The organism is Caldicellulosiruptor naganoensis (assembly GCF_026914285.1).
Lineage (GTDB): Bacteria > Bacillota > Thermoanaerobacteria > Caldicellulosiruptorales > Caldicellulosiruptoraceae > Caldicellulosiruptor > Caldicellulosiruptor naganoensis.
This window is the reverse complement of record NZ_CP113864.1, coordinates 115,343-173,013: the sequence shown is the minus strand read 5'-3', so window position 1 is coordinate 173,013 and position 57,671 is coordinate 115,343. Positions and strand designations below refer to the sequence as shown.

40 protein-coding genes and 11 pseudogenes (2 of these 51 running past the window's edge) are annotated in these 57,671 nt (G+C 31.2%); 27 read left to right on the top strand and 24 right to left on the bottom strand.

Translation table 11 applies throughout. From position 1 onward, the window contains the following. Positions 1-113 carry the start of a class I SAM-dependent methyltransferase gene (locus OTJ99_RS00820; protein WP_045164518.1) on the bottom strand. 481 nt of this gene lie to the left of the window's left edge, so 113 of the gene's 594 nt are visible here — the first part of the coding sequence; it begins with the start codon at positions 111-113; its stop codon lies beyond the left edge, outside the window. A gap of 499 nt (positions 114-612) precedes the next feature. Between OTJ99_RS00820 and OTJ99_RS00815 the strand changes: the two are divergent. From OTJ99_RS00815 to OTJ99_RS00805, 3 genes and pseudogenes are all read left to right on the top strand, one after another. Beyond that, positions 613-1,533, top strand: a pseudogene (locus OTJ99_RS00815) (S8 family peptidase). After that, a pseudogene (locus OTJ99_RS12930) lies at positions 1,499-2,289 on the top strand (hypothetical protein); the annotation flags it as partial. The pseudogenes OTJ99_RS00815 and OTJ99_RS12930, both read left to right, overlap by 35 nt. A gap of 123 nt (positions 2,290-2,412) precedes the next feature. After that, on the top strand, positions 2,413-3,720 hold the full coding sequence (locus OTJ99_RS00805; RefSeq protein ID WP_045164519.1) for a hypothetical protein: 1,308 nt from the start codon (positions 2,413-2,415) through the stop codon (positions 3,718-3,720). A gap of 340 nt (positions 3,721-4,060) precedes the next feature. Here the strand turns inward: OTJ99_RS00805 and OTJ99_RS00800 are convergent. After that, positions 4,061-4,326 (bottom strand): annotated as a pseudogene (locus OTJ99_RS00800) (IS1634 family transposase); the annotation flags it as partial. Between the two features lie 69 nt (positions 4,327-4,395). Between OTJ99_RS00800 and OTJ99_RS00795 the strand changes: the two are divergent. Beyond that, a pseudogene (locus OTJ99_RS00795) lies at positions 4,396-5,635 on the top strand (IS256 family transposase). 12 nt (positions 5,636-5,647) lie between these two features. On the opposite strand, the pseudogene OTJ99_RS00790 reads toward OTJ99_RS00795, so the two are convergent. From OTJ99_RS00790 to OTJ99_RS00775, 4 genes and pseudogenes are all read right to left on the bottom strand, one after another. After that, positions 5,648-6,274: pseudogene (locus OTJ99_RS00790) on the bottom strand (IS1634 family transposase); the annotation flags it as partial. A gap of 265 nt (positions 6,275-6,539) precedes the next feature. Continuing rightward, positions 6,540-8,423, bottom strand: a complete 1,884-nt coding sequence (locus tag OTJ99_RS00785) for an ABC transporter ATP-binding protein (protein WP_045164521.1) — start codon at positions 8,421-8,423, stop codon at positions 6,540-6,542. Beyond that, positions 8,420-10,645: pseudogene (locus OTJ99_RS00780) on the bottom strand (ABC transporter ATP-binding protein). Before OTJ99_RS00780 ends, OTJ99_RS00785 begins: the two are co-directional and overlap by 4 nt. Positions 10,646-10,681: 36 nt before the next feature. Further along, positions 10,682-11,113 carry a MarR family winged helix-turn-helix transcriptional regulator gene (locus OTJ99_RS00775; RefSeq protein WP_045164522.1) on the bottom strand — a complete coding sequence of 144 codons (432 nt, stop codon included), beginning with the start codon at positions 11,111-11,113 and terminating at the stop codon, positions 10,682-10,684. 132 nt (positions 11,114-11,245) lie between these two features. On the opposite strand from OTJ99_RS00775, the gene queE reads away from it, so the two are divergent. Beyond that, a complete protein-coding gene (gene queE, locus OTJ99_RS00770) occupies positions 11,246-11,932 on the top strand; it encodes a putative 7-carboxy-7-deazaguanine synthase QueE (protein ID WP_045164541.1) in 687 nt (228 codons plus the stop codon). Positions 11,933-12,004: 72 nt separating this feature from the next. Here the strand turns inward: queE and OTJ99_RS00765 are convergent. The 3 genes and pseudogenes from OTJ99_RS00765 to OTJ99_RS00755 all read right to left on the bottom strand — a co-directional run bounded on the left by OTJ99_RS00765 (position 12,005) and on the right by OTJ99_RS00755 (position 15,360). Then, a pseudogene (locus OTJ99_RS00765) lies at positions 12,005-12,936 on the bottom strand (transposase). A gap of 258 nt (positions 12,937-13,194) precedes the next feature. After that, the gene (locus OTJ99_RS00760) at positions 13,195-14,142 is read right to left on the bottom strand and encodes an ABC transporter ATP-binding protein (protein ID WP_045164523.1); all 948 of its coding nucleotides are present in this window, start codon (positions 14,140-14,142) and stop codon (positions 13,195-13,197) included. A 48-nt stretch (positions 14,143-14,190) separates the two neighbouring features. Continuing rightward, positions 14,191-15,360: an ABC transporter permease subunit gene (locus OTJ99_RS00755; protein WP_045164524.1), complete on the bottom strand. Its 1,170-nt coding sequence runs from the start codon at positions 15,358-15,360 to the stop codon at positions 14,191-14,193. A 171-nt stretch (positions 15,361-15,531) separates the two neighbouring features. On the opposite strand from OTJ99_RS00755, the gene OTJ99_RS00750 reads away from it, so the two are divergent. Then, positions 15,532-16,974, top strand: a complete 1,443-nt coding sequence (locus OTJ99_RS00750) for a transposase (RefSeq protein ID WP_083943479.1) — start codon at positions 15,532-15,534, stop codon at positions 16,972-16,974. Positions 16,975-17,579: 605 nt separating this feature from the next. Here the strand turns inward: OTJ99_RS00750 and OTJ99_RS00745 are convergent. The 7 genes from OTJ99_RS00745 to OTJ99_RS00715 form a co-directional block, all read right to left on the bottom strand. Further along, on the bottom strand, positions 17,580-18,308 hold the full coding sequence (locus OTJ99_RS00745) for a CPBP family intramembrane glutamic endopeptidase (RefSeq protein WP_045164525.1): 729 nt from the start codon (positions 18,306-18,308) through the stop codon (positions 17,580-17,582). A gap of 93 nt (positions 18,309-18,401) precedes the next feature. Then, entirely contained in the window at positions 18,402-18,614 is a 213-nt protein-coding gene (locus tag OTJ99_RS00740) for a hypothetical protein (RefSeq protein ID WP_157841337.1), read from the bottom strand. A 34-nt stretch (positions 18,615-18,648) separates the two neighbouring features. Next, entirely contained in the window at positions 18,649-18,855 is a 207-nt protein-coding gene (locus tag OTJ99_RS00735) for a class IIb bacteriocin, lactobin A/cerein 7B family (protein WP_045164527.1), read from the bottom strand. 190 nt (positions 18,856-19,045) lie between these two features. Beyond that, positions 19,046-19,240, bottom strand: a complete 195-nt coding sequence (locus tag OTJ99_RS00730) for a hypothetical protein (protein ID WP_045164528.1) — start codon at positions 19,238-19,240, stop codon at positions 19,046-19,048. A gap of 198 nt (positions 19,241-19,438) precedes the next feature. Then, positions 19,439-19,699: a class IIb bacteriocin, lactobin A/cerein 7B family gene (locus OTJ99_RS00725; protein WP_045164529.1), complete on the bottom strand. Its 261-nt coding sequence runs from the start codon at positions 19,697-19,699 to the stop codon at positions 19,439-19,441. 106 nt (positions 19,700-19,805) lie between these two features. Further along, positions 19,806-21,206, bottom strand: a complete 1,401-nt coding sequence (locus OTJ99_RS00720; protein WP_045164530.1) for an HlyD family efflux transporter periplasmic adaptor subunit — start codon at positions 21,204-21,206, stop codon at positions 19,806-19,808. Next, on the bottom strand, positions 21,203-23,407 hold the full coding sequence (locus OTJ99_RS00715; protein ID WP_045164531.1) for a peptidase domain-containing ABC transporter: 2,205 nt from the start codon (positions 23,405-23,407) through the stop codon (positions 21,203-21,205). The genes OTJ99_RS00720 and OTJ99_RS00715 overlap by 4 nt, the downstream gene beginning before the upstream one ends. A 595-nt stretch (positions 23,408-24,002) precedes the next feature. Between OTJ99_RS00715 and OTJ99_RS00710 the strand changes: the two are divergent. Beyond that, positions 24,003-24,935, top strand: a pseudogene (locus OTJ99_RS00710) (transposase). A gap of 47 nt (positions 24,936-24,982) precedes the next feature. On the opposite strand, the gene OTJ99_RS00705 reads toward OTJ99_RS00710, so the two are convergent. Beyond that, a complete protein-coding gene (locus tag OTJ99_RS00705; RefSeq protein WP_235374543.1) occupies positions 24,983-25,234 on the bottom strand; it encodes a hypothetical protein in 252 nt (83 codons plus the stop codon). Between OTJ99_RS00705 and OTJ99_RS00700 the strand changes: the two genes are divergently transcribed. The 3 genes from OTJ99_RS00700 (at position 25,143) to OTJ99_RS00690 (ending at position 27,768) form a co-directional block, all read left to right on the top strand. Then, positions 25,143-25,577 (top strand): S8 family peptidase, encoded by a 435-nt coding sequence (locus OTJ99_RS00700; protein WP_307735257.1) that lies wholly within the window; start codon positions 25,143-25,145, stop codon positions 25,575-25,577. The two genes, OTJ99_RS00705 and OTJ99_RS00700, sit on opposite strands and share 92 nt — an antisense overlap. A 237-nt stretch (positions 25,578-25,814) precedes the next feature. Beyond that, on the top strand, positions 25,815-25,994 hold the full coding sequence (locus OTJ99_RS12410) for a hypothetical protein (protein WP_052671456.1): 180 nt from the start codon (positions 25,815-25,817) through the stop codon (positions 25,992-25,994). Between the two features lie 424 nt (positions 25,995-26,418). Beyond that, positions 26,419-27,768 carry a hypothetical protein gene (locus OTJ99_RS00690; protein ID WP_045164533.1) on the top strand — a complete coding sequence of 450 codons (1,350 nt, stop codon included), beginning with the start codon at positions 26,419-26,421 and terminating at the stop codon, positions 27,766-27,768. A 429-nt stretch (positions 27,769-28,197) separates the two neighbouring features. Here OTJ99_RS00690 and OTJ99_RS00685 read toward each other — a convergent pair whose 3' ends face one another. Beyond that, entirely contained in the window at positions 28,198-29,901 is a 1,704-nt protein-coding gene (locus OTJ99_RS00685; protein ID WP_045164485.1) for an IS1634 family transposase, read from the bottom strand. 858 nt (positions 29,902-30,759) lie between these two features. Here OTJ99_RS00685 and OTJ99_RS00680 point away from each other — a divergent pair. From OTJ99_RS00680 to OTJ99_RS00640, 9 genes and pseudogenes are all read left to right on the top strand, one after another. After that, on the top strand, positions 30,760-31,128 hold the full coding sequence (locus tag OTJ99_RS00680; RefSeq protein WP_269015404.1) for a S8 family serine peptidase: 369 nt from the start codon (positions 30,760-30,762) through the stop codon (positions 31,126-31,128). Next, positions 31,094-31,863 (top strand): annotated as a pseudogene (locus OTJ99_RS12925) (hypothetical protein); the annotation flags it as partial. The gene OTJ99_RS00680 and the pseudogene OTJ99_RS12925, both read left to right, overlap by 35 nt. 90 nt (positions 31,864-31,953) lie before the next feature. After that, entirely contained in the window at positions 31,954-33,318 is a 1,365-nt protein-coding gene (locus OTJ99_RS00670; RefSeq protein WP_269015402.1) for a hypothetical protein, read from the top strand. Positions 33,319-33,483: 165 nt separating this feature from the next. Continuing rightward, a complete protein-coding gene (locus OTJ99_RS00665) occupies positions 33,484-34,872 on the top strand; it encodes a hypothetical protein (protein WP_269015401.1) in 1,389 nt (462 codons plus the stop codon). 209 nt (positions 34,873-35,081) lie between these two features. Beyond that, on the top strand, positions 35,082-36,470 hold the full coding sequence (locus OTJ99_RS00660; RefSeq protein WP_269015400.1) for a hypothetical protein: 1,389 nt from the start codon (positions 35,082-35,084) through the stop codon (positions 36,468-36,470). 85 nt (positions 36,471-36,555) lie between these two features. Continuing rightward, positions 36,556-37,008, top strand: a complete 453-nt coding sequence (locus OTJ99_RS00655; protein ID WP_269015399.1) for a hypothetical protein — start codon at positions 36,556-36,558, stop codon at positions 37,006-37,008. A 5-nt stretch (positions 37,009-37,013) separates the two neighbouring features. Continuing rightward, a complete protein-coding gene (locus OTJ99_RS00650; RefSeq protein ID WP_269015398.1) occupies positions 37,014-37,508 on the top strand; it encodes a hypothetical protein in 495 nt (164 codons plus the stop codon). Between the two features lie 18 nt (positions 37,509-37,526). Further along, the gene (locus OTJ99_RS00645; protein WP_269015397.1) at positions 37,527-37,925 is read left to right on the top strand and encodes a hypothetical protein; all 399 of its coding nucleotides are present in this window, start codon (positions 37,527-37,529) and stop codon (positions 37,923-37,925) included. A gap of 209 nt (positions 37,926-38,134) precedes the next feature. Further along, the gene (locus OTJ99_RS00640; RefSeq protein ID WP_269015396.1) at positions 38,135-39,481 is read left to right on the top strand and encodes a hypothetical protein; all 1,347 of its coding nucleotides are present in this window, start codon (positions 38,135-38,137) and stop codon (positions 39,479-39,481) included. Positions 39,482-40,186: 705 nt separating this feature from the next. On the opposite strand, the gene OTJ99_RS00635 is transcribed toward OTJ99_RS00640, so the two are convergent. After that, complete coding sequence (locus OTJ99_RS00635) at positions 40,187-40,396, bottom strand: hypothetical protein (protein WP_269015458.1); 210 nt, start codon at positions 40,394-40,396, stop codon at positions 40,187-40,189. Between OTJ99_RS00635 and OTJ99_RS00630 the strand changes: the two genes are divergently transcribed. From OTJ99_RS00630 to OTJ99_RS00620, 3 genes and pseudogenes are all read left to right on the top strand, one after another. Further along, entirely contained in the window at positions 40,371-40,739 is a 369-nt protein-coding gene (locus OTJ99_RS00630; RefSeq protein WP_269015395.1) for a S8 family serine peptidase, read from the top strand. The genes OTJ99_RS00635 and OTJ99_RS00630 overlap by 26 nt on opposite strands. After that, positions 40,705-41,460: pseudogene (locus tag OTJ99_RS12405) on the top strand (hypothetical protein); the annotation flags it as partial. The gene OTJ99_RS00630 and the pseudogene OTJ99_RS12405, both read left to right, overlap by 35 nt. Positions 41,461-41,613: 153 nt before the next feature. Further along, positions 41,614-42,978 carry a hypothetical protein gene (locus tag OTJ99_RS00620; protein WP_269015393.1) on the top strand — a complete coding sequence of 455 codons (1,365 nt, stop codon included), beginning with the start codon at positions 41,614-41,616 and terminating at the stop codon, positions 42,976-42,978. Between the two features lie 536 nt (positions 42,979-43,514). Here OTJ99_RS00620 and OTJ99_RS00615 read toward each other — a convergent pair. Continuing rightward, positions 43,515-45,218, bottom strand: coding sequence for an IS1634 family transposase (locus OTJ99_RS00615; RefSeq protein WP_045164485.1), 1,704 nt, complete (start codon positions 45,216-45,218; stop codon positions 43,515-43,517). A gap of 1,055 nt (positions 45,219-46,273) precedes the next feature. Between OTJ99_RS00615 and OTJ99_RS00610 the strand changes: the two genes are divergently transcribed. From OTJ99_RS00610 to OTJ99_RS00600, 3 genes and pseudogenes are all read left to right on the top strand, one after another. Next, entirely contained in the window at positions 46,274-46,579 is a 306-nt protein-coding gene (locus OTJ99_RS00610; protein WP_269015392.1) for a hypothetical protein, read from the top strand. 212 nt (positions 46,580-46,791) lie between these two features. Continuing rightward, positions 46,792-48,183, top strand: a complete 1,392-nt coding sequence (locus OTJ99_RS00605) for a hypothetical protein (RefSeq protein ID WP_269015391.1) — start codon at positions 46,792-46,794, stop codon at positions 48,181-48,183. Positions 48,184-48,361: 178 nt separating this feature from the next. Then, positions 48,362-49,294, top strand: a pseudogene (locus OTJ99_RS00600) (transposase). Position 49,295: 1 nt separating this feature from the next. On the opposite strand, the gene OTJ99_RS00595 reads toward OTJ99_RS00600, so the two are convergent. Both OTJ99_RS00595 and OTJ99_RS00590 read right to left on the bottom strand, forming a co-directional pair. Beyond that, entirely contained in the window at positions 49,296-49,997 is a 702-nt protein-coding gene (locus OTJ99_RS00595; protein ID WP_269015390.1) for a 4Fe-4S binding protein, read from the bottom strand. 75 nt (positions 49,998-50,072) lie between these two features. Next, positions 50,073-50,624 carry a DUF2680 domain-containing protein gene (locus OTJ99_RS00590; protein ID WP_045165947.1) on the bottom strand — a complete coding sequence of 184 codons (552 nt, stop codon included), beginning with the start codon at positions 50,622-50,624 and terminating at the stop codon, positions 50,073-50,075. A gap of 218 nt (positions 50,625-50,842) precedes the next feature. Between OTJ99_RS00590 and OTJ99_RS00585 the strand changes: the two genes are divergently transcribed. Both OTJ99_RS00585 and OTJ99_RS00580 read left to right on the top strand, forming a co-directional pair. Then, a complete protein-coding gene (locus tag OTJ99_RS00585; RefSeq protein WP_045165948.1) occupies positions 50,843-51,496 on the top strand; it encodes a response regulator transcription factor in 654 nt (217 codons plus the stop codon). Beyond that, positions 51,493-52,845, top strand: a complete 1,353-nt coding sequence (locus OTJ99_RS00580) for a sensor histidine kinase (RefSeq protein WP_045165949.1) — start codon at positions 51,493-51,495, stop codon at positions 52,843-52,845. The genes OTJ99_RS00585 and OTJ99_RS00580 overlap by 4 nt, the downstream gene beginning before the upstream one ends. A gap of 123 nt (positions 52,846-52,968) precedes the next feature. Here OTJ99_RS00580 and OTJ99_RS00575 read toward each other — a convergent pair whose 3' ends face one another. Together OTJ99_RS00575 and OTJ99_RS00570 are read right to left on the bottom strand one after the other, a co-directional pair. Then, positions 52,969-54,225: a TIGR02679 domain-containing protein gene (locus OTJ99_RS00575; RefSeq protein WP_045165950.1), complete on the bottom strand. Its 1,257-nt coding sequence runs from the start codon at positions 54,223-54,225 to the stop codon at positions 52,969-52,971. Continuing rightward, a protein-coding gene (locus tag OTJ99_RS00570; RefSeq protein ID WP_045165951.1) for a TIGR02680 family protein crosses the window boundary here: on the bottom strand, positions 54,222-57,671 show its 3' portion. 606 nt of this gene lie beyond the right edge of the window; 3,450 of the gene's 4,056 nt are visible here — the last part of the coding sequence; the start codon falls outside the window, past its right edge; the stop codon is at positions 54,222-54,224. The genes OTJ99_RS00575 and OTJ99_RS00570 overlap by 4 nt, the downstream gene beginning before the upstream one ends.

Below are 57,671 nucleotides of genomic sequence, written 5' to 3'. Positions count from 1 at the left end.
GAACCTTTTTTAATTTTTAGAAGACCTAATAAAAACTCTATCTTGTCAATATCATGCTTTATAAGTACATCCCATTTATCTGCTAAACTGTTAAAATATTCTTTTGTATTCAAAATAGAAGGCCTCCCCCTGTAGACTTTTAATCTTATTTAAATTTCTGTCTATTATTTTCGCACATTTTTTAGCTGTAGTAAATATCTTTGCACTATGGGAAAAATTAGATTTATTTTTAATCTGACTTTTGCAGAAAGTTGAAATAAAATTAGTTTACAATCTCATGATAAATATTGTAGACAGTTTGAGTTTTGGTTAAAAAGCTATACTAAAGTTATTCTTAGTTTTTTCAACAATTCCATTTATTTAAACTCTCTACATGAAGAAAATAAAATTTATGCAATTTACCTATTACGTTTTTTTTGATATAAGTATTTATAGCTATTTTATCCATTGAAAGGAGTTGATAACTATCATTATGCTTAACACCTCTTAAATACTTTAATCCTATTTATTTTGTTAGGAGGTTTTAACTTGTTGCACAAACACAAGAAGCTTTTTTTACTGTCAGGTGCTATCTTTGCAATATTATCATCAATACTTGCTGCTAATCTCTACATGAGTAATAATCCTTCTACCCAAAACCCTCAACAAGCCCTTAAAAAGCAAATTATTCCATGGAGCTACAAAAAACTTGGTATCACAAAAATATGGAAACTTACAAGAGGCAAAAATGTAAAAATTGCTATTCTGGATTCTGGTATTGACCTGAATCATCCTGATTTAAAAGGTGCAAATATCATCAAAACTATTAACTTTATAGAACCAAACAAACCTGCCGTGGATGAAACAGGACACGGAACTTTTATCGCTGGTATAATCGCAGCTCAAAATAATAACTTTGGTATTGTTGGCATTGCACCTGAAGCTGAAATCTACATCTTAAAAATCTTAAATAAAAAACTTGAAGGAAAAGTTGACCTCGTTGTACGTGCTCTTGATTTTTGTATAAAAAACAAGATTAACATTGTAAACATGAGTTTTTCCACCTCATCTGATAATCCAAAACTCTGAAAAGCTGTTTTAAAAGCAACAAAACATGGAATAATCATTGTTGCCTCGGCAAGAAATTCATTTGGTTCAAAAGCAGGCTTTCCTGCATCATACAATGAGGTTATTTCTGTTGCTTCTGTCAACTACAAAAACCAAATATCGCAGTTTTCTTCTCAAGGCAAAATTGATTTTTGCTCTTATGGTGAAAATATTTTGTCCACAGCTCCAAACAATAGCTACAAACTCTCAAGCGGAAACTCTGTTGCTGCTGCACACCTGACAGCAATTATCGCTCTTATCTTAAGCAAACCAGAAAAGTGGGGCTTGCCACCTAAACACAGCATAAACAAAGATAAAATCTATAATCTACTCCTAAAACTTTCTGAAGACCTCGGTGAAAAAGGTAAAGATAATATATTTGGCTTTGGTCTTGTGAGATTCAAATTTTCTTATCAATTCTGTCAGCTTTGCAAAGCCAAGATATGATGTTTGGAAAGACAAAATAAAGGTCTATGATGTTGACAAAAAAATTAAAGCAGCAGAAGCTGAGTATGAAGGATACAAGTATATTGCTACGCTTGACAAAGATACAAATGAGATAAAATTAAAAGTTAAGCCAATCAAAAATAAAAAGTTTGATAAAAGTTTAGACACATCAATCCCAGAAGAAAAAACTTTTCTGTAAAAGTAGAATACTTTGATGGTGAGAATTTAAAAGCAAAATTGATTGATAAAAAAATAAAGGAAGAGTATAATATTGGTGATTCTGATACTGTCTCGGCACAGTTTGCTATAGCTTTGCCTATTGCATTGGGATTAAGTGAGGCATTAATTTCTGCTCTTTTAGCAATCTTACATGCAATAGTAATTGGTGGAGTAACATGTGTAATTGTTACAGATATAATCGAAAAGATTAAAAACAGCAGTTATGACTATTATGAAGCATATATATACAATGGAAACGTGTATATTGGTAGAGCTATAGATTTTTTTACAGCATAAGAAAGAGTTCAAGCAGCTGATTTTGAAAGAGATGATAATAAGGCTAAATTTAATTACAATGTCTTTTGCAAAAATTATGCACTTGCAGAAAAATTAGCACTAACTGCCACACGTGTGTATGGTATGATAGAATATCATTCAGCTCACAAAGAATCTCCCAATTATTATCCTCATTTTCATACGGTAATTAGCAATCAGTGGATAAAAATACTTGGTTCTGCTCATATATTCCACCCATAGATTAATTAAAACCAACCGAATAGCGGCACCTATTTTTATATTTTAAGCACTACTTAAAATTTTATTTTTTTAAAATAGGTGCCTCTATGCCAATATACTGAATATTATAAGGAGGTTAACCAATTGAAGAAAATTTGCTTATTTGATAGTTTAAAAGAATATTTATCAAATTATAATACTAGAGAATTTTCAAACTTTTGTCTTTACAAAAATAATAAAATTTTTTGTTGGACTTATAAACATCCATTTAAATTATATCAGACGGGAGTATTTTATATTGATACTAAAAAATATAAATCTAAATATTTTAAAGTTTCCAATGATGTTAAAATTTTATATAATGATATGTGCGAAGATATATTTACAATTCATAGCTCTTTTACTTCTTGTCTCAAACTCCATATAAAAAAACTGAACTCTGAGTTAGAAGAAGAGGATATAATAGACATTCCTCTCCTTTTAGAATTGGAAGACTTTGATAACAGGCTTTTTTGTAAAACTAAATATTCAATACATGCAAAATTATTAGATAAAAGATATATCTTCGTAAAATTATTTCCATATCTTGACAAAAAAGGCCAATTAGAAAGGTTTGACCCATTGTTTATTTTTATTGACATTATAGCAAAAAAATATTATCTATTGTCTTCTCGATTATCAAAAAAAATAAAAAATATCGACGTGGTCCAAGTACATTTGTTTGATTCGAAATACTTATTTTTCGAAATTAGCAACCTTGGAAATTCCGAAAAACATGATCTCCTTGTCAATAATAAAGAAAGAAGTGATATTGTTTCAACCGATCATTTTTCTCAAAAACACATAATATATCCTATTGAACAATTAAAAGTTGATATTTTAAAAGATACAGTAGACTTCGAAAAATACACTTTTACCTGTACTCAATTCGATGCTGTCTTACCCTTTTATTTCATTGAGAATGATAACTATTATTATCTTAAAACATATGTTAATGAAAATAAATCTGAATTTTACAAAATTAATCTTCTTGATAAGAATAATTCTTCACATCTTATTTGTACAATCAGAGAAAAAATATTAGAAAATTCTATTTATGCTAATTACAAAATTATTAAAGTAAAGAAGATTGATAAAAAAGATGTTCTTTACATTGCAAGAGAAATACTTGAAAATCAAGAAATAAGTATTATAGAAGCTCTCTATTTAGGAGAAAAAATAGTTACTAAGAATTACAACACATTTAAGTTTAACAAAAAAGAAAGATGTATAGATATTTGTGAAAGTGATGGCTACCTTGTAACAATGGAATATTTGAAATCTAATAACACCATTTTTAAGTTTTTTTCTCTTTATGATAAAAGATTACTATTACAAACCGAACCTTGTTCAAATATTTTATATTTTAATAATCCTTTGAATAATGAGGAAATTTTGGTTGTACCATATTGATATAGAATTTTTAATCATTAATATTTTTTGAACTACAGGCATTTTCTAGTTGCCAAAAGAGTTTGGGACAATAATAAAAATAATGTATGCAAAACAAACTTGTTACGTCAAAAAGTCAAAAATAGAAATATTAATTGAGGTGTAAAAAGACATATTCATTTGATACTGGTAAGCTTGCGTATGAATTCAGTACAAAATATCCTCTTTTTGAGCCCTTTTTTCTTTTAGTTAAAAAGAGTGAATTCAAAGATAAACTATTTCTTGACTTTGTCAGTTTGAAACTCAAAAAGCTTGGGGGGACTGGGATTAACAAAATATGGACCTCAATTTTGTCACTACATCATTTGCTAATACCAATAAATTCTAAGCCTTTCTCATATGTGATGAAATTTTTTGGCCCCCTTATCTTCATCACATTCAGTATATCTCCAGCTCCTCCTTCTGTCCTTTGCTTTATCAAATATTTCTTCCCTTTTATCTCTATTTCAATAAAATTCATTTGAATTTATTGCTTCCATTATTCCCTTCACTACTTATTCCTTTACCTTTTTTCCTCAAAATATATTCCAATGTCCTCTGTAATAAAAATGCCAAAAAACATATCAGGGAGTTAAAATAAAATTGTGTCCACTGTATAATTAGTGTTGAAATAATCACCAAAGGGGGCTCACGATTATGGAGAAAAATGAAATTTTTGAAACCGCTAAAAATATGGCTATCGAGCAAGTATTAAATATGTATTGCTTCCTGTGATGATCCTACTCGCCCAGCTTTAAAACAGCTTTTGGAAAACTTGCTCGATTGCTTTATGTTATCAGAAAGAACTGTTTACCTTGCGAAAAACAAAAACGATAAGGGCAATGGCTTCTATTGAAGTAAAACTTGCAACACCTGCCTTGTGTCTTGAAATTTCTGTTCCTCGTACACGCCCTTAGAACTTTCGACCTTCTATTCTCTTCTTTTCGCTACAAAAGGGTTGACAGCTCAACTACTTCCCTGCTTATGTCACAAGTATGTCAACGGTTACTCTTGAGCGTTCTCTTGTCCAAACTCTTAAAAGCATGAATCTGCCTTATTCTGAAGACGAAATCGAAAAAATCTAAAACGATCTTAAAAACGAGCTTCAACTTTTCAAACAAAGAGAACTTCGATGGTTGTGCTTTTGCTCTTATCATTGACGGTTATTCAAAAGCGAAATTAAAGATAACTCAAAAGTTAAACAAGCTACTTGCTATGTTGTCCTCGGTATTGATTTAGAAGGCAAAAAAGATATCTTCGGTATTCTGTCCTTTCTTCGGCAAAGAAAACAAAGCCGATTGGATGAGAGTCTTTGACGACTTAATTACAAGAGGTCTTAAAAAAGTCTTAATAGTTGTAAGCAATAATTTCCCAGGCATAATCGATGCTGCTCGGCTCGCTTATCCCCTTGCCGACCATAAAGCTTTTTTTGTTCACCTTCAACGCAACGTTAGAAAAAAATAGACTTGATATGATGCTTCTGTTTTCAACAAAGAACTTGATAAATTAAGAACTTCCTCTTCTTACTTTGATGAAGCAGTTTTAAAGTTTAAAGAACTTTGTAATCAATATTTCTCAAAATACCCCAGATTCATAAAGGGTATTTCCAAAAAAGCAGAGTTCTATCTTGCACATATGAAGTATCCTGAAGATTTAAGAAAGCATATCTATACTACCAATGCAGTAGAAAGTGTTAACAGTATGATTGAAAAGATAAGAATAAACTCCGGTGGTTATTTTCAATCTGTAGAAGTTTTAAAGATAAACATATATTTACAAAGAGAAAACTTGCGTCGGGGCAAGTGGAAAAACAGAATACCTATTCTTAAAAAATGTAGTTACAATATATTACAGCTCTACAATATGCGCTATTGACGTGGAAACACAAAATTCTTGACAAGTCTCTACTAAAATTTTTAAGTTCATCGGCTCTACAACTCTCAAAGTATATTGTCGTCACGTCATAAAAACTACATCAACTACCATCTTAAATAAATCCCTATTTTTCTGATACAGATACGTCTCTAAATCCTCTTTTATACTGTCAAGAAAATCTAAACACCTGTACAACTGATTTAAATCTATATCCTCTTCAAATCCAAAATATTTATTTCTCTGATGATAAGTTCTTAGTTTGCTCATAGGTTCTATCAATCTCTGTATGGTCATTAAAAAACTTACTTTGTCTACATCAAATTTTATCTTTCTCCCTTTTGTTGCTTTCTCTTTTGAAAACTTATCTATTTCAAGTTCTTCCCATAACTTTCTGAATACAATGTATCCCCAATTTTTTATAACTGCATCCGATACATCCTCTTTCAGATTCAATAGTAACAGCTTTTGTATTTCCAGTAGTTGTTTTTTCAACAATGTCGGATAGTTTTTTTACAATGTTTTTAAAAGCAGGATCACTTTTGAAAAGATCAAGTCTGCCAAAATTAAATAACACTCTTTGTTTTTCCTTGGCATTTTCACGATAGTTTTCGACTAATCTAACATACTGGTAACCGCCAGCATTAGTTATTTTGACAAACATATGGTAACTCCTCAAGGGTATTTTGAGTAGTTGTACCACAAAATATTCAAAATGTCAAGTATTTATAGCACATTTCAGACTATAATTTGTCACTACAATTTTTAAAATTTTTTATTTTTCTATTCTCAAAACCCGCATAAATTAAGACTTTGTTATTTTTTGTTAGCTCAAAAACTCCTCCTAACTGACAAAGTCAAGAGAAAACAAAAGTACCCTGGGAAATATAGCCATCCAGGGCCCACAACTTATATGGTAAAATGTCTTTTTATCCTGCAAGCTCTTCTTCCTTTTCGAACTGGCTGTAGTAAAGCTGAGCATAAAATCCGCCTTTTTGCAAAAGTTCTTTGTGTGTACCTTGCTCAACAATGTCGCCATGGTCCATGACCAAAATGAGGTCTGCGTTTCTTATTGTCGAAAGCCTGTGGGCTATTATAAACGATGTCCTTCCTTTCATGAGATTGTCCATTGCCTTTTGTATCTGGATCTCTGTCAAAGTGTCAACAGAGCTTGTTGCCTCGTCAAGTATCAAAATTTTGGGGTCTTTGAGGATTGCCCTTGCAATTGTCAAAAGCTGTTTTTGACCTTGAGAAATATTTGTTGTTTCTTCATTTAGCACTGTATCATAACCCTGTGGCAATGTTCTTATAAAATGGTCTGCATGTGCAAGCTTTGCAGCTCTTATTACTTCTTCATCTGTTGCATCTGGCTTGCCATAACGGATGTTGTCTTTGATTGTGCCATTGTACAGCCATGTGTCCTGAAGCACCATGCCAAAAAACGACCTCAAATCTTCGCGCCTAAATTCCCTTATGTCATGACCATCTGTCAAGATGCTTCCATCATTAACATCGTAAAACCTCATCAAAAGCTTTACAATTGTGGTCTTTCCTGCACCTGTCGGACCAACAATTGCAATCTTCTGCCCAGCTTTGATTCTTGCTGAAAAGTTGTTTATAACAACCTTGTCTGGTCTGTAACCAAACCTGACGTTTCTAAACTCTACATCTCCTTTTATTCTGTCAAGCTTAATCTCCGGATTTGGTGTATCTGGAACTTCTTCCTCTTGTTCCAGAAACTCAAACACCCTTTCGCTACAAGCAGCTGTTTGCTGCAGGATGTTTGAGATGTTGGCGATTTGGGCAATGGGCTGTGTGAACGACCTTATATACTGGGCAAACGCCTGAATGTCGCCAACCTCAATTGCTCCTTTTATTGTAAGGTAACTACCAAGTACTGTCACAACAACATACCCAAGATTACCTATGATGTTCATAAGCGGCATCATGACGCCTGTCAAAAACTGTGATTTCCATGCAGCATCATATAACTTGTCATTGAGGCTATTGAACTTTTCTATGCTCTTTTTCTCAGCATTGAAAGCCTTGATAACAACGTGTCCACCGTAAACCTCTTCAACATGACCATTCACATGCCCTAAATATTCCTGCTGTTGCATGAAAAACTTTTGTGACTTCCCAATTATGAGCGCAACAACTGAAAAAGAAAAAGGGATTATAAGCAGTGCAACAACTGTCATCAAGACATTTATGCTGAGCATCATTATCAGCGCGCCGATAACCATCGTTGTTGAGGTTATTATCTGTGTGAGGCTCTGATTTAATGTCTGTGTGAGTGTGTCAACATCGTTTGTGATTCTTGACAGTATCTCACCCTGGTTTGTGCCTTCAAAGTACTTCAAAGGAAGCCTGTTAATCTTTTGAGAGATCTCTTTTCTGAGTCTGTATGTTAGCTTCATCGAAATGCCTGACATTATCCAGCCCTGAATGTAGCCAAAAAGAGCACTTACAATATACAGCCCCAGCAAAATTAAAACGATTTTACCAACATACTCAAAATCAATGCCATTTCCTGTGCCTGTTATTCTGTTCATGATGCCTTCGAATATCTTTGTTATTGCTTTGCTAAGTATTTTAGGTCCTGCAATTGAAAATGCAGCAGATAGCATTGCAAGAACCATCACTGCAACAAGTGAAACCTTGTAAGCAGATAAATACCTTATGAGCTTTTTCATAGCAGTTTTAAAATCCTTGGGCTTTTCACCCACAAACCCAGGTCCCATAGGTCCCGGACCATGTCTTCTTGGCCTTCTTAGATGCATCTGTGAGGGTCTGTCCTGTCTTTCAGTCATGAAACTGCCTCCTCTGGAAGCTGCGAAAGTGCTAATTCTCTGTATGTTTCACAGCTTTTTAGAAGCTCCTCATGCTTTCCAATACCGACAACTTTGCCATCTTCGAGCACTATTATCTGGTCTGCGTGAAGCAAGGTTGCAATTCTTTGAGACACTATTATTACAGTTTTGTCTTTTAGCTTTTCTTTCAAAGCTCTCCTGAGTTTCAGCTCAGTTCTAAAGTCAAGAGCCGAAAAGCTCTCGTCAAATATATAAATATCAGGATTTTTGACAAGCGCTCTTGCAATCGAAAGTCTTTGTTTTTGCCCACCTGAGACGTTGCTTCAACCTTGTGCAATCTCAGTATCAAACTTTTGTGGCTTTTCCTCTATAAATTCAAGTGCCTGTGCAATCTCAGCAGCCTGCCTTAAATCCTCATCTGTTGCAAAGTCGTTGCCAATCTTGAGGTTTGACCTGATTGTGCCGCTGAAAAGCCAGCTTTTTTGCGGAACATACCCTATCTTTGATCTTAAATCTTCCAGCCTTACCTTTTTAACATCAACGCCGTTTACCAAAACCTGCCCTTCTGTTGCATCATAAAACCTCATGATAAGGTTTACAAGAGTGCTCTTCCCACTTCCTGTCCTTCCAATAATTCCAACTGTCTGACCAGGCAGGATCTTGAAGTTTATGTTCTGTAAAACATATTCTTCTGCACCAGGGTATTTAAACGACACGTTTTTGAACTCTACCATTCCTTTCAAGTCCTCTTTGAACTCTTCAGGCTTTGCAGGATTTTTAATTGAAGGCTGTGTTGACAGCACTTCTTCAACACGTCTTGCTGATACAGCTGCTCTTGGTACTAATATAAATAGCATGGAAAGCATCAAGAACGCAAAGATTATCTGGATAGAATACTGCATGAACGCAAGCATGTCACCAACCTGCATGCTCGAATTTTGAATATAGTGAGATCCTACCCATACAATCAAAAGCGTCACACCGTTCATGATAAACATCATGGACGGGAAAAGCACTGCCATTGCCCTGTTAACAAAAAGACCTACTTTTGTAAGATCTTTGTTTGCCTCGTCAAACCTCTCTTCTTCAAACTTCTGTGCGTTGAATGCACGAACAACCATGATACCAGACAGATTTTCTCTTGCCACAAGGTTTAGCTTATCTATCAGCTTTTGCATAATCATAAACTTTGGCATTGCAATGGCATACAAAATCATGATAAGCCCCAGAAGTACAATCACAGCAAGCGCAATGATCCACGACATTGAATGGCTCTTTGAAAGTGCTTTGAACACACCTCCAATTCCCATTACAGGTGCAAAGAATATCATTCTGATTGAAATCACAAGAAGCATCTGAATCTGCATGATATCGTTTGTTGTTCTTGTGATGAGCGATGCTGTTGAAAACTTGTCAAATTCCTCAATCGAAAAGCTCTCAACCGTAGAAAACACATCTTTTCTCATATCCCTTGCAACGCCTGCTGCAGATTTTGCAGCAAAGATAGCAACTAAAACGGTTGAGATTGCTGAAATCAATGTCAAAAGAAGCATCAAAAGACCCATCTTGATGATATATGAAGTCTGTATTTTGCCTATGTCTATTCCAATCTTTTTATACTCATCTTTTATTGCAGAAGCTGCTGCCTGAACTATCATGCTGTCGCCAAGCGATGCAAACTTTTTGTTGATTTCCTGCTGAATCTGCATAACCTGCTGCTGTGGAAGCTGTTTTAAGATAGCAAAAAGGTCTACTCCGGCTGGTATTTGCCTGCCATTAAAGTTAAAACTTTTGCCTTTTGCACTTGACATCATCTTTTCAATGCCAAAAGCAGCCAAAATCGCCTTGCCTAAATCAACATTTACCTTATCAATCTTGTCCTTTTCTTTTGTCTTTAATACATAGACATCTTCCCTTGATAAAATAGGATATTTTTTGAGATACTTACTGTAATCAACAGAATTTTTTGTCACACGCTTATACATGCTCAAAATATCATCTTTTTTATTTTGCGGGACAAACAAAAGCACCTTTTCCATGGTAGAACTTCTTATAGCCTCAGGTACTGCATTTTCGATACCGCTTTGCTGTATCCCCACATTTACTATTTTTGACATATAATCTGGCAGCGTGAGCTCACTCATGGCTTGAATGAATACAAACAAAATTGCTGCTAAAACAAGTAGCGTGTAAGGTTTTAGATATTTCAAAACCTTCTTCAATTTACAATCACCCTTTTGCTATTATATTTTGAGTTTTTATCTTTCCAAGATTCTTTTGAGTGTTTCAAAACCTTCAAGCACTTTGTCTATCTCATCCTCTGTTGCTTTGCTAAGTAAATTTTCAAACTGCTTTTCTGCCTCTTTGAAGTGCTCGTAGAGACATTCTTTGAACTTTTGAGTTGTTTGCACCCAAACAACTCTCCTGTCTTCATTACTTCTAATTCTTTCAATAAACCCCTGTTCTTCCAACTTATCTAATATTCCTGACACTGTGCTGTTTGAAAGACCAATCTTTTTGCTCAAATCACCCACCTTCATTTTTCCGTTTTCATCAAGCATCGCCATTATCATCCAATGAGGTGCAGGTATTTCAAATTCATCCCTTCTATACTTTAGCGCCTCTTTTATTTTGACTGACACTTCTTTTAGTAACCTTAAAAGCCTTATTTTCTTTTCTCTTAATTCCATTTGCACCACCATGTAATAAATTATTTCGTATCGAATATTTCGAATATAAATATTTTTGATACGAATTAAATTTTACTCTTTGAATAGAAAGTTGTCAATATGTTAAAATTAAAGAAGATTTCAAAAAGGGTGATGGTATCATTGTCGGCTCAAACCATTAAGAACGAAAATACTATCAAATTTAATGTAGTGGAAAAATTTGTAAGTATCGAAGGAGAAGGCATAAGAAGTGGATATCCTGCCGTGTTTGTGCGGTTTGCAGGATGTAATCTCAGTTGTTCTTGGTGTGATACAAAGTACGCAAATGAAAATCCAGAATATGAAGAAATTGATGTTGATAATCTCATGAACTTTATTGCTTCAACAGAAATTAAAAGAGTTACGCTCACTGGTGGAGAGCCTCTTATACAACCTTATATTTACTTATTAATAGACAGATTAATAAGAGAAGGATTTGAGGTCAACGTCGAAACAAACGGTTCTGTCAGCATAAAAAATCTGCCACGAGATGTTATTATCACCATGGATTACAAGTGCCCATCAAGCGGTATGGAAGACAGGATGATTGTTGACAATATCAACTTTCTTGGCAAAAAAGATGTGCTCAAGTTTGTTGTTGGCACATTCGAAGATTTAAAAAGTGCGGAAAGAATAATAAAGACCTTCAAGCCAAGGTGCAATATCTTTTTCAGTCCTGTCTTTGGAATGATAAAACCCGCTGAAATTGTAAAATTTCTTATTGAAAACAAGCTTTTTGATACAAGAGTGCAGCTTCAGATACATAAAATTATATGGTCTGATAAAATCAAGGGTGTTTAAATATTTTTATGTTTTATATAATTAGGTTGTTGAATAAAAAATATTACCAGCAATGCATAAAACAAACATAAATTATTGATTCCATTCATAAGCGAAAGAAAACTTTTTACCTTCTAACTTTCTAAGAAGTTGCTCAAACAGGTTAGTATCCAATCAATATACCTTTTATAATTTCTAAATCCCTTGAGCCTTACATTCTCAAGATTATATTCACCTTTTAATTTGCTAAGTAGTCTTTCAATCTTTGTTCTCTGCCTGTATAACTTTTTACCCTCTTCAGTTTCTAAAAATCTTATGTTCTTGCTTTTAAAACTATTGCTAACATTGTTTATATCTTTCATGTTTCTTTTGTTTATCCCGGCAACAAATTTAACTTTAAGCTCATTTGCTATATTAAACTATTCTACTACAATCGTATCCCGCATCTGCTAATACAATCTCACAGCCAAAGAGCCCCATGCCCTATACAAAAGCTCTTCTTGTCGCACGTCTATTCATTTGCCTCTGTAAAATCCAGAAAAGTGGTATTACTTCTTCTTTACCTGTACACAAAAAATGTAATTTGTATCCCCTGTAAAATCCTATTGTAATATGTATACCTATTTTTGCTTCTGAATCATTTTTGGCACTTCTAAGCGGCGTAGAGTCTACTATCACTATACTCATATCAGGTTCTATTTCAGCTATTAATACATCTTTTATATCTTGCATGTATTCTTCTTCTATTTTTCTTGATAACTTTGCAAAATATGAATAGTCCGGACTTTCTTCTATACCTACTACTTGCTTAAACTCTTTGTTTTGATTTATTCGATATTCTAATTCTCTGAAACTCTTTATCCCCTTTTTAACTTTATAAACCAAACAAGCTATTATCTGAAACAGATTAAATTTCCTCGGTCGTCCCCTTCTATTTTGCTTTATCTTCCTCGATAAAACTTCAGTAACCTTTTTATTACAAAAAGCAGCTTTGAAAATTTCTCATTTTGTGATTTAATATTCATGTATATCTTTTCCCCCTTGTGTTTTTTTGTGTTTTTCTCTTAAATTAAAATTATAACACAAGGGGGATTTTTTCTTTTTTTTCTATGTTTACTCTATATGGTTATTTCTTTTATTCAACAATCTCTATTTTAAAATATATTTTGTTATACTTCCTTGTAATTGTTCGCTAATCTTAGCAAACTATAGAGTAACTCCTATTTCTTCTGTAACTATTTTTATCTCTAATAGGTATATCTTTTAATTTAAAAAGTTCTTGATTATTGTAAATAAAGTTGTTTGTAAAAATCTACTAAACTCATTTTTTGTTCTTCTATGTCTCGAACTTTTATACCCTCATTCTGTAATATATCTAAAACATCATAATGAGAATTTAGATTATGAACTTTTATAGAGTTATTAAACTGAGTTTCTACAGTTATATATGGTAATTTTTCTTTTATTAACCTGCACGCTATATCAACATGCTCCTTTTCAGTAAAATGAAAAATCACTACTGTATTTCTTTTTAACAATTCTTCTTTATTTTTGTCTAATATTATTGAACCATTTTTGATAAAAATAATTCTTGAACATAACTCCTCTATATCACTTAATATATGTGATGAGATTAAAACGGTTATGTTATTTTCTCTCCATCGTGTTTTTAAGAGTTCTTTAACTTTAATTGTGGTGGTTGGATCCAATCCATTAAAAGGTTCATCCAATATCAACACCTCAGGGTTGCCAATAAACATTTGAAGTAAACTAACCTTTTGCTTTGTTCCCAATGAATATGTTTTTGCCTTTCTTTTTAATATCTTATTTTCTAATTCAAAAAATGGTGCTAACCTATTAACCTCATCTTTAACGTTAAAGGCACTCCCATATTTTAGTTTAGCATACAATTCTATATTATCATAACCACTAAGTTTAAGATACAGTGCTGGTGTTTCGATAAAAAATGACGCTCTTCTTAAAACCTCTATTCTTTCTTGTTCCTTAGTTACATCACATCCCAAAATATAACATTTCCCTTTTGGTTTTGGTAACCATAAACCTGCCAGTATTTTCATTAATGTGCTTTTGCCAGCACCATTTGGTCCTACAAGACCAACAATCTCTCCTTTTTCTATTGAAAAGTTTATTTCTTTTAGAATTTGAGAGTTCCCTATTCTTTTGTTCACATCGTTTACTTTTATCACTTTTTCTAATCCATTTTCAGCCAATTTTTTATGCCTCCTTTAGATATTACCAAATTTTATTTTTACACTATATTATACTTTTTCTTTATGTTTAAATATTTCTATAGAACCCAATACAAAGATAATTGTTAGCAGTAAATTCAACCCTATAACAACATAGGTTGAAGCATAAATCCAATCCAACTCATTTGGCAAATAATTCGTGTATACAACAGATAGTTCCCAAGGAAATATCAATGACAATAGCTTCAATACTGGTGTTTTTATCATAAGCATCTTTTGACGAAGTATACTTATAATTACTATTATTGCAATAAAACTAATACTCGTAAATACTCCGTTTTCAAATATAGAAGAGAAAAATACAATAATTCCAGATATAGCTAAAATAATTACTATTTCTGTCATAAACTGTAATATGCTGCTTTCAAGTAAAGTTAATAACTTCACGTTATCTAAAACAGGATACACTTTAAAACCTATCACCTTGTATCTCGAAATCCAATTACAATATACATCATAGTATTTAAAAGAATCTGTTATAAGATTTAAAACTATGAAAAATACAATTTGTATACCAATGACCAATGCGGACACAGTCAAAACAGTTGCAATAAATTTGCTTAAAATAATATTACTTCTTTTCACAGGCATAGTTTTTAAAATCTTCGCTGTCCCTTCCTTATATTCATCTGAAACTATACCACTTCCAATAAGCAAAGCTAAAACAATAATTATAAAAAATGCTATTCCGTACGATTGACTAAGTAAATAAGTCCATCCATCAAATTGTCCACCAACACTATAATATTTTTTCCTCTTTATATTTTCATTTAAAATCTGATAATTTACCTTATTAATTTCAAGCTCTTTATAGTCACCAGCTTTCTGAGAAATTTCATACCTCATCTTGTAATATCGGGCTCTTTCTTCTATTTCCTTCTTAGGATTAGAAGCATATTGCATTTTTAATTTTTCCTTTTGAACAATTCTATTCAATTCATTAATTTGTTCCTGATATAATCTTTTCTTCATGTCGTCTTTTTCTTTTTTTAATTTCTGCTGCAATTCCTTTATCTGTCTTTCTGTATCTGCAATATATTGTTTTGTAGATTCAACACTTTTGTTCTCATAATTATACACAAACCAGCAATAAAAAAGATTGAAACCAATTGTGATTATTAAGGCAATAAAAAATTTTTTGCTTTTGAGAATTTTTTGGATTTCAGCATACAATAACAATTGTGCTACCTCCTTTGCTATTGCAGTTATAGCCTTTTTAGCCTTTTGCAGAAACGCTCAAAATGAGCATTATCAAGCTTTATACAATCTTCAAAAAGGTATTCCTTCCTCCTCATAGATAGTGTAAAATATAACTGTATAAAACATATTTTCTATGAAGAGGAGGATAAAATGTTTAAAAATCATAATAAACAACTCTCTTTTTTAGAACTTTATGAGGACGTTAAAAACCTCGCTCTCAATAACCCTCATAACCTTCTTGGCTTCTTCAACAAATACATCAATATCAAAAGCTTCATCCCTCAATCCTTCTTTAAAGCCTACTATAAATACTTCGGTAAACATAGATGCTTCTCTTTGCAATCTATGTTATGTGCTTTCTTCATCCAAAAAATCTTCAAATTCTCTACCTTAACTCAACTCCGTGCTGTCTTGCTCAACTCTTACCAGCTTAAATCTTTCTGCAACTTCGATACTATACCCTCTATCTCTACATTCTCAAGATTTAGAAAAATCTTTTGCTCCGAAATCGAAAACGTCTTTTATAACCTCGCAAAATATGCTCAAAATATTGCACTTGAAATAAACCCTGATCTTGCTTCTTGCATCATATTCGACACAACCGCCTTAGTTCCTATGCTCAAAGAAAATAACCCTAAGTTCATCCAATCTATGCTCAGAAAAACTAAATCTCAAAACCCTAACCTTACTTCCTCTGCTGTGTATTATCTCACATACTCAAACCTCCCCAAATCTGCTTCTGCTTCACCTTATATCACTCGTATGTTCGCTAATGGTCATTTCTGCTATGGATACAAATTCGCTATCATCACTAATGGATTTGGTTTACCTCTTGTAATCACTCCTGCCTTCTGTCCTTCTTCTGATGACCCTCAAGACCCTGCTTTTTCTAAAGCTATCTCTGATTCAAAAGCTCTTATTCCCGCTTTGATTAACCTAAACCACAATTTCCAATCCAATCAGTTTTCAACCTTTATCGCCGACAGTGCTCTTGACTCTTACATGGTCTATTCTTCTCTCATCAAAGATTTCAATTTCTCTAAAGTCATAATCCCTATTAACCCCAGAAATTCTAACCAAACCTCATATACTCCTACCTCTGACCCTAACATCACTATCTCACAAAACGGTATACCCTTCTGTAATAAACTAAATAAACCTTTTATCTACGAAGGTCTTTGTAATGGTAAAAATCGCTCCCCAAGAATTAAATGGCGCTGCCCTTGCTCTCAGATTAAAGACAATAAACGCTTTTGCACTTGCCCACATCCTTGTACTACTTCTAAGTCAGGTAGGATGTTCTATACATACCCGGATGCCAACCTGCGGTATTATCCAGGTATCGATAGAAATTCTGACCAGTTTTATCAACTTTACAAATCCAGAGTTACTATCGAGCAAACTATTTTTAATCTAAAGTCTTTTCTCGGTCATGATACCATTTTCTCATATGACCATATTTCACTTTTTTCTGACTTCTTACTCTCTGCTATTTGTATGCTTTTACTCTTTATTCTCTCTTATGCCATACTAAAACATCACCAAAATATCTCTTACAAAAAACTTCAAAAACTTAAAAAACTTATTGCCTAAGATTTCTCTTAACTCTAAAAAATGCATTTTTAATCCTTTACAAATTGCCCACACTAAAAACCCTTTTTAAAGGGTTTGATATAATTTTGCCTTTTTTGGCTTTTGAATTATTTGGTAATACATTTATAGTTGCATACGTTGCTGATAATGTTGTTATTGTGTGTAAATAGCACAATTTACCTATGCAGCCTCTTGACTTTTATTCCTGTATTCCTATTTTATGGTTTGTACATCTATTCATTTTGCAAACGGCTATATTGCAGTTATAGCCTTTTGCAAAAATTCTTAAGATAAGCATTATCAGACTCTTTAAAACATTTACAATCCAGCATTCGTATGTTTGTAAAAATTTATTTTACTATAATAATTAATTTTCTCTGTTATACCCTTCACACATACTTGCCTACTGTATAGCTACATACTATTGATGTACTTTTTCTCATTTACCATATCAAAAAATTTTGTTTGATTTAGTTTGCTATCATCAAGAAACTATAAAATTGTCAACATGAATGTGTAAAAATAATTGAAAATACATTACTATTACAATTTTGGAGTAATAGTCTTTAGAACTAAAAAAAGCCATGCATTGTAGTTCAAATATTTTAGATTTTACTTAAAATAATTGTACATAATATTTTAAGTAAAAAAGACATATTAAAACCTATATGTAAAATAATAGAAGCAATTATCGACTCAAAACGAATACAAACAATTGATAATAGTATTCCAAACATAAACGTAATAATAACTTGAAATAAATTCGAATGAAATATACTAAACAGTAATGACTCAATTAATATAGCCATTACAATGTTCATTTTATTCATCAGCGCTTGAAGAATAAGTCCTCTAAAAACAACCTCTTCAATAATAGGCCCTAATATTCCAAGAGATATTACTATTGCTAACATCATTATTGCATTTGTAAAATAATTGTTGCCCTTCATATACATAGCTATGTCGTTTATTAAATCATTAGAAACTTTATTTTTGCCAGAAATTTCTTGAGACATCATTATGCTTCCAAAAATACTTAATATAACATTTATCAAAAAACCAAATATTAGAATAAATAATATCTTTTTAGTATTCAGTTTGCTTTTGATTTTTGAAATAGAATTATTAAATAAAGTCTCTATCTCCCTTTTGCAAAATACTATAAAAAATAAAGTAGTGCTCCATATACTACCTATTACAGCTATATATGGAATATCATTGCCAAAGATAATTGCAAAAAATATGCCTGGTAATATTATATTAGAGAATAAAAAAATACCTATATATTTTAAAATGCTTTTACCTTCTATAACTCTGCTTTTGTTGTATTCCATTAATATCCTCCATTCTTAAAATGTAAAATTTTAAATAACCACGACACCTTTCCGTCTTCTGCGGAAAGGTGTCGCTCCTTGATACTTGTTAATCTAAATAAAGTATATATAGCGACTATAGATATTTGGCGGACCACCAACAGGTGGATTTTGAATAAAATATGACGGGAGATTACTAATGAAATTCCATAATTTACCCAATCCATATCCTAGAGCTTTACCAATGTCATAAAAAAGAGTTTCTCCACCATTTATTATTAAAGCTTCACTTTCATCAAGTTGTATAAATTTATACACAAAATTCACCCCCTTCTTTTAGTTTGAATAATTAAAAAATTACTCATCTGCGTGTTGCTTCATTCCAACCATCAATAAAACCTCTTCCAAACTCTCGTAATGCATCTACTATGCCAAGATACTCAATAACTTTAAAAGTCCATTTCGCAACATTTATAAATGTGTTAATCCAGCCACCATTTACAATTTCCATTTCACTATTTTGAAGTTCAACAAAATATCCATTTTTAATAATACTTTCATTTACCATTTTTGATTCCCCCTTTCTTTTTGTTTTTTATCTACCCCAACCTCCTGCGGCCGCAAAAGAGGTTGTTGCCTATCCTTATAATCTCAATCCCAATTTCTCTAATATCCATTCAATCAAGTGTCTCAATAACTTTCCATTTTCTGACTAAAAAATTCAACGTATATATTTTCTATATTTTCATTAAATAAAATTAACTATTCTTATTACCTTTTAGTAAATTAAATCCAAATTTTATTGCAATCATTCCACATATTATCAAGAGGGGACCTATAATAAATAAAACTTTTTTTGTGGGATTTGCCAGTATCATAAGATTTAGTAAACCACAGATCGAAATAACAAAACCACTTATCACTATTATTAACTTACCTATTTTCCTTTTCATATTTATAATCATTCCTTTCGCTTTGCCTAAAGTACAAAATACAAAGTGCTAAATTTATTAGTAAAAATAAAAACATTATAAAAACTATTAAAAAAGCATCTTTGTGTCAAAAAGCCCATAAATTGATATCACAAAAAGTGCAAGTTGAATATTTGCATATTATTTGCAAACAAATACTCAATACTAAACTAAGCTTCTTTATTCTAAAGCCCACATAATTCCTGTAATACCTGCACCAATTGTTGCAATTCCTCCAACAATTGCTGAATAGCCTACAACTTTTGTTGCAACTGGCTCGGGGGCAAACATAGCAGCAACACCACCTACAACAGCACAAGCACCAGCTACAATTGTAAAAACACCACAAGCAATTCCCCATCCAGATACTCCACCATCAATCATCATCAAGTCCTCTTCTGTCAATTTTATAAATTCATTCATTGGCATTACAGTTACCATATTTCTCCTCCTTCCTTTATATATTTTACGAATGCTTAATATGATTTTTTATTTTAGCTATATCCCAACCCTCACAGCCGGCTGATGAAAGGGTTGTTGCCTCACCTTAAAACCTCAATCCCAACTTCTTTAATACCCATTCAATCAACCGCTCCTGCCTAGCCACTATGCTCATCTCACATGCCTGCCCTGCCCTCAAATTAATACCTTTTGGAACTTTCTTTACTTCTACCTCAACCTCATAAAACCCTTGCCCACTCTGGCCTATTGCCTTTATATCCTGCGATACCCTTACAACCTTCCCTTCCAATACTTTCAACACATCTGCTCCTGCTATCTTTACCTTTGCTCTTTGCCCTCTTTCTATGCCACTGCTTTTTGTGTTTGGTATGTATCCAATAACCCTAAATCCTCTTGACCCACTGCCAACTATTCTGCCAATCTCAGCTCCGCTATTTATCACCGCTCCATTGAGAAGATTTGCACTGTATTCTACATATCCATCTTTTTCCGCTCTTATATTACAGCTTTCTATCAACTTCTCTGTTTCACCTAAACTGATTTTTAAATTCTTTATTTCACTGCTTAAATTACTAATCTCATTATCAATCTGCTGTAGCATTTCAAACTTATACTTTTCAATTTCTTCTTTTGTATCATCACCCGAAATGTTTAACAAATCAAGCTGCCCTTCTATTTTCTGTTTCTGCAAAATCATCTCACTTTTTGACTCTCTCTGCTCATCAAGTTTTGAATCTATTTTCGATATTAAAATCTTCTTCTGTATATTACTACCATCCAATTTTGTCTTCACCTGCTGATTGTAAGCCTCTATTTCACTCAATATAAATTCCAAATACCCTATGTCGTATTTCGTTAGCTTAACTTGCTCGCCTTTGCTTACAACTTCCTTTACTTCTTTTAACGTGCTTTCAAATCTATTAATATTTTTAATCTTCTCATCCAAACTCTCCATCTGCTTTTTAAATTCCATTATACTGTATTCTCTTTGCACTCTTGCTTCTTCTGCAGCTTTTCTTAGCTTGTTTACCTCATAACTATAGCTCAAGTACCTCAAATAGTATGCATTATTTTTATTCCTGAGGCTTTCTCCTTTTTCTATGCTATTTCTCAATTCTTTTAAATCATTAACTTTTTTCTCATATTCGCTAAGTTGCTGTTCCAAAAAATCCCTCTTCTTCACATATTCCTCATCATCAATCTTAAATAAAATATCACCTTTCTTTATATATTCACCTTCTTTTACAAAAACCTCTTTTACCTTCCCTCCAACATAACTTATCACCTTTGCTTCATCTTCCCAGGGTCTTATTATCCCTTGAACCTTCACATTTATATCAATTTTTCCTACCACACTCCACAAAACAAGTCCTATCACTAAGGCAAGCAAAATATATGTAATAAAAAGTCCATACCTTGGAATCTCTGATTCATACAAAAGCTTGCTTTCTCTAAGTTCACCAAAATCATATATTACCTCTCTCATCTTAATGTTGCACTCCCAACAGAATCCAAAAGTCCTTTTTGCTCAAGTCCCATCAGCTGCTCTCTCCACAGGTTATAATAATATCCTTTCTTTGCCATGAGTTCTTCATGTGTCCCTACCTCTACTATCCTGCCTTCATGCATTACCACAACCCTGTCACATTTTAAAATCGTAGATAGCCTGTGCGCTATTATTATAGTGGTTATCCCCTCACATACCTTCTCTATTACCTTTCCTATCGCCTGCTCGGTTACAGAGTCAAGGTTACTGGTCGCTTCATCCATTATTATTATCTCAGGATTTTTTAAAAGTGCCCTGGTTATTGCTATTAGCTGTTTCTGCCCGCCTGACAAATTAGCTCCATTCTCTTCTATCATGGTATTGTATCTCAAAGGAAGTTTTGCTACAAACTCGTCCAGTGTTGTTAATTTGCTCACTTCAATTACTTCTTCCATTTTTAAATTTCTGTTTCCAAGCACCAGATTCTCAAATATCGTCCCACTGAACAAGAAAATGTCTTGAGATATATATGCTATCTTCTCCCTCAAATACTTCTTGTTTATATCCTTTAAGTTATAGCCATTTATTCTTATCTCTCCGCTTTCATAATCATAAAATCCTAAAAGCAATTTTGCTAACGTGGTCTTACCTGAACCACTCTCACCTACTATCGCTATCTTCTCTCCTCTTCTTATCTTAAGATTTATATCCCTCAGCACAAGCTGTCTTGTACCGTATCTGAAGTTCAAACCCTCTATCTCTATATCTCCCTTCAAACTGGGTGATAATTTCCTGTCTTCATCACCTTGAAACTCACTCTCAAGTTCCAAAATCTCACTAAGCCTTTCGGCTGCAACTATCGCCGTCTGCAACATCGGCTGCAATCCTATCAGATTTTTTATCGGGTCTACAAAGTATGCAAGCAGTGCATTGAACGTAAACAACTCTCCTATGCTCATCTGCCCATTTATTACCTTGTCTGCACCTACCCACAGTATCACTATAACTCCTACCGCTGCTATTGCACTGCTTATATTACTTTGCAAATTGTTTAAATTCGCTACCTTGAAAACATCTTTCAAAAGCTTTACAAACTTGCTCTCAGTCTTAAAATTTACATCCTCTTCTATATTAAATGCCTTTACTACCTCTATCCCATTCAGTGACTCTACCAAATACGATGTTAAAATTGCATTGTCTTCCATCTCCTGCCTGTTCGCTTCCCTCAATGCCCTGTTAAATCCAAACACTACTGCTGCATATAACAAAACCATCACAAGCGATATAAAAAACAGCGTGGAATTTTGCAGGTATAAAATAATTGCGCCTACCACTGCCATTATGCTGTCTATCATTAGCGTCAGCGTTGCACCTGATACCGCATCCCTTATCTTTGACGCGTCCATAAACCTCGAAATTATCTCCCCTATCTTCCTGCTACCAAAAAAACTCATCGGAAGCTTAATCACATGTTCATAATACCCCAGCATCAGCTTAATATCTAATCTTTGACTTAAATGTATCAAAAGCCTTACCCTGAATGCTCCTAATATCACCTTGAATATTGTAATCAGTATCGCACCTGCTGCTATAACGTGAAGTGTATTCTTCAAAAGATTTGGTATTACATCATCCATCAAAAACTTGTAATAAAATGCTGCCGCTATACCAAGCAAGGTATATACAACTGACACTGCAAAAATATTCAATATCAAGCTCTTCTGCAAACCCAGCAGTTTAAAAAACTTCTTCAAAACTCCCTCTTGCTTACCTTTCTTGAACCTCTCATTTGGCACAAGAAATATCAAAATGCCTGTCCATATTTTAAAAAACTCTTCTGGCTTTAGCTTAACTATTCCCTTTGCAGGGTCTGCTATTACTATCCTTTCTTTTTTTATTTCATGTATTACTACATAATGAAATAGCTTGCCATCTATCAGTACATGTGCTATACACGGAAGTGGTATCTTCTCAAATATTGCTTCTTTTGCTTCTGCCCTGACTGCTTTTGCTTCAAATCCAAGCTCTTTTGCCGCTTTTACAACTCCATATGCTGTGGTGCCAAACCTGTCTGTCCCTGCTATCTGCCTTATTCTGGCTATCGATACTTCTTTTCCATATTGCAAGCAAATTGTTGCTATGCTCGCTGCTGCACAATCGGTTATATCATGCTGCTTTACACAATAGTATCTTTTACTCATCTCTTCATCCCACTTGATTTTTAATATGTTTCCTTCTTTATTATCTTATTTAGTCTGTTTTGTACTTGGACTATTTTTTCTGTAAATTTCTTCTTGGAATTTCTATGCAAATTTTATCTTATACATTTTCACTCTGTCAATCCCGTTTTTTTTTTTTTTTTAGACCATTTTCAACTAAATTTTGAGCTCAGAATACACTTTTCTTTAAATAGCTCAAAATTTCTTAAATTTTCTTGTGTTTTTAAAATGATAAGTTTGGAAATAGGAAAAATACACCAATTGTTAAATAAAAAGATTGCTACATAGAGTAAATGTAGCAAAAAACAATATTGTAATAATTTTGTTTGTAGACTATAACTAAATTCAGGATATAAGGAAAGTAAAGAATGGAGAATAGAATTAAGCTGAAAAAATAAAGGAGATAACTTCTTATACAAAGATGATAGTCTAAATATTAATTTTTTAAACAGGGGTTGTTGAATAAAAGAAATAACCATATAGAGTAAACACAGTAAAAAAAGAAAAAAATCCCCCTTGTGTTATAATTTTAATTTAAGAGAAAACCACAAAAAAACACAAGGGGGAAAAGATATACATGAATATTAAATCACAAAATGAGAAATTTTCAAAGCTGCTTTTTGTAATAAAAAGGTTACTGAAGTTTTATCGAGGAAGATAAAGCAAAATAGAAGGGGACGACCGAGGAAATTTAATCTGTTTCAGATAATAGCTTGTTTGGTTTATAAAGTTAAAAAGGGGATAAAGAGTTTCAGAGAATTAGAATATCGAATAAATCAAGACACAGAGTTTAAGCAAGTAGTAGGTATAGAAGAAAGTCCGGACTATTCATATTTTGCAAAGTTATCAAGAAAAATAGAAGAAGAATACATGCAAGATATAAAAGATGTATTAATAGCTGAAATAGAACCTGATATGAGTATAGCGATAGTAGACTCTACGCCGCTGAGAAGTCCCAAAAATGATTCAGAAGCAAAAATAGGTATACATATTACAATAGGATTTTATAGGGGATACAAATTACATCTTTTGTATACAGGTAAAGAAGAAGTAATACCACTTTTCTGGATTTTAACAGAGGCAAATTAATAGACGTGCGACAAGAAGAGCTTTTGTATAGGGCATGGGGCTCTTTGGCTGTGAGATTGTATTAGCAGATGCGGGATACGATTGTAGTAGAATAGTTTAATATAGCAAATGAGCTTAAAGTTAAATTTGTTGCCGGGATAAACAAAAGAAACATGAAAGATATAAACAATGTTAGCAATAGTTTTAGAAGCAAGAACATAAGATTTTTAGAAACTGAAGAGGGTAAAAAGTTATACAGGCAGAGAACAAAGATTGAAAGACTACTTAGCAAATTAAAAGGTGAATATAATCTTGAGAATGTAAGGCTCAAGGGATTTAGAAATTATAAAAGGTATATTGATTGGATACTAAGCTGTTTGAGCAACTTCTTAGAAAGTTAGAAGGTAAAAAGTTTTCTTTCGCTTATGAATGGAATCAATAATTTATGTTTGTTTTATGCATTGCTGGTAATATTTTTTATTCAACAACCTAAATCTTAAATAAAAAACTTGAAGGAAAAGTTGACCTCGTTGTACGTGCTCTTGATTTTTGTATAAAAAACAAGATTAACATTGCAAACATGAGTTTTTCCACCTCATCTGATAATCCAAAACTCTGAAAAGCTGTTTTAAAAGCAACAAAACATGGAATAATCATTGTTGCCTCGGCAAGAAATTCATTTGGTTCAAAAGCAGGCTTTCCTGCATCATACAATGAGGTTATTTCTGTTGCTTCTGTCAACTACAAAAACCAAATATCGCAGTTTTCTTCTCAAGGCAAAATTGATTTTTGCTCTTATGGTGAAAATATTTTGTCCACAGCTCCAAACAATAGCTACAAACTCTCAAGTGGAAACTCTGTTGCTGCTGCACACCTGACAGCAATTATCGCTCTTATCTTAAGCAAACCAGAAAAGTGGAGCTTGCTACCTAAGCACAGCATAAACAAAGATAAAATCTATAATCTACTCCTAAAACTTTCTGAAGACCTAGGTGAAAAAGGTAAAGATAATATATTTGGCTTTGGTCTTGTGAGATTCAAATTTTCTTATCAATTCTGTCAGCTTTGCAAAGCCAAGATATGATGTTTGGAAAGATAAAATAAAGGTCTATAATGTTGACAAAAAAATTAAAGCAGCAGAAGCTGAGTATGAAGGATACAAGTATATTGCTACGCTTGACAAAGATACAAATGAGATAAAATTAAAAGTCAAGCCAATCAAAAATAAAAAGTTTGATAAAAGTTTAGACACATCAATCCCAGAAGAAAAAACTTTTCTGTAAAAGTAGAATACTTTGATGGTGAGAATTTAAAAGCAAAATTGATTGATGAAAAAACAAAGGAAGAGTATAATATTGGTGATTCTGAAACTGTCTCGGCACAGTTTGCTATAGCTTTGCCATGGGCATTAGGACTTCTTGAATCTCTTTTGTATGCCATTCTTGGTGTAGCTGGCATTATTGTAGTTGGTGGAGCAACTTATTACTTAGCTGAAACATAAGTTGATAAAATAAGAAACAGCTCATACGACTATTTTTTAGCTTATATCTCTGACGACAAAAAACTTTATGTTGGCCCTGCTGTTGATTTTAGCACAGCTAAGGCTGTAGTCTTAGACGGTGGTGATATCTTTGCTAAAAGTAGAAATTCTGCAGAATTATTAGCTAAAGAAGTAGTTTTTTATGCGTCTATTCATGGTTTTCCACAAGCATATTATTATGAACATAAAACTCCTCATAAAGATGACCCAAATTATTTTCCTCACTTTCACGTATTTTTTAATGAGATTAGAAAACGACCTCATATATTCTATCCTTATTAAACTCAAATTATCCTACTTTTAAGAGGTAGCTAAACAAACTTTTTAAGCTACCTCTTGTCTTTTAAATACAAAGTAGTCAATGCTTTTATTTAGGAGGATAAAAATGACGAACATTGAAGTTGTTTATATTCAAGATTTATCATCTGAAATGCATAATGTTTTAAAAGATAATCAATTGGGTAGTTTACCATTAGAGTGCAAAAATTTCTTATTAAGAAGTGTATTAAAGCAAAGCACATATAAATCTATTGGAATATGTTTTATTGATATCTCAAATCTTCAACTTAAAACCTACCTGTTTAAAAAAGAGTTAGATGAAATTATTTATTTTGATGAAATAAATAACTTATTATATGGGTATTACTGGAATATTGCAGATGACTATGTTAAAATCACTGTTAGGAGTATTAACTTGCTAAATACATATGAAAAAGACATTATTGAAATTCCTATTGTTGAATTGAGGCTATGGGAAAATCACTTAGAACAGGAAGGTATAAGTAATTTCATTGTGCCTCCCATTCGCTTTTTTAAAATGGTAAATTCTCGCTATATAATAATTATACACAGAAAGTTTTCTCTTCCCAATTCTGATAATGAATGGCAAATTTATGTAATAGACCTTTTTGAAAATAAATTCTATAGTTACATTTACGATAATGATTCTAAAAAGCCATTTCCTATATCCTATATAAGGTATTTTCCTGTTAGCAATAATGACGGTTTTATATTTATCAAATTTGGACAAATTGACGCTGAGGAAAAGGAAATGTATTGGCCACCAGAAAATTCAAGAATGATTCAACACTTTTGGGAGGCTTTTGCATTTTATCCATTGAATAAATTTATTGAAGATGTTAAAAATCAAAAATTATTTTTAGACGCTTATATTGTTGAACGTATCTCAGAAAATTTTTCCTTTCGCTATTTGGATGATATTGAATCGATAAAAGATTTGTGCTTCTACTATATTAAGAAATCTTTAAAAACTAATTTATCCAAGCTTATAAAATTAGAACTTAAAAATTATACCAAAGAGATAATGCAAACTTCAATCAATCTTGATAATAAATTCATGCACTATAATAATGGTTTTCTAACGGCTATCTCTTTATCAATTGAAGAAATAAATGATAAACAAAATCTGTTAAGAATAAGTAAAGAATTTTTAAATGGTAACAATACAAAAAGGGTAAATATTCTCCTAAGTAAAGAAGAGCAATTTATGCCAGATATCATGTACAAGTACATCTTAAAACATGGTCTTTTTTTAACTTTCTCCCCTCGTTTTGACTATAGAGATATTCCAAAGCATTATAAAATAAAGGTATATTCATTAGAGTCTTCTTCAGCTTTTTTTGAATTTATCACAAAATACCCTCTTTCAAGTCCTTTTACAATTACACTTGTTGAAAAAAACAAAGCGAATGATGAATTTTTATTAATCTTATAATAGCAAGTTTTTTTGAAATCATTTTTAAAATCTTTTCTTTTAAAGCAAAACTTGAAAAGGATAAATAAAAGTTTGCCACGTTTAAATTTCTGAGAGAGAATTTTTTAGCTTCTCCCTCAAATCATTATATCATACGTAAATAAATACAATAAGTCTGGAAGATAGAATAATTGAATAAAATGAATTTTGTTGGCTATTTATTTGAATCAGAACGAACATTAGAAACGGCTCCTCTAAAACTTCTTCCTCAATAATATAGTAAATATAATATTGGGTTCATCTAACAACTTGACTGTTATTACAAAGAGAAATATTATAAAGGAGCCCATAACTAAAATCAATAATTTTTCTTGACTTTGTCAGTTTGAAGCTCAAAAAGCTTGGGAGGACTGGGATTGACAAAATATGGACCTCAATTTTGTCACTACATCATTTGCTAATACCAATAAATTCTAAGCCTTCCTCATATGTCATGAAGTTTTTTGGACCCTTTATCTTCATTACATTCAGTATATCTCCAGCTTCTCCCTCAATTTTTTGCTTTATCAAATATTTCTTCCCTTTTATCTCTATTTCAAAAAAGTTCATTGAATATATTGCTTCCATTATCCTTTCACTACTTATTCCTTTACCTTTTCTCCTCAAAATATATTCCAATGTCCTTTGCAGTAAAAATGCCAAAAAACATATCACAAAATGTCCTTTTATTCTGCTTTCTGTAAAGTGATATATCGGTCGCACTTCTAAACAGCTTTTCATTACTCTGAATGACTGTTCTATCTTCCATAAATCGTGATATGCTCCTAAAACCTCTTCTACATCCATATCCTTTTTGCTCGTTTGAATTGCATAATAACCGTCAAATTTCTCATCTCGTTTTATCGCTTCCTCATCCAATACATATTCTTCTGATTTTGATTTCTTCTTCAAATATTTCCTTGCACCTTTCTTTTCTAAGGCTGTTATGCTTCCTTTGTTCTCTAAAAGCTCTTTGGCTTTTCTTACCAATCTCTCTCTGTCTTCTTTGTCTTTCTTGGCTCTCTTGCTTGAATACGTTATTATCAAATTCTCTTCTATTTTGAACTCTTTACCCTCTTCATCCTTGACAATATTTGTTCTTTCCAATACCTTATATTTGAATTCATCACCATAAATTTCTTCAGCATTCAAACATCTTTTGCCATCAAGTCTTTTATATCCTTCTTCATTAAAAACTTCATCTAAAATTTCTTTACTTGCATTCTTTAATCTGCTTGCTACTATATAGTCGTACCCAGCTTCTTTTATCATCTTTAAATTTATTCTGCTGTTAAGCCCTTTGTCTGCTACTATTATTATCTTATCTATACTAAATTTTTCCTTCAGCTTCCTCAGTATCTTTACCATCGTCTTGCTATCTATCGTATTACCAGGAAAAAGTTCATACCCTATCGGTCTGCCTTCTTTGTCCACCAAAAGCCCTAATACAACTTGCACTTCATTTACCTTGTTGTCTTTGCTAAACCCAAAATTTTTAAGTTCATCCGCTCTACAACTCTCAAAGTATATTGTCGTCACATCATAAAACACTACATCAACTACCATCTTAAATAAGTCTTTATTTCTCTGATACAGGTATGTCTCTAAATCTTCTTTTACACTGTCAAGAAAATCTAAACACCTGTACAATTGATTCAAATCTATATCCTCTTCAAATCCAAAATATTTGCTTCTCTGATGATAAGTTCTTAGTTTGCTCATTGGCTCTATCAATCTCTGTATGGTCATTAAAAAACTTACTTTGTCTACATCAAATTTTATCTTTCTCTCTTTTGCTGCTTTCCCTTTTAAAAACTTATCAATTTCAAGCTCCTGCCATAACTTTCTGTATACAATGTATCCCCAGTTTTTTACAACTGCATCCGAAATATCTTCTTCAGATTCAATAGTAACAGCTTTTGCATTCTCAGTAGTTGTTTCAGCGACAATATCAGATAGTTTTTTTACAATGTTTTTAAAAGCGGGGTCATCTTTGAGAATATCAAGTCTACCAAAGTTAAATAGTACTCTTTGCTTTACTTTACCATTTTCACGGTAATTTTCGACTAACCTAACATACTGATAACCGCCAGCATTAGTAATTTTGACAAACATATGGCAACTCCTTGAAGATAGTTTGTTATATTGTACCACAAAATATTTAAAAAGTCAAGCAAATTCAGTATATATTAAGCTAAAATTTGTCCCTACATTTTTTAAAATTTTTTATTTTTCTCTTCTTGAAACCCGCATAAATTAAGACTTTGTTATTTTTTGTTAGCTCAAAAACACCTCTTAACTGACAAAGTCAAGAAAACTTCTTCCTCAATAATATAGTAAATATAATATTGGGTTCATCTAACAACTTGACTGTTATTACAAAGAGAAATATTATAAAGGAGCCCATAACTAAAATCAATAATTTTTTGATCTACGAGTAGTAAAATAATAGAAAATAGCACCTTTTGCCTTTTTATGTTTTTAAAACTCCTACTGATAAAGTTTAGAAATTTATGGGAATAGAAAGTTTATACATGCTTTAGTAACTGATGATAAAAACTATGAAATTTTATAATAGAAATAGATATTCTAAACAAAATGGTAAAGAAAATTCTCTATTTTTCTTATGGAATCTATAATTTAAACTCCTGCATCGCTCTATAAAAATGAAAAACATTTTGCTTTTATCTTTGATATTGCAAACAAAAAATTGTACCAATTCCCTCCTGAAGCAGAAGCCTATTCGAATTAGTTTGAACAAAAAACTTAAAGGCAAAGTCGGAACAATTACCAAAGCTCTTGATTAGTGTTCAAATATAAAATCAACATTGTAAACATGAATTTTTCTACTACAACTAACAACCCCATACTGTACAAAGCAATACAAGAGGCAACTAAAAAAGCAATAATCATAATAGCTGCTGCCAGAAATTCCTTTAAAACAGATGACCTGGATTCCCAGTATCATACAATGTGGTTATATCTGTTGCTTCTGTCAACTACAAAAACCAAATATCGCAGTTTTCTTCTCAAGGCAAAATTGATTTTTGCTCTTATGGCGAAAATATTTTGTCCACAGCTCCAAACAATAGCTACAAACTCTCAAGCGGAAACTCTGTTGCTGCTGCACACCTGACAGCAATTATCGCTCTTATCTTAAGCAAACCAGAAAAGTGGAGCTTGCTACCTAAGCACAGCATAAACAAAGATAAAATCTATAATCTACTCCTAAAACTTTCTGAAGACCTAGGTGAAAAAGGTAAAGATAATATATTTGGCTTTGGTCTTGTGAGATTCAAATTTTCTTATCAATTCTGTCAGCTTTGCAAAGCCAAGATATGATGTTTGGAAAGATAAAATAAAGGTCTATAATGTTGACAAAAAAATTAAAGCAGCAGAAGCTGAGTATGAAGGATACAAGTATATTGCTACGCTTGACAAAGATACAAATGAGATAAAATTAAAAGTCAAGCCAATCAAAAATAAAAAGTTTGATAAAAGTTTAGACACATCAATCCCAGAAGAAAAAACTTTTCTGTAAAAGTAGAATACTTTGATGGTGAGAATTTAAAAGCAAAATTGATTGATGAAAAAACAAAGGAAGAGTATAATATTGGTGATTCTGAAACTGTCTCGGCACAGTTTGCCATTGCTATCCCAATAGCCTTAGGGCTTGCAGAAGCTTTAATAGCTTCTCTTTTGCTAATTGGTAAAGTAATTGAATTATTTGGAGAGAAATACGTAGAGGCAAGTGAAGTAATTGAAAACGTCAAAAATAACAAATATGAATATTATAAAGCAGCAATAAAAAATGGTATTCTTTATATCGGTCCAGCAATAGACTATCCAACGGCATTTACAAGAGTATATAATTTTGAGCTTGATGTCTTTTGCAAAAATAAAAGTTTAGCTTATACACTTGCACAAAATGTGGCAAATTCATTTCCTTTTGGTGGTTTTGTAAGAGGACCTGATAAAGATGGTTATAGCTCTATTTATTTTTATCATTATCATGTTTATAAATATATAACATCAAGCTTTGTATATAAATTACCATGTCATATTTTCTTCCCGTAAGATAACTTAGTAGGGTTGTTGTAATTAAAACTACAACAACCCTATGTCTTATGTTGAAAACAAAATAAGGAATGGAGTGAGCATAGCAATATGTCTAAAATTATGATATACAATTTAAATGAATTACTTAATATTTTTGGAAATCCTACTAATTTTGACGTTTCTTCATTATTAGCAAAAAACATTAATAATGTAAGTGTCATTTATCAGAGTGATAGTTACGTGTTATTTACCATTAGCGATTGTTATGATACCTATAATATACAATCAATTATAATTGTGGCATTAGAAAATAACAATATTAAAGCGACTTTTACTCATATCATAAAAAACGAAATTTCAGAAATAATTTATTTTGATGAAGAAAAATTAAGCTTGCTTGGTTATTCAGTAAAAGCCATCTCATCAAATTTAGTCGAATTGAAAATATTCCAAATTGATTTAATTAAGAATGATGAAAAAATAGTTTACAGATATACTTTAGATTATTGTGAAGAGAATGCAAATTTAATAAACCACATACCCATCCATGTATGTGCTATAAATAATAGATATATTATGATAATAACTCCAAATATTGAACATTTTAAAAATAAAATTGCTTTAGTTTTTGACATCATAGGAAAACAACAGATTTTTATCGATCCTTACATTATAGATGAGCACTACATTTATGAATTATTAGACATCTCCGTTGTAAGCATTAATGGCAAAAAAAATATATTAATCAAAACTGGACAAATATGTTCATTTGATAAAAGAGTATTTTTCTGTTCTAAAAAGCAATATTTTGTAAACTCAATAGAAACTATTATAATTATACCCTGTGAAGAATTAATTCAGAATTTAGTCAATGGAAAATTTAAGTTTACTAATTACATAGTAGATAAAGCTGAGTATTGCGAAACATTAGATTTTCCAATTAAAGCACGTATTTATAATCCATATTATTATGCAAACAGCAAATCCTATTCAATCATATACTATAAAGAAAATTTCATAACTAAAAAAACTGATATTATTTCATACAATCTGGAGACTAAAAAGAGCTCTTATATTGGTTCTTTACCATTCCCGTTAGAAAAAATACCTCCAATATACAAAGAAAAAGATAAACACTTTATTATGTACATTCCTTTTTATCCTCATGCAATTGGAGGAATACCGAGTAAATACTTTATAAAACATTATATTGAATCTAACCAACTTTCTTTTATTGAATTACCAATTTCAATTTCATCAAATGAGATTTTAAATGAAGTGGAGTTTTTTAACAATGATACAATTATTGAAACAAAAAACTTTGAGTCAGGACAAAATCTTATATATTCAGTAAATAATGATATGCTTATTGCAAAAATAGGCTATGGAGAAAATTACTTATTTGTTGTAAACCCTAAAACAAATGATCTTAATGCGATTATGGTTTATCCTCGATTTTTAAAAAAAAGTTAAGAAGTTGTTGAATAAAAGATATAACCATTGTAAGTAAAAATATGTAAGTAAAAATATACATAGGAGAAATAAAAAATATCCTCCTTATTTAATTTTTTCTATATTACGAAATATCTTGAGTATCAAGTGTTTTAAATATTACCTATTTTTGTGAGGTGTCAATAAGTGCATAAAATAACTTTTATGGGACACTTGTTTGAGCCCCAAATTGTACTATCAGAAAATCCACTTAAAAAACGTTACAACTTAAGGCTCTTATATCACAAAGAAACTTTGTTTATAGCAACAAGAGAGAAAAATTCTAACTCAAAAATAACAAACTTGCTTTTATATTCCTTTGAGAAAGATAGACATCTTTATTTATTAAGTGATTATGATTTAAAAACATCATTAGACGATATTATTGGATTTGATAGATTAAAGAAAGTTGTTTATGGATTATCTGTAAATTATAGTTTATCTACTCTTGCTATATTAAAGATAGATGTACTAAATCACATTGAGGAAAAATTGTATGAAATAAAATTATTTAATAACTCATTAGTTGAATTTGATAAGTTTTCAGGACAAAGTGAATTTTTTTGCCAAACAAAAATTTTAGACGATAGATATTCTATTTTTGTATTAGAAGTACAAACAAAGTCAATTAATTATAGAAAGTCAAAATTTTTTCTTTTTTTCTTTGATATTTTATTAGAAAAAATTTATGACCTTTCATATATTTCTGAAAAGATTATAAAAAAGATTAATTTGAGTAAAACTACACTGCTACATGGAAAATATATTTTATTTGAAACTGGCAGAATTGGTGATTCAGAAAAATTTGATATTATTTTTGAAGCGATACAAGTGAAAGGTAAAAATTTTGACCATATGGATTTTTCTGTTGAACAAACTATGATAATCTATCCTTTTGAAAAATTTTTAGAAGATATTTCAAACTGTAACTTAAGTTTTGAAAAATATTGTTTTGAAAAAACTGATTTTTCAGCTGTTATCCTAACCGACTGTCGGTGGTTTGAAAATGATGAGTATTTTTATATAAAAACTTTTACGACAGAAAATAAGTCAGAACTTATAAAAGTAAAGGTTTCAAACAAGGGTGTCGAAAAAAAAGAAATTATCTGTAGACTTAATGAAAGAATTATAAGTGACTCAATTTTTGTAAAAGAAAGAATATTAGATTATGGAAAATTAATTGATGAAAATTTATTCTATGTTATAATAGTCAATAAAATAAGTCCATATTGTGCTAAAATTTCAATCTTATATATTGGAAAATGCGTTGACAAAAAAGATTATTATTTTGAATTTAAAGAAAAAGAAAATGTTATTAAAATAAATATTTTTGAAAACTATATGATTACTTGCAAAATGTGTTTTGAGGAAAAAGATATATACACAAATCCCGACAATCTTCATTTAGCTTATAAATGCTATAGTTTCCCTGACAAACAACTCATTTATTTCGTAGATGGTATTCACATGTTATATAAAGAGTTAATTTTTAAAAATCCTTTCGATAAAACTGAAACACTTTTTTATTTTTACTAAAGGGCAGTTGGTTTGTACTTGCAATTGATATTATATACAAGCTTGTTAAATAGAATTAGTTGTCAGAAAAGAAAAACACTCTGCAAGGATGATGGCAATGGCTAATTTTTACTAAAACATAAAAACAAAAATTTTTAAACTTCCTTATGACTATCTGGCAACCCTCATTGCCAAAAATAATTGAAAATTAGGAGGGAATTTTTAAAATAATGTTTGAAATTCCTGTATATGATTTATCAGAAATATTAAAAGGTTATTATAAAATTACATGGGAAGATTATACTTTTTCTTCAAAAAAAATACCCCAGTTTCGACTTGAGCCTATTTATCAAAGCGATAATAATATACTGTTTCTTATGAAAAAGAAAGATATACCTGAAGATATTATCGAATCTATTATAGTCTTATCTCTTAAAAATGGCAAAGTTGAACAAACTATCAACTATAAACTAAAAAACAAAATCTCTCAAATAATTTTTTTTAATGAAGAGAAATTTATTTTAATTGGCTATACGATGGCTTTAATCAATGCTAAATTTGGCAAGATAAAAATATTTATTATCGATCCAATAAGAAAAGTAGAAACATTAATGTACAGTTTTATTGTAGAACTTTCTGGAGTAAATAAAGACGAAGAATTGCTCATCCCATTTGCAAGTTATGTATTGGCACTAAACGAAAGATATATAATGCTAATAAATATTGATATGAATTTCAAAGATAAATCTGTCTTGATAGCTGATCTTTATGATAAATCTGAACTTTATCTTAATCCATATATAATAGATGAGCACTCTATTTTCGAAATTTCATACGCAGAAATAAAAAAATTTAAAAATAAAGATTATTTACTTATTAGCACTGGCAGAATCTGCCCAGATGAGAAAAGAGATTATTTTAATTTGGGTAAAGAAGATATTATTAATAAGATTAATACTTTATTGGTTATCCCTTGTGAGGAACTGATTCAAGATTTAAACAAAGGTATAATACCTGTATTATCTAAATACTTGATTGATAAAGCCGAGTATTCTGAAATGTTGGCTTTTTTGGAATATGGAAAACTCAATTATGGCTTTTTTTACCGTATAAAAAGCAATTTTCAATATATTGATTCCCAATCTATACTTTATGGAAAAGAAAACTTTACGGCAAACATCACAGATATATTTTCCTTTGACTTAGAAACAAAAAAACGTACTTATATTGGTTCTTTATCTATTCCATTAGAAAAAATACATCGATTATATAAAGAAGAGAACAAATACTTTTTACTATGTTCCTCTTTCTATCCTTATTCAATACCAGCTCAAAATTATTTTATAAAACATTATATAGGAACCAACGAAATTTCTTCTTTTGACCTACCAATCAATATCCCACCAAAAGAATTAATAGAGGAATTTTATTTTTTAAAAAACCTTTTTATTGCTGTCACAGTAGATCCAGTAGAAAATTATATGCATCTTTACTTTTCTGATGAGGATATACCAATAGTTAAAGTAAGATGCTTAGATGAATTTTTTTTATTAACCGTACATCCCGAAACAGAAGAACTTAGTTCTGTCATAATATACCCCCGATTCTTAATAAAATGAATTAACTAAAAATGTTGTCACACATGTGTGGCAGGCTATAATATCATCTGCTTCATAAAGTTTTCTAAATGTGAGGTGTAAATAAGTGGGTAATGTAACCTTTGTAGGCCATTTGTTCATTCCACAAAAAAGCATATTGTCTGAAAATCCATTAAAAATGCCTTTTAAGAGGAGACTTTTGTACCACGAAGATATTTTATTTATTGCAACAAAAGAAGAAGATTCTTCTAATCTAAAAATTACAAATTTGCTAATATACACTCTTGAGCCAGATAAACACCTCCACCTTTTAGCTGAATACAATCTAAAAATCCCCATAGACGATATTATTGGAATTGACAAGGCAAAAGTGATTGTTTATGGTTTATCTATAGACCAAAATTCTTATGGTTTTTCTATATCAAAAATAGATGTACTAAACCATGTTGAAACAAACTTATATGAAATGAGATTTCCTAAACGCCGAAAAATTGAACCTGAACTTAGAACAAATCAAAAAAAATTTTTCTGTCAAACTAAAATTTTAGAAGGTAAATAGGAATAGTGAATAATTGCAAAAAATATAAATCTTATTTTTTCTTTGATGCAGTGGCAGAAAAAATTTATAATCTTTTATATGTTCCTGAAAAGTTTATAAATGAAATTGAAATACCCCAGACAACCTTGTTGGGAGGAAAATATATTTTCTTTCAAACAGGTAGAATTGGGGATTCTGAAAAATTTGATATTATCTTTGAGGCAATACAAGAAAAAAAAGAAAATTTCGATCCTTCTGATTTCCGTGTTAACCAAAAGATGATAATCTATCCTCTTAGCAAATTTCTTGAAGACATTTCTATTCGTAATGTTGATTTTAAAAGATATTGTTTTGAAGAGATGGATTTCAATGTTGTTGTTCCAAATTGTTGCAGATGGTTTGAAAATGATGAATTTTTCTATATAAAGACTTCTATAGCTCATAACAAGTCAGAATTAATAAGAGTCAAAGTTTCTGACAACGGTGTAGAGAGAAAAGAAATCATCTGCAGCCTTAATTAGAGAATTTTAAGTGATTTGATGTTCGTAAAAGAACATATTTTAGACAGCAAAAAAATTCCAAAAAAAATATATTTATTTTACATTGTGAAAGCCAGTAAAATAAATTCGTATTGTTATAGAGTTACTATTTTGTTTTTTGGAAAAAGGATAATTGAGAGGGACTTTTATTTTGAATTTAAAGAAAATGAAAATATCATTAAATTAAATTTTGAAAAAGATTACATAATTACATGTAAAATGCATTTTAATGAAGAAGATACATTGCAAAATCCCGACCATCTTTATTTAACTTACAAGTCTTATAGTTTCTCTAATAAACAGTTTAGTGGTTCTCAAGATCAAGTTCACATGCTATATAAAGACATTGTTTTAGATAATCCTTATAATCAAATGGAAACACTGATATATTTTTACTGATTTATTCTTGATAGCTAATGAAATTTATAAAGTGCTTTTGAAATTATCTAAAGACATAGGAAAAGAAAGAAAAGACAATATCTTTGGTTATGGTTTAGTAAAATTTTGTAATACAAAAATTACAAAGAGGTAGCTAAACAAACTTTTCAAAGCTACTTCTTGTCTTTTAACAAAGCAGTCAAATACTTTTATTTAGGAGGATAAAAATAATGAACATTGATGTTGTTTATATCCAAGATTTATCATCCGAAATGCATAATGTTTTAAAAAATAATCAATTGGGTAGTTTACCAATAGAGTGCAAAAATTTCTTATTAAGAAGTGTATTAAAGCAAAGCACATATAAATCTATTGGAATATGTTTTATTGATATCTCAAATCTTCAACTTAAAACCTACCTGTTTAAAAAAGAGTTAGATGAAATTATTTATTTTGATGAAATAAATAACTTATTATATGGGTATTACTGGAATATTGCAGATGACTATGTTAAAATCACTGTTAGGAGTATTAACTTGCTAAATACATATGAAAAAGACATTATTGAAATTCCTATTGTTGAATTGAGGCTATGGGAAAATCACTTAGAACAGGAAGGTATAAGTAATTTCATTGTGCCTCCCATTCGCTTTTTTAAAATGGTAAATTCTCGCTATATAATAATTATACACAGAAAGTTTTCTCTTCCCAATTCTGATAATGAATGGCAAATTTATGTAATAGACCTTTTTGAAAATAAATTCTATAGTTACATTTACGATAATGATTCTAAAAAGCCATTTCCTATATCCTATATAAGGTATTTTCCTGTTAGCAATAATGACGGTTTTATATTTATCAAATTTGGACAAATTGACGCTGAGGAAAAGGAAATGTATTGGCCACCAGAAAATTCAAGAATGATTCAACACTTTTGGGAGGCTTTTGCATTTTATCCATTGAATAAATTTATTGAAGATGTTAAAAATCAAAAATTATTTTTAGACGCTTATATTGTTGAACGTATCTCAGAAAATTTTTCCTTTCGCTATTTGGACGATATTGAATCGATAAAAGATTTGTGCTTCTACTATATTAAGAAATCTTTAAAAACTAATTTATCCAAGCTTATAAAATTAGAACTTAAAAATTATACCAAAGAGATAATGCAAACTTCAATCAATCTTGATAATAAATTCATGCACTATAATAATGGTTTTCTAACGGCTATCTCTTTATCAATTGAAGAAATAAATGATAAACAAAATCTGTTAAGAATAAGTAAAGAATTTTTAAATGGTAACAATACAAAAAGGGTAAATATTCTCCTAAGTAAAGAAGAGCAATTTATGCCAGATATCATGTACAAGTACATCTTAAAACATGGTCTTTTTTTAACTTTCTCCCCTCGTTTTGACTATAGAGATATTCCAAAGCATTATAAAATAAAGGTATATTCATTAGAGTCTTCTTCAGCTTTTTTTGAATTTATCACAAAATACCCTCTTTCAAGTCCTTTTACAATTACACTTGTTGAAAAAAACAAAGCGAATGATGAATTTTTATTAATCTTATAATAGCAAGTTTTTTTGAAATCATTTTTAAAATCTCTTCATTTAAAGCAAAACTTGAAAAGGATAAATAAAAGTTTGCCACGTTTAAATTTCTGAGAGAGAATTTTTTAGCTTCTCCCTCAAATCATTATATCATACGTAAATAAATACAATAAGTCTGGAAGATGGAATAATTGAATAAAATGAATTTTGTTGGCTATTTATTTGAATCAGAACGAACATTAGAAACGGCTCCTCTAAAACTTCTTCCTCAATATAGTAATATAATATTGGGTTCATCTAACAACTTGACTGTTATTACAAAGAGAAATATTATAAAGGAGCCCATAACTAAAATCAATAATTTTTTGATCTACGAGTAGTAAAATAATAGAAAATAGCACCTTTTGCCTTTTTATGTTTTTAAAACTCCTACTGATAAAGTTTAGAAATTTATGGGAATAGAAAGTTTATACATGCTTTAGTAACTGATGATAAAAACTATGAAATTTTATAATAGAAATAGATATTCTAAACAAAATGGTAAAGAAAATTTTCTATTTTTCTTATGGAATCTATAATTTAAACTCCTGCATCGCTCTATAAAAATGAAAAACATTTTGCTTTTATCTTTGATATTGCAAACAAAAAATTGTACCAATTCCCTCCTGAAGCAGAAGCCTATTTGAATTAGTTTGAACAAAAAACTTAAAGGCAGAGTCGGAACAATTACCAAAGCTCTTTATTAGTGTTCAAAAATAAAATCAACATTGTAAACATGAATTTTTCTCCTACAACTAACAACCCCATACTGTACAAAGCAATACAAGAGGCAACTAAAAAAGCAATAATCATAATAGCTGCTGCCAGAAATTCCTTTAACAGATGACCTCGATTCCCAGCATCATACAATGTGGTTATATCTGCTGCTTCTGTCAACTACAAAAACCAAATATCGCAGTTTTCTTCTCAAGGCAAAATTGATTTTTGCTCTTATGGTGAAAATATTTTGTCCACAGCTCCAAACAATAGCTACAAACTCTCAAGTGGAAACTCTGTTGCTGCTGCACACCTGACAGCAATTATCGCTCTTATCTTAAGCAAACCAGAAAAGTGGGGCTTGCTACCTAAGCACAGCATAAACAAAGATAAAATCTATAATATACTCCTAAAACTTTCTGAAGACCTCGGTGAAAAAGGTAAAGATAATATATTTGGCTTTGGTCTTGTGAGATTCAAATTTTCTTATCAATTCTGTCAGCTTTGCAAAGCCAAGATATGATGTTTGGAAAGATAAAATAAAGGTCTATAATGTTGACAAAAAAATTAAAGCAGCAGAAGCTGAGTATGAAGGATACAAGTATATTGCTACGCTTGACAAAGATACAAATGAGATAAAATTAAAAGTCAAGCCAATCAAAAATAAAAAGTTTGATAAAAGTTTAGACACATCAATCCCAGAAGAGAGAAACTTTTCTGTAAAAGTAGAATACTTTGATGGTGAGAATTTAAAAGCAAAATTGATTGATGAAAAAACAAAGGAAGAGTATAATATTGGTGATTCTGAAACTGTCTCGGCACAGTTTGCTATAGCTTTGCCTATTGCGTTAGGATTATTAGAGGCTCTAATTACAGTACTATTAGCCATTGGTGAAGCGATTGTAATTGTCGGAGTAACCTATATAGTAGCTTCGAGAGTGATAGAAAAGATAAATAATAGTACTTATGACTATTATATGGCAATAATTAGAAATAATAATGTTTATATCGGACCTGCTATTGATTATGAAACTGCTTATAATAGAGTTTCGTTATTCGAAGGAGATGTTTTCTGCAGAACTGAAACTAAAGCAAAAACTCTTGCTTTAAACGTTGCATATAGTAAACGAGGAACTATAATTGGACCAGAGAGACACAAAGATTATGCAAACTACTATCCGCATTATCATGTAAAAGATGCATATGGTTATAAGTTAGCTTCTCATATTTTCTTCCCGTATTGACATTTGTATACTATAACAGAACAATTCAACAGGCTGTTTACAGATGTAAAAACAGCCTGTTGAAATTTTGAATTACTGATGATGTAAAATTAACTATACAATGTAAATTTTGTTAGTGCAAATTGCTTTCAATATAGTGAGGTGAGGTAATTTATGAGAAATGTAGCTATTTTTAACATATATAACCTATGCAAAGAAATATCAAAATATAAGCCCAACAAAAGTGCTAAAATATCACCATCTTCACAATCATTCAATGGTGTTTTCTTGCTAAAGCCTACAATTACTCCAAATGCTGGTGTTTTGTTTGAAATAGTAAGATACCTTCCTAAAGCCGCAGTAGAAAGTATCTGTTTTGTCAAAGGAAAAGATTTGAGCTGCAACTTCTACAAGTTTTTAAATAACATTAAGCAGATTTTGTTATTCGATTATGAAAATTGCACATTATACGGGTATACGATGGAGAAGGTAAACAAAAATTTAGTAGAAATAAAAATTGTTAAAGTTGACCTTTGTTGTGCCCAAGAAAGTATAATTTTCAATTTTTTAATAGGCTATTTTGATAAAAACCCAGAAAGTGACCCTATAGAAACTCTGTATATCAGTGCTTTAAATCAAAGACATCTTTTAATTATCACTCCAAATATACCTCATTACCCAACAAAAATTGCAAAAATTATTGACATAGAAAGCAAAGAAGAAATTCCAATCAATCCTTATCTATTTGAAGAACATGATATATTTGAAATAGCAGACTTAAAGGTTATTCAAAAGCACAAGAACAAGAAATACATCTTAATAAAAACTGGTCGAATATGTTCATTTGAGAAAAGAAATTTTTATAATTCACATTCTAATCACTACAAAGACAAAATTGAAACTTTAATTGTAGCACCTGTTGAAGATGTTCTCGATGAAGCAATAAGCCAGAAAAAAATTGACTTTTCTAAGTATATTATTGCAACTGCGGGTAAAAACCAAACTGTTGAATTTGAATCTTTTATAAATGTTGATAATATTTTGGCTTCCATAACTGCTACAAATTTACCCTTCATTTTATATTCAAAGGAAAATTTTAGCAAAGGCAGTATAGAAATTTTCAAATTTGATTTAGAAAATAAAGCCACATACAAATTAATAAGTTTTGGTGGTAAAAAACCTTTTATATATTGTGATGATAAAGGATATTTTTTTATAGAAGCAAACTATTCTGATTTGTCAAATTCAAATCTACAAAAATTAGCTCTTGAAAAAATATACCTTGAAAATGATCAAAGAACAAAAGTAGAAATTATTATAGAAGAAGATGAAATATTTGAAAACCTATATTCTTGTTCATCTGCAAGTTTTATTACAACAAAAAACGTTTTAAAAGAAGAAATCAAAGTATACTTTTTAGATGAAAAAGAATCTTATTTCACCACAAAATTTTATGAAGGCTTTGTGCCTATTTTTAATACAGTCAAAGATGAAATAAAAGCATTTATAATTTATCCTTATTATGTTATAAATAGATAATACAAGAATAAATCAATAACAGCAATTGTAATTTTAATCTCAGATTTGTTATGCCAACTAAGTATACTTTTATAACTAATGAAAATACAAGCTGTGTATGGTAGAATAAAGCAATGATAACAATATCAAGAAAAAATTATTTGTTTCGATAGCAAAATTTAAAGAAATCGCGAGATATTTTGAAAAAATCAAAGGTATATTGAGAGAGGAGGCATTTTGATGTCATTTCAAATTTTATACATGCATGATATCTGCTCTGATTATAAAGAATTCTTAAAAACCTTAGATTTCCATGCGAAAGTTAGAAATAATATTTTTCTATAAGTTCGCCGCAAAAAATTGGAAATATTTTTCTTATAAGTATATTTAAAAATTTTAATGACCTTGGCGTAAAAAACAAAATGGTTGGATTATTTTTATTTGACTTATCAACCTTTGAAAGCAAGTTATATTTTTCTTGACTTTGTCAGTTTGAAGCTCAAAAAGCTTGGGAGGACTGGGATTGACAAAATATGGACCTCAATTTTGTCACTACATCATTTGCTAATACCAATAAATTCTAAGCCTTCCTCATATGTCATGAAGTTTTTTGGACCCTTTATCTTCATTACATTCAGTATATCTCCAGCTTCTCCCTCAATTTTTTGCTTTATCAAATATTTCTTCCCTTTTATCTCTATTTCAAAAAAGTTCATTGAATATATTGCTTCCATTATCCTTTCACTACTTATTCCTTTACCTTTTCTCCTCAAAATATATTCCAATGTCCTTTGCAGTAAAAATGCCAAAAAACATATCACAAAATGTCCTTTTATTCTGCTTTCTGTAAAGTGATATATCGGTCGCACTTCTAAACAGCTTTTCATTACTCTGAATGACTGTTCTATCTTCCATAAATCGTGATATGCTCCTAAAACCTCTTCTACATCCATATCCTTTTTGCTCGTTTGAATTGCATAATAACCGTCAAATTTCTCATCTCGTTTTATCGCTTCCTCATCCAATACATATTCTTCTGATTTTGATTTCTTCTTCAAATATTTCCTTGCACCTTTCTTTTCTAAGGCTGTTATGCTTCCTTTGTTCTCTAAAAGCTCTTTGGCTTTTCTTACCAATCTCTCTCTGTCTTCTTTGTCTTTCTTGGCTCTCTTGCTTGAATACGTTATTATCAAATTCTCTTCTATTTTGAACTCTTTACCCTCTTCATCCTTGACAATATTTGTTCTTTCCAATACCTTATATTTGAATTCATCACCATAAATTTCTTCAGCATTCAAACATCTTTTGCCATCAAGTCTTTTATATCCTTCTTCATTAAAAACTTCATCTAAAATTTCTTTACTTGCATTCTTTAATCTGCTTGCTACTATATAGTCGTACCCAGCTTCTTTTATCATCTTTAAATTTATTCTGCTGTTAAGCCCTTTGTCTGCTACTATTATTATCTTATCTATACTAAATTTTTCCTTCAGCTTCCTCAGTATCTTTACCATCGTCTTGCTATCTATCGTATTACCAGGAAAAAGTTCATACCCTATCGGTCTGCCTTCTTTGTCCACCAAAAGCCCTAATACAACTTGCACTTCATTTACCTTGTTGTCTTTGCTAAACCCAAAATTTTTAAGTTCATCCGCTCTACAACTCTCAAAGTATATTGTCGTCACATCATAAAACACTACATCAACTACCATCTTAAATAAGTCTTTATTTCTCTGATACAGGTATGTCTCTAAATCTTCTTTTACACTGTCAAGAAAATCTAAACACCTGTACAATTGATTCAAATCTATATCCTCTTCAAATCCAAAATATTTGCTTCTCTGATGATAAGTTCTTAGTTTGCTCATTGGCTCTATCAATCTCTGTATGGTCATTAAAAAACTTACTTTGTCTACATCAAATTTTATCTTTCTCTCTTTTGCTGCTTTCCCTTTTAAAAACTTATCAATTTCAAGCTCCTGCCATAACTTTCTGTATACAATGTATCCCCAGTTTTTTACAACTGCATCCGAAATATCTTCTTCAGATTCAATAGTAACAGCTTTTGCATTCTCAGTAGTTGTTTCAGCGACAATATCAGATAGTTTTTTTACAATGTTTTTAAAAGCGGGGTCATCTTTGAGAATATCAAGTCTACCAAAGTTAAATAGTACTCTTTGCTTTACTTTACCATTTTCACGGTAATTTTCGACTAACCTAACATACTGATAACCGCCAGCATTAGTAATTTTGACAAACATATGGCAACTCCTTGAAGATAGTTTGTTATATTGTACCACAAAATATTTAAAAAGTCAAGCAAATTCAGTATATATTAAGCTAAAATTTGTCCCTACATTTTTTAAAATTTTTTATTTTTCTCTTCTTGAAACCCGCATAAATTAAGACTTTGTTATTTTTTGTTAGCTCAAAAACACCTCTTAACTGACAAAGTCAAGTATATTTAAAAATTTTAATGACCTTGGCGTAAAAAACAAAATGGTTGGATTATTTTTATTTGACTTATCAACCTTTGAAAGCAAGTTATATTTTTTCAATAATAGCTATTATCAAATGTTGTTTTTTGATGATAAAAATTATACCTTTTATGGATGTCGTTATATAGTTAAAAACAATTTGTTAAAAATAAATGTCTGTGAGGTTAATTTACATAAACATATAGAAAAAACTGTAATGGAAGTGCCAATTATAAATTTGAATAATTCTGAACAATTATTAAATGTTAATTTAAGTATTAAAATGTTAAAAACCAATACATTATAATTTTTCTTGAAAATCTATATCAAAATGAGTTTAAGATTATTCTCATTGATATAGTAAATAAGAAATATTATACTTATGAGCCTAAAAATTCTTGTGGTGATTACCTGCTTTATACCTTTTTATTCATGGATTATTTATCACTTAACGACAACAATAACAACGGTTACATTCTTATTAAAACCGGAAAAATACAATCATGTGAAAAAGAAGTGCTTTGGAACAGCGATAATATTAATTGTATAGTTGATGCCTTAGAAACCTTTATACTTTATCCTCAAAATAAATTCATACAAGATATAATTTCACAAAAACTTTATTTTGATTCATATTTAGTTGATTGCTCATTAAGAAATTCATCATTTGAGCTATATAATTTTATTGACGGTCAATATTATTTTTATGCAAAATACTACTTTGACAAAAATAAAACAGAACTTATAAAAATAAATATGCGCAATCTCACAAAACAAGATTCCTATCTAGTAAATGGAATTGTTTATCCACTTTTCAGGGACAAAGAAGGAAATTTTTTATGTTCCAATGTTCTGAAAAACAAGAAACTACTAAGAAAAAAATTAAAATAATTAATGAACATATTTTGAAAAATGAAAAACAAGTAATAGATATCGATGTCAGTAATGATGAAAAATTATTTCCCCATCATTTGTCTTTAGTATTTGAAAATTTTTTAAACGGCTTCATTATAACATCTTCACCAACTATCGATTTTGACAATCCAAAACATTATAGAATAAAAATATACTCTGTAAAAACTAAAAACCTGTTTATGAATTTCAGACAAAATATCCAGTATTTCTACATTGTGCATATGGCTTAATTAAAAATCCTTTTAAACAAGACGAGTTTGTTTTCTTACTATTTTGACAATTACTTTTTTAAAATTTGAATTGAAAACATGAAACCAAAATTGATGTGTTTGTTATATATTGAAATGCAGCAGGGTAAGAAATATTGAAACCATAGCTTTTGAATTGTGTATAATATTAGTCGTAAAGACAATACAATACATAGGAGGGAGTTATTAAAATCATGTCTGAAATTCCTGTATTTGATTTATCAGAGGTATTAAAGGATTACTATAAAATTACATGGGAAACCTATGCTTTTTCTTCGGCTAAAAAAGACAAGTTTTGTGTTTATCCTACTTATCAAAGTTGTAATAATATATTGTTTATTATGGAAAAGAGCGATATACTTGGAGATATTATTGAATCTATTATAGTCTTATCCCTTAAAAATGGCAAAGTCGAGCAAATTATTAACTACAAATTAAAAAACAAAATTTTTCAAATAATATTTTTTGATGAGGAAAAACTTACTCTTATTGGCTACACAATGACTTTAATTAACACTAAATTTGGTGAATTAAAAATATTTAGCATTGACCTAACAAAAAAAGAAGAAAGGTTGATGTACAGTTTTATTATAGAACTTTCTGGAGTAAATAAAAACGAAGAATCTCTTATTCCATTTAAAATTTACGTATTGGCACTAAATAAGAGGTATATAATGCTAATAAATATTGACACAAACTCCAAGGATAAATCTGCTTTGATAGTTGATCTTTATAATAAATCTGAATTCTATTTAGATCCATCTATAACAAATAACCACTCTATTTTCGAAATTTCATTCGCAGAAATAAAAAAATTCAAAAACAGAAATTATCTATTTATTAAAACTGGTAGAATTAGCTCAGATGAAAAAAGATACTATTTTAATTTAGGTGAAGATATAATTAATAAGATTGAAACCTTATTGATTATTCCTTGTGAAGAGTTAATTCAAGATTTAATCAGCGGTGTAATGCCTGCGTTATCTAAATATATAATTGATAAAGTTGAGTATTCTGAAACATTAAGTTTTTTAAACTATGGAAAACCTAATTATGGCTTTTTTTACAGTATAAAAAGTCATTCTCTTTATATCGATTCTCCATTTATTCCTTATGTAAAAGAAAATTTTTTGACAAAAAGAACCGACATCTTTACTTACAATCTAGAAACGAAAAAAAGAGCTTTTATAGGGTCCCTACCTTTTCCCTCAGAAAAAATACGTCCAGTATATATAGAAGAGAATAGATACTTTTTATTATATCGTCCTTTCCATACTTATTTACTACCAATTAAAAATTTTTTTATAAAACATTACATAGGAACCAATGAAATTTCCTTCTTCGAACTACCAATTAATATTCCATATAAAGAACAAATTGAAGAGTTTTATCTTTTAAAAAACTGTTCCATTTTTGTCACAGTTAATCCAGAGGAAAAATATACATATATTTATTTAAACGATAATGAGTTAATAAGAAAGATATCATATATGGAAGAATTTTTCTCATTAATTGTAAATTCTGAAACAGAAGAACTAAATGCTATTATAATATATCCAAGATTTTTAATAAAACATGACTCTTGAGTTTATTGTCCTTAATAGTTTTTATAAAAGTTTTAGTTAAAAAAAATATAATTGAGGTTGTTGAATAAAAGAAATAACCATATAGAGTAAACATAGTAACAAAAGAAAAAATCCTCCTTGTGTTATAATTTTAATTTAAGAGAAAACCACAAAAAAACACAAGGAGGAAAAGATATACATGAATATTAAATCACAAAATGAGAAATTTTCAAAGCTGCTTTTTGTAATAAAAAGGTTACTGAAGTTTTATCGAGGAAGATAAAGCAAAATAGAAGGGGACGACCGAGGAAATTTAATCTGTTTCAGATAATAGCTTGTTTGGTTTATAAAGTTAAAAAGGGGATAAAGAGTTTCAGAGAATTAGAATATCGAATAAATCAAAACAAAGAGTTTAAGCAAGTAGTAGGTATAGAAGAAAGTCCGGACTATTCATATTTTGCAAAGTTATCAAGAAAAATAGAAGAAGAATACATGCAAGATATAAAAGATGTATTAATAGCTGAAATAGAACCTGATATGAGTATAGTGATAGTAGACTCTACGCCGCTTAGAAGTGCCAAAAATGATTCAGAAGCAAAAATAGGTATACATATTACAATAGGATTTTATAGGGGATACAAATTACATCTTTTGTGTACAGGTAAAGAAGAAGTAATACCACTTTTCTGGATTTTAACAGGGACAAATTAATAGACGTGCGACAAGAAGAGCTTTTGTATAGGGCATGGGGCTCTTTGGCTGTGAGATTGTATTAGCAGATGCGGGATACGATTGTAGTAGAATAGTTTAATATAGCAAATGAGCTTAAAGTTAAATTTGTTGCCGGGATAAACAAAAGAAACATGAAAGATATAAACAATGTTAGCAATAGTTTTAAAAGCAAGAACATAAGATTTTTAGAAACTGAAGAGGGTAAAAAGTTATCCAGGCAGAGAACAAAGATTGAAAGACTACTTAGCAAATTAAAAGGTGAAAATAATCTTGAGAATGTAAGGCTCAAGGGATTTAGAAATTATAAAAGGTATATTGATTGGATACTAAGCTGTTTGAGCAACTTCTTAGAAAGTTAGAAGGTAAAAAGTTTTCTTTCGCTTATGAATGGAATCAATAATTTATGTTTGTTTTATGCATTGCTGGTAATATTTTTTATTCAACAACCTAATTCTTATTAGATTAAACAATCCAATAAAAGCGCCGAGCGGACAAAAATATTTGCAAAAAGGTCTTTCAATAATAAAAGAAAGTATAATTATGACTATGAGGAAAATCAAAGCCTGTATAGCCACTTCACCAGTCCAAAATGTAAATAATGTATGATAAGGATCAATATTTGCAAAAACTAAAGTGCCTGTTTTAGCTGTTATATATACAACCCATAAAAGTACGACATATCTAAAATATCTAAAATATCTGTCATATTTTGAAGGAATAAATTTATTAAACCTCTTCTTAAAAATCATCTTACCTAATTTACCTATCCATTCTTGCACTGAACCAAATGGACATATAAAGCCACAAAATATTGATCCAAAAAGAATTGATAAGACAGTTACAATAGCTAACAATACAAATGACGATTCATGAATTTTTTGAACAAAAGTTCCTTTAGTAATAAGTTGATATACTGAGACCACACCACCAAATGGACATAAACTATGTAATGATGCTTTAGAGAAAAAAGGTATTTTAATTGCCACTCCTTTTTCAGCTAAAGAGTGAATTATTGCAATAATTAGAATAATAGTAAAAAACAATATTTGAGAAAAAAGCCTGAGATATTTATTGATTTCATTTTTTTTTGTAGATTTTTTCAAAGTAACTCCTCCCCTTTCTTAATTAATAGGCTTAGCAGAGCAAAAACACCCTGCTAAGCCCAAATGTCTACTTACTTATTTTGATTGACTTGAAGAATTACCATTTACAAAACCTCTCATACCTCTGCCGTAGCCAATACCTTTACCTTGTCCAATACCCTGCTTTTGGACATTTTTCCCACCAAATAGTCCATACCCTGTTTGTGGTCTGTTTGCGTAGCCCTGTCCGTTGCAGCTGTCAATTCGTGCTTTCATCTGTGCCTTTATTGCATCTGCCTGTTCTTTTGTAATAACGCCATCTTTTACTTTTTGGTCAACTAAAGCAGCTTTTTCCTGATATACAGCACTTTTAAACTTCTCAGCTGTCACACCTTTTGACAAAGCTATCTGGTAGAAAGTCTGACCTTGTGACCTCAAATATACAACCTCATCAACTGTAAGACCTGTCAGCTTTGCTACAATTGATGCCATAAACTGAGCACCATATCCTCTTGCCATGTGCAAAACTGTGGTATTAGTTGCTGATGCTGGATTGGTGTTTGAAACACTTGTTGCGGCAAAAGCAGCTAAGTTCAGGGCAAGCACTAATAAAGCCACCGCTACCACAAAACCTATTCTTCTTTTCATTTGAATCAACCTCCTAAAAACTAAAATTTTGTTTTGCAAGTTTAAATATAAAGGTATTTTGTGAAACTGATGTGAAGAAATTGTGGAGTTTTTGTGAAGAAAATCTTTTTAAATAAATTGTCTTTTGAAAATGAAGATTTTTTCTCAAATCTTTGGTAAAATTTATTTAAGGAATTATGGTTGTTCACATCTAAAATTCACAAGGAGTGAGTTATAGGTTGAAGATACTGCTGATTGAAGATGAAGAAAAGCTCAGAAAAATAATAAAGTTATATCTTGAAAAAGAAGGGTTTGAAGTAGAAGAAGCATCGGACGGAAACGAAGCAATCGAAAAATTTCAACCTTCAATGTACTCTGTTGTAATCTTAGATGTGATGTTACCCCAAAAAGATGGCTGGAGTGTGTTGAGAGAAATAAGGAAAAAGGACGATACGCCAGTTATAATGCTAACAGCTCGTGGAGAGGATGATGATAAGATATTTGGATTCGAACTTGGTGCTGATGACTATGTTGTAAAGCCTGTCAGCCCAAAAGAAATTGTTGCACGTGTAAAGGCAATTTTAAAGAGAACTAAAAAGCCCAGTTCAGATGACATTTTGTTCATCGACAAAGCAGCAAGAGAGGTATATGTAAAAGGTCAAAGAGTGAATCTAACTCAAAAAGAATATGAACTTTTATTGTACCTATATGAAAGGCAAAACATTGCCCTTTCAAGAGAGCAGATTTTAAATAGTGTATGGGGTTATGAATATTATGGTGATCTTAGAACTGTGGATACACATATTAAAAACCTCAGAGAGAAGCTCGGAGATCTCAGAGATTACATTAAAACAGTAAGAGGTTATGGATATAAGTTTGAGGTGAAAAAATGAGAAGGATAAGTTTTAAACTATTGATTTATACTACTATTTTGCTTTTGTTTATGTTAGGTTTAAGCTTTTTTCTTCAAGGAAATATTGTCACAAGTGGTTTTAAAGCTAATCTAAAAAATAGAATGATTCAATATGCAAAAGACATTTCTTATAAATTTAAAAATAACTTTGATTATTCAAGTGAAGCAAATAATATAGCTAATATTATAAACGGTAGAGTCTCAATTTATAATGCAAATGGTAACATCATAGAATCTTATGGCAGGTTTATGTTTGGAAGAACAAGGAATATTGAAAGACAAATAATTTTAGATGTTTTATCAGGAAAAACTATCTACCGGACAGACCAAAAAACATTTCAAGGAAGTACATTAATTACCTTAGGAATGCCTATAATTAACAATAACAAGATCATAGCGGCAATATTTATTCATACACCTTTGCATGACATTCAAAATGACGTTCGAAATGTCAAAAATCAAATCTTTATCCTTTTTATCGCTGCTCTTTTGGCATCAATCATTGGTGCATATGCGCTTAGCAGTTTATTTACAAAACCCATTCTTAAAATCATTGATGCTGCCAAAGCTATAGCAAAGGGAGATTATAACGTTAAAATTGATGTTAAAAACAAAGATGAAATTGGTGAGCTTGCAAAAACTATCACATTTATGGCTCAAAATCTTTCTAAAACCGAAAAGCTAAGGAGGGACTTTATAGCAAATACAACTCATGAATTGAGAACTCCGCTGAGCATCATAAAAAGTTATGCTGAAGCAATATATGATGACATATTAGAAAAAGACCAAATCAAAGAATATGCCAGTTTAATCATGGAAGAAGCTGAGCGTTTGAATAATCTTATAAATGAAATTCTTGAATTATCAAAATTGCAATCGGGTACAATTCAGTTGAATATTCAACCTATAAGCTTAAAAAATCTTTTTAGTGAAATTGTTGCCGAATTAAACATTATTAAAGGAAATAGAAAGTTTTGGGTTTTTGAAGATGATATTGGATTAAAAGGCGATGCTAAACTTTTAAAAAGAGCTTTTAGTAATATTATTATAAACGCAATTCATCATACAAAGGACACAGGAAACATCTATGTAAAAGCTGATAAAAAATACGATTATATCGAAATATCAATCAAAGATGATGGTGAAGGAATTGATGATGCAGACTTGCCATACATTTTCAATAGATTTTACCGTACCAATACCAAAAAAGGAATAGGCGGACTTGGTTTGTCAATAGTAAAAGAAATAATACAAATGCACAATGGTGAAATTAGTGTGTTTAGCAAAAAAGGAGAAGGTGCTGAGTTCATTGTAAAGCTCAAATGTTAACCACACATTGAAATACCGAAATTAAAAGGAGCTGTTCAATACATACCAGCCCCTCAGAGACTCTTAATAGCATTTTTAATTAGCACTATCTGCGGAATTTTTTTGTTTGTTCAAATATTAATTTTACAATTCTTCAACAATCCTATCCACAATCCTCTCCTGATACCCAGCAAGCTGAAGCTCCTTCATCTTCTGGCAGACGCTTTGTAGTTGAGCACTTTTTACATTCTTTAACATCTCTAAGCGCCTTTCATCTATCTTATTTTCAGACAATGCCAAAAGATAGTGGTTTTCATCCATACAAAGTGGCCTTGCACCAAAGTTTTGAATTACTTTGTCTGCAATCAAAAGCCCTTCTGGGTCAAAGTCGCCTGAGTACAGCAAAGGTATATCTGTCTTTGCAATGCTTCCAATGATTATCTTGCTTGAGAGCCTCAGGTGCCCATTTGTGCACACAGCAGAAATGGCCGGGACTCTTTGCACAATTGCAGAAAATACAGCGGGGTTTTCAACAACCACAAGCTTATTTGAGTATGCAAAAAATCCTTTATAATCCTTTACAGTATAAAGTGGTAAGATAATAGGCTTTTTTTGATTGCTAAAGTACTTGAGCCCCTCATCTTCTTTCCCCTCTTCATTATATCCGCCAATGTTATACAAAAGGCACCAGTTTGAAAGCTCATCAATCAAGATGTTGTTATCAAAAAGCAGTTCTGATTTTTCCTCTGCATTTTGGGGAAACTCTCTTCCATTTATAATACTCAAAAGCCTTAAAAATATCTTTCCTGCATCTTGCTCATCGTCAAAAAAGTGAGGGTTGCCTGTAACCCTTGTTGCAAAAATAGCCAAAGTCTCAGGGCTTTGTGGTTTTTTTAAAATTGCTTCTATGACCTTTTTCATTATCTCTAAAAACTCTTTTTGTGAATACTTTTTGTAAAAGCTTTCAAATGATTTGAAATTTTCTTTAAAGACATTTAAAACCACTGCAGCATTTTCATCATTGTCAAAATGTGCTGACAAATTTTTGAAAAAGTTTGATACCCTTTCATTTTCTAACTCCTTTTCTTCTTTTTTGGTGATAACCTCTTTTCTCAAAACTGCTGACAAGATGCTTTTAAAATCAAGCCCTGAGAACTTAGTGTCCTGAAACTTTGTCACGGCAAAGTCTTTCACATCAATGACAACCTTCTCGCCTCTCAAAACCCTTCTAAGATACCGTGACAAAGCCTCTTTTTCCTCTTCGGACGGATTTTCCAGAATAATCTTGCCAGAAAATCTCCCCAAAGACCTATACTTCCTATGAATAAGCTCCAGCGCACGCTTAAATCCTGGTTGCGAAAAGTACTCAACACATTCATCGAAAATCTTATTTTTTGTCATACCTCAACCAACACCTTCTTAAACCCGTTCCAGACATACTTTACTTTTAGAACAGATGGCTGATTGTTCTCTCTCAAAAGCTCGTATATGCAAAGTCCTGGCACTGTTTTGTAATCTCCCCACAAAACCTGAGAGTTCATTATATAGTCAAATTCAAGCTTTTCAATCAAATCAAACATATTTTCAATGTTGTTCTCATCAACACCAGCAAACGCCTCATCAAGCGCAATTATCCGCGGCGCAAAGTTTGCAGCGCTTTGGTATTTAGCACAAAGTGCTGCAAAAAGTGGGACATAGATGGAAAGAGCTTTTTCACCACCAGAGAACTTGTCAAATGCATTGTTTGTAAGCTCTTTTCTGCTTTCCCCTACCTTTTGGTAGTAGAGCCTGAACTCAAACCACTGCCTGTAATCAAGAATCTCTTTGATTATCTCATAGAGTGTTGCAAAATTTTCAGGGTTTTCTTGGTGCTTTTTTGCTTTTTCTATGCGCGACCTAAAATGCATTGCAATCTTGTTTCTGTCTTCATCTGTTGCGGCAAGAGGGTCCTTGCTTAAAAGCTTTACCAGCTCACCTGTAGAAAGCTCATCCTCTGTCTCTTGTCTTTTCTGTTCCCAAGAGAGCCGGAATGTAAGACCACTTGATGTAGACAAATTTGCCATAAGCTCGTTCATCCTCTTAACCCAGTCCTGAGCAAGCATGATTTTTCTTGAAATCTTAAAGCCTATGTTCTTTGCCAAAACCTCTTCAAAAAGCTCTCTTTCGCTCTCTGTTATCAAGTTCTTTTTCTCAGCAATCTCTGCTGCAATTTCATCTATAAACTGGTAAAGTGAAAGAAATCTTCCCTCTTTTCTGCAAGTCCACAAATACCTTTTGTAGGTTGTCTTGTCGTCCTTCCAATCAACAAGGTTTGCTCCAAACTCTGCAAGCTGAATCTGTGTTGTGTAATGGATGGACATAAGCCTCTGAAGTATCGAAGAAAAATCCTTCTGAGAATACTCTTTTAGCTCATTTTCCTTTGACCTTGCAAACTCTAAAAGCTTTTGATCATCTTCAAATTCTATCCCTTTGAAAACAAAACCAAATCCAAGCTCTATCTTAAGTGTAGCCGATGCTAATTCGTATTCACTTTCAATTGACTTGAGTTCCTGTTTTGAAAATTCAAGTTTTTGCTCAGCTGCTGCTTTTTGGGAAGTCACCTCAAAAAGCTCTTCATTAAGTCTTTTTCTCTCAGCTGGGATGTTCTCAAGCCGCTCAAATGCTCTTTTTTGCTCATCAAAAAGTCTTTGAGCATCCTCGCTCGAAAGCCTTTTTTCAATCTCTTCTTTGTGAAGTTTTAAAACATCTAACTTTTCAGAAATCCTGTGAACATCGCCATTTAAAGTATCTACACTTTCTTTTATCTGCTCATATAACCTGTTTAGACTCTGGTGCGTCTTTTCAATTTCCTGCTTGTGCAAAGCCTCAGTCTCAAGGCGCAAAAGTAAGCTCGACAGCGCATTTGCGTCTTGTTTTGCCTTTGCAAAAACTTCTTTTGAAGATGGCAGCGATAGCTTTGTTGCAATCAGTGAAATTTCATATTTCAGCAGATTTTGCTTATTTGTCAGCTCTTTTATTCTCTCTTCAAGAGCTTCAATCTCAATCTGAAGCTTTGAAATATTTTTCTCAACCCCATCTATCATGTCAAAGGCAGTGTCTAAGTCCGCAGATGTTGGAAAGTTTTTCTTCTCAAGCTCTAAAACCTCAAGCTGGGATTTTAGAAAATTAGCCTCGGCTTTCTTTTCTTCCAACTCTTTTGTAAGATTTTGAATCTCCTCTTCAAGCTGCAAAATTAGCATTTGTTTGTACCTTCGTCTATTCTCAATGCCTATATACCTTGCCTGTTCATGTGTTGTTGTCTTCCCTTTTAATATGCCATTTCCAAACCGCCCATCTTCGCACACATATATTCCATCATCTACAGGATTTATATGGATACTGTCAATTACAGCTGCAACCTCATTAATCAAACCTTCTGCGTTTTCAAAGTTTGCAACCTCAAGATACTCATTTAATGTGTGAGAAAAATATGCTGGCTTTGGAAAAAGTACAACTTCCTTTTCATCTTCCAAAAGTCCATCAATTTCATTTTTGTACTTTTCTGGCACAATGAGAGCATTTAAAATTCCAAGCTCAAAAAGTGCATCCTCAATCACAGCTTTTAATCTCTCATCTATGCCCGGTTTAAAGTCAACTGCCATGTAAAAAGGAACAAACGGTACACCTTTTTCTAAAAGTCTTTGCCTTACCTTTTTTTGTTTCTCTGAAGATGGTATAAACTCGTCTTTTTGGCTTTGAATCTCCTCAATCCTTTTCTTTTTGTCTTTAATTCTCTCTTTGAGTAGATTCATCTCAAACTCGAGCTTTCGCAAGTTATCTGAGATTGACAAATAATGTCTGTTATACACATCATTCAAAATCTTCTTTACACCTTCATACTCGCCTTTTTGCGATATTGTGTTTATCAGCTGAAACATCAAAGTTATATCATCAAACTCTGCTTTTAAAACCTGGTTTTGGTCAAAATAGCTCTTGATCTTGCTTTTTAGAAGATTTTTGGCATCTTCAAGTTGAAGAATTAAAAGATTTAACTCATTTTGGTACTTTTGAAGATCATTTTTGCTACGGTCAAGTTTTCTTAGCTGAATATCTAAGTCCTTTTGCACATCTTGCAACGTATCATAGTTTTTAAGAGCTTTTTCTACTTCAGCTATTGATTTGGCCAGTTCATTTTTAATAATGTCTAAGCTTTTTTGCTCACCTTTCTCAAAAATATCAAGTACATCCGAAAACCTTTGCATATTCAAACTCTCAAGCAGCTTTTTGCTCTGCTCAATATAGTCTTTTATCAGATTCTGAGAATTTAAAAGCTGGTGTTTTGTACGCTTGATGTCAGCATCTGCCTGAGAGAGCCTTTGCATGTGGTCATTTAAACTTGAAAGTTTTAAAGTTTTCTGATTTTCTAAATCCTCAATTTCAGCATTTAGCTCAACATACCTCTGCTGAAGCTTAAATATATCACTTTCTTTTATACTCTCAAGCCTGAACTTCAGCGCCTGTTCTTCTTTTTCAATACTATCAAGACTATTTCTCAGCTTTAATTCCATATCTGTAAGTTTTTGGACGTGACCTGAGAGCATTTCATATTCTTTTGTGGCTTTTGTCAGTTTTTTATGTGATTCTATCAGCTGAGAAATTCTTTGGTACATCAAAAATCTGTTGTACTCATCATATGCTCTTTTTATCTTTTCAAGGCAAGATTGGATTGCCTCTAAGTTTTTAAGCTCTGTCTGGATTTTGTCCATGTTTTCAATTGACTCTGAAAGGCTACGAAGATCACCTTCTGACAGCGCAGGAAGCGACTCTTGCAAAATACCGCATATCCTGTCTGGCTTTATATCCCTTGA

What these genes read in the sequence shown, in the direction of transcription:
- OTJ99_RS00660 (WP_269015400.1), top strand. Translation starts at nt 35,082, where the DNA reads ATGTTTGAAATTCCTGTATATGATTTATCAGAAATATTAAAAGGTTAT.
- OTJ99_RS00690 (WP_045164533.1), top strand. Translation starts at nt 26,419, where the DNA reads ATGACGAACATTGAAGTTGTTTATATTCAAGATTTATCATCTGAAATG.
- OTJ99_RS00590 (WP_045165947.1), bottom strand. Translation starts at nt 50,624, where the DNA reads ATGAAAAGAAGAATAGGTTTTGTGGTAGCGGTGGCTTTATTAGTGCTT.
- OTJ99_RS00750 (WP_083943479.1), top strand. Translation starts at nt 15,532, where the DNA reads ATGTTTAAAAATCATAATAAACAACTCTCTTTTTTAGAACTTTATGAG.
- OTJ99_RS00620 (WP_269015393.1), top strand. Translation starts at nt 41,614, where the DNA reads ATGAGAAATGTAGCTATTTTTAACATATATAACCTATGCAAAGAAATA.
- OTJ99_RS00725 (WP_045164529.1), bottom strand. Translation starts at nt 19,699, where the DNA reads ATGGTAACTGTAATGCCAATGAATGAATTTATAAAATTGACAGAAGAG.
- OTJ99_RS00670 (WP_269015402.1), top strand. Translation starts at nt 31,954, where the DNA reads ATGTCTAAAATTATGATATACAATTTAAATGAATTACTTAATATTTTT.
- OTJ99_RS00745 (WP_045164525.1), bottom strand. Translation starts at nt 18,308, where the DNA reads ATGGAATACAACAAAAGCAGAGTTATAGAAGGTAAAAGCATTTTAAAA.
- OTJ99_RS00605 (WP_269015391.1), top strand. Translation starts at nt 46,792, where the DNA reads ATGTCTGAAATTCCTGTATTTGATTTATCAGAGGTATTAAAGGATTAC.
- OTJ99_RS00615 (WP_045164485.1), bottom strand. Translation starts at nt 45,218, where the DNA reads ATGTTTGTCAAAATTACTAATGCTGGCGGTTATCAGTATGTTAGGTTA.
- OTJ99_RS00730 (WP_045164528.1), bottom strand. Translation starts at nt 19,240, where the DNA reads ATGAAAAGGAAAATAGGTAAGTTAATAATAGTGATAAGTGGTTTTGTT.
- OTJ99_RS00775 (WP_045164522.1), bottom strand. Translation starts at nt 11,113, where the DNA reads ATGGAATTAAGAGAAAAGAAAATAAGGCTTTTAAGGTTACTAAAAGAA.
- OTJ99_RS00610 (WP_269015392.1), top strand. Translation starts at nt 46,274, where the DNA reads ATGTTCCAATGTTCTGAAAAACAAGAAACTACTAAGAAAAAAATTAAA.
- OTJ99_RS00785 (WP_045164521.1), bottom strand. Translation starts at nt 8,423, where the DNA reads ATGACTGAAAGACAGGACAGACCCTCACAGATGCATCTAAGAAGGCCA.
- queE (WP_045164541.1), top strand. Translation starts at nt 11,246, where the DNA reads ATGGTATCATTGTCGGCTCAAACCATTAAGAACGAAAATACTATCAAA.
- OTJ99_RS00640 (WP_269015396.1), top strand. Translation starts at nt 38,135, where the DNA reads ATGAACATTGATGTTGTTTATATCCAAGATTTATCATCCGAAATGCAT.
- OTJ99_RS00580 (WP_045165949.1), top strand. Translation starts at nt 51,493, where the DNA reads ATGAGAAGGATAAGTTTTAAACTATTGATTTATACTACTATTTTGCTT.
- OTJ99_RS00645 (WP_269015397.1), top strand. Translation starts at nt 37,527, where the DNA reads ATGTTCGTAAAAGAACATATTTTAGACAGCAAAAAAATTCCAAAAAAA.
- OTJ99_RS00735 (WP_045164527.1), bottom strand. Translation starts at nt 18,855, where the DNA reads ATGGTAAATGAAAGTATTATTAAAAATGGATATTTTGTTGAACTTCAA.
- OTJ99_RS00685 (WP_045164485.1), bottom strand. Translation starts at nt 29,901, where the DNA reads ATGTTTGTCAAAATTACTAATGCTGGCGGTTATCAGTATGTTAGGTTA.
- OTJ99_RS00720 (WP_045164530.1), bottom strand. Translation starts at nt 21,206, where the DNA reads ATGAGAGAGGTAATATATGATTTTGGTGAACTTAGAGAAAGCAAGCTT.
- OTJ99_RS00715 (WP_045164531.1), bottom strand. Translation starts at nt 23,407, where the DNA reads ATGAGTAAAAGATACTATTGTGTAAAGCAGCATGATATAACCGATTGT.
- OTJ99_RS00575 (WP_045165950.1), bottom strand. Translation starts at nt 54,225, where the DNA reads ATGACAAAAAATAAGATTTTCGATGAATGTGTTGAGTACTTTTCGCAA.